This window comes from Turicibacter sp. St.80E1 (genome assembly GCF_059728495.1).
The window spans coordinates 230,685-288,355 of sequence record NZ_AP039386.1 but is presented as its reverse complement, the minus strand read 5'-3'; the positions used below and the strand labels follow the sequence as shown (position 1 = coordinate 288,355).

Here is a 57,671-nt window from a genome sequence, read left to right as displayed (position 1 = left end):
CCGGATGTTATTTTAAATATCATCGATGCGTCTAATATTGAGCGTAATCTTTATTTAACAACACAACTGATGGAGTTAAACATTCCAGTCGTCATCTCTTTAAACATGATGGATTTGGTAAAAAAACAAGGGACTCAAATTAATATTTCAAAACTTATCCACACATTAGGGTGTCCTATTATTGAAACATCTGCGTTAAAACAAACAGGACTAACTGAGTTAATAGAGGCAATAGAAATAACAAAGATGCCACCTAAAATGCCTCTTTTTGATACAAATTTGGAATCTTCCCTAAAAGAAATTCAGAATGAATTAAAAAATATAACCGAAGAACCACTCCAACGATTTTACAGTATCAAATTATTTGAACGAGATGTTCATATGATGAAGCAGTTAGAATTATCCACAGATATTCATCAAAAAATTGAAACGATTATCTCAACACATGAATCTTCATTAGAGGATGACAGTGAAAGTATCCTAACGAATGCACGCTATGAATTTATTGAAAGTATCGTTCAAGAATGTGTTAAAAAAGCAAAAGATTCTCAACTAACCATTTCCCATAAAGTTGATTCTATTTTAACTAATCGATGGCTTGCATTTCCTATATTCGCTCTAATTATGTGGGGAATTTATTATATTTCGGTCACTTCCCTCGGTTCTATCGCCACCGATTGGATTAATGATGTTTTCTTCGGAGAGCTCGTTCAAGGAAACCTCTCTTACTTTTTAAAAAGTATCAATACTGCCGATTGGTTAATCGGTCTTATTGTCGATGGAATGGTTGGCGGAGTAGGCGCTGTTTTAGGCTTCGTCCCTCAAATTATAATTTTATTTCTCCTTATTTCTATTCTAGAAGACTGTGGATATATGGCCCGCGTTGCCTTTATTATGGATCGCCTTTTTAGAAAATTCGGGTTATCTGGAAAATCATTCATTCCTATGTTAATTGGATCAGGATGTAGCGTTCCTGCAATTATGGCGAGCCGTACGATTGAAAATGAAAAAGATCGCCGAATGACAATTATCTTAACCCCATTCATTCCTTGTGGGGCTAAGTTGCCTGTTTTCGCCCTTATCGCCGGGGCCTTTTTCCCAACGAAGTCTTGGATTGCTCCATCGATGTACTTTTTAGGAATAGCAATGATTATTTTCTCAGGAATCCTTTTAAAACAAACTCCTTTATTCAAAGGGAATCCAACTCCATTTCTGATGGAACTGCCACCTTATCACCTGCCAGCACTAAAAAATGTGTTGTTACATATGTGGGATCGAGCAAAGGGATTTATCTATAAAGCTGGGACTGTTATTTTTGTTGCCTCAGGTTTCGTTTGGTTCTTACAATCCTTTAACTGGTCATTCGAGATGGTTGATGCAAGAGATAGTATTTTAGCCTCTATCGGTCACGCAATTGCCCCTATTTTTGCTCCACTTGGATTTGGTAATTGGCAAGCAACAGTTGCAACAATGACAGGATTTTTAGCAAAAGAAAATGTAGTTGCTACCTTCGGAATTTTATTTGGCCTTGGTGATGCGATGACGGAAGAGTCGACTGAATTAATAAACAGTTTACCTACTCTTTTCACTCCCTTAAGCGCCTACTCATTTATGGCCTTTACACTCCTAGCCGCTCCATGTTTTGCTGCTATCGGCGCTATTAAACGAGAAATGATGTCGTGGAAATGGACATTAACAGCTATTTTATATCAGACTGGTCTAGCTTATGTTGTTTCATTCATTATTTATCAAGGGGGAATTTTCTTATTAAGACATCAAATTTCTTTAGCTACCTTAGTCATTTCCTTGATTTTACTCGTTATTTTCCTTTTAATTATTAAAAAGCTCATTCGTAATCAGACATCTGGTGGATGTGGTTGCGGATGCAACGGTTGCAAAAAGATATCAAATTGTCGTAAATAAACAAAAAGCCTTCTCCAGATTTCGAGAAGGCTTTTTGTTTCCTCTTTATAGACACGATCGATTTCTTTTTTTATAATAGGTGAATTTAAATAATAGATAGCCCATAAATGTTCCCAAAGTATTTAAAATCAAATCATCCACGTCTGCACTTCGATAGACATAACCTAAGGATAAACTTAATAAAAATTGAACCGCTTCAACACACAAGGACGTGAAGAATCCGCACCAAACAACAGATTGAACGCTCATTTTTTTACTCCAGATAATGGGGACGAGAAAGCCAAGGGGGATAAATAATAAAACATTTAAGAATAGATGCATCAGGGATAAAATTCCTATGTCACCCATTTCGTTAAACGAACGAAGGGGTGTGCTAAACGGAATGAAATTATGATACTGCTCCATCCCATATCGAATACTATCCTCAATTAATTCTCGCTGAATTGGAAATGGGAAAAATACAATTCCAATCAGCGCAATCACATAACAAACAAAAAGAGTTAACCGTGTTAGCTTTTGTCTTGAATAACTCTTATACTTCTTCGTCATGACAAGAAAGAATAAGTATCCTATCAATAAAATAATCGTTGGAAAAAATGCTGTAACCAAATAAATTCCCTCCCTATAACTAATTATAAACGACAACTTTACCTACCATTGACTCGATGCCTGATGTTTTCCATAAATCGTCAGTTTACCGTGCAAATTCCCCCTTATTGTATGGTCTAGCTCATTTTTCTAAACAAAAAACCTTCACAATTAATTGTGAAGGTTTTTTTACCCTACTACTAAGCGTTTATAGTTTGCGACAAAGAATAAAAAAAAATCACACACTTGTGTGAATTATTATCTTTTTATGGCGGAGGAAGAGGGATTCGAACCCCCGCGACGCTTTCACGCCCTGTCGGTTTTCAAGACCGATCCCTTCAGCCGGACTTGGGTATTCCTCCGTATCAACAATATTAATTATACATGCGTACAATCATATTGTCAACATTTTATCTAAACTTTTTTTATTATTTTAAATTTAATGTCGTTGGGCGATCTTTTACTTCATGGCAATGGCGACAACGAGGTTCATAAGCCTCTTTCGCACCTACTTGAATAATAGGATCAAAGTACGAAGCAGGTTTTCCATCGATTAATCGTTGTGATCTTGTCGCTGATGCCCCACATACACTACAAATTGAAGTTAATTTAGTAACAAACTCAGCCTTCGTTAATAAAGCTGGCATATTTCCAAACGGTTCCCCTCGGAAATCTTTATCTAATCCCGCTACAATGACACGAATTCCACGATCAGCTAAGTGTTCAATAACCTCCACAATATTTTCCCCGAAAAATTGAACCTCATCAATAGCAACAGCATAGGTATCTTCTTTAATATAATCAAAAATCTCAATTGGATGCTCAATCGCAATTGACGGCATTTTCAATCCACTATGTGAAACGACTTCATCATCACTATAACGATTATCAATAACTGGTTTAAATAAACAATATGAACGTCGCGCAAAGTCTAAACGCTTTAAACGACGGATTAACTCCTCAGTCTTTCCAGCATACATGCTACCACAAATGGCTTCTACCCAGCCTTCCTGTCTGATATCATACATTTTATCAAAACCACCTTTCATCTTCCTTTTAAAGCAACTTGTCCATTATATCAAACCTCGCCTTTAAGATTCAAGATGTCCCTTTAATTTTCAAATTATTTCCCGGGTATTAAAAAAGAGATAAAATCAACGAAGATTTTATCTCGTTCTCTTATAAACACGTTTTTTTTCCACGGATAGCGATGCGATTTAAGTGAGGAATTAAGGTCACCTCAGCCCCCATTGGTAAAGTGATCATTGGTCGACAATGGCCACTCGGTATATGATGAGCCACCGGCTTTTTATAATCTTTAAAGGTGCGCTCAAGTAATTGTTGTGTTTCTTCTTTATCATGAACGTTAAAGTCACCTAAAATAATCCCTTCTGCTTCCTCCAACTTCCCACTCTGGCTTAACTGCGTTAATAGCCGATCCACCGAATAGGTCGGTTCATCAACTTCCTCGATAAATAAAATTTTCCCTCGCGTTTCAATTTCATAGGGGGTCCCCAATGTCGTACAAATCATTGTTAAATTTCCACCCACTAGTGTCCCAGAAACAGGACGTAAGGTCTCATTGTAGTAAGGAACATCGATAATATCAAAAGTTGTCTCACCCATAATTGTTTCCAAACAGTGACAGGTTGTCAATTCGTCATTTAAAAGTAGGTCTTTAATCATCGGTCCGTGATAAGTCATGAGTTGGTGAGATTGATTAAAGAATAGATGTAAATACGTCACATCGCTATATCCGATAAATGGTTTTGGATAATTTTCAAATTTAAAGTCTTTAAAATACGGAACAATTCGGGCTGATCCGTAACCACCTCTCATACACAAAATAGCGTCAACTCCATCGTCAGCGAACATCATCATAATATCTTCAGCACGCTCCTTATCTGAATGGCCCGCCAAATAATTAATTCGCTCAAAGCAACTTGGAGTCACAATAACTTCAAACCCCATTCGTTGTAACAATTCTTCCCCCTGAAAAATAATGTCTGAATCAAGCGGCCCAGCTGGAGCCACAATCGCTATCGTTCCACCCTTTTTTAATGGTTTTGGTTCAATCATCTTTTCTCCCCCAATTATTAACTATGATAATAGATGAAGTGTCGCTAAAACCTGCAAACAAACCCCTACTTTGATTGCATCCTCATCAATATCAAATGTATTTTCATGTAACATCCCCTGGATTCCCTTTTGTGGATTTGCAGTTCCTAAATTATAAAAACACGATGGGACGGCCTCAGCAAAATAAGCAAAATCCTCGACACCTAGACTCGGATGTTCCATCATGATAACATTGTCGTCCCCTACGACCTGTTTAGCAACATGAGCAACTGCATCCGTGATTGCATGTGCATTAATAAGCGGTGCGTATCCTTCCTCTAAGTAAACATCAGCTATTCCTCCGAATGCCTCTGCGGTATGAATCGCAACTTCTGTCAAACGTTTTTTCATGAAGGCACGCGTCGTTTGATCAAGCGTTCTTAATGTCCCCCTAATTTTAACTTGATCACAAACAACATTCCCCGCTGTTCCTCCTTCTATCATTCCTAAGCTTAAAACTGCAGACTCAAATGGTGAAAGATTGCGACTAACTAAACTCTGTAATGCAGTTACAACATGAGATGCAATTAAAATAGCGTCAATTCCATCCTGTGGGTAAGCCCCATGTGCCTGTTTACCATGAATGTTTAAAAAAATCGTATCGCTCGCCGCATGACATTTCCCATAATGAAAGCCTACCTCACCAACATTCAAAGTTGGGCGAACATGAAGTCCGAGAACGTGATTCACATGTGGATGTTCTAAGCACCCCGCTTGAATCATCTGTTTCGCACCGCCTACTGTCTCCTCCGCAGGTTGAAAAAATAATTTAACATTCCCTTTAAAATCATGTTGTAATTGTTTCAGAATATAGGCTGCTCCTAGTAAAATAGTCGTATGCACATCGTGACCACACGCATGCATTTTACCAGGAACTAAAGAAGCATATGAGGCCCCCGTTTTTTCATCAATCGGTAATGCATCCATATCTGCCCTTAATCCAATTGTTTTATCCCCATATTCACCTTCGATCAATCCCACGATAGCAGTTTCACCAATCAATTGGGAAACTGTAATTCCCCACTCATTCAAATAGTCTAAGACGATCTGTGAAGTTCGATATTCTTCCAAACCTAGTTCAGGATGTTGATGTAAATCACGACGAATAACCACAAGTTGTGGGTAAATGGTATCAACCATTTCTTTTACTTTTTGATACATCCTAAATCCCCCTTATCTATGATAAGATACTCCATTATATGAATGAAGCCTTCAAAACATTACACCCAAATAATCCTTTTATCCACATAAAAAAAGTAGAAAATATCCGCTGTATTTTCTACTTTACGCTCATATTAAAAATTATTTATGCTCTAGTTGCCCAGTATAACATCGAATGGCCTCGGATAAAAAGGTCGTCGCTCCCTGTTTAACTGCCTGATCATAATAAGCAATAAATCGCTCATCCGCTAAATACATCATTGCTAATCCAGCATGCGCCTCTTTACTATAACTTGACCACGTATACTCCAACCATTGACGATGAAGTTGAGCGACTTCTAACCCTTGTTGTCCACAAGGATTCCCCGATTCCATGGCGTGAGCTAACTTATCTAAAATCTCTTCCTCTAAGTCCTTCATTTGATGAAATGATTTTTCATCTAAGTTATTAAATTTTTGGTACGATTGATTAATTACATCCTCACCGTATGTTTGACGAATTTCTTTTCCATACTGTTGTTCATTTTCCTCTAATAGTTGTCTTTTTAGTCCTTTAAATTTTTCACCATCTGACATTTTAATCTCTCCTTTTTTAGCAGCTAATGTTGATACAATATTTTCAATCATTAACTCCAGTTCATCTTTTTGTTCGAGAAGCTTATGATAATGATTTTCCAGCGCTTTAAGTTCATCATAATTCGGATCGAGTAAGATGGATTTAATCTCATGTATACTTATCCCCAACGCTCGATAGAATAAAATTTGTTGTAGCCTATCTACCTCTGCCTCTGAATAAATCCGGTATCCTGTTGGACTGATCCGACTAGGAGATAACAACTTCACCTCATCATAATAGCGAAGTGTTCGTGTACTAATTCCAGCTAGATCGGCAAGTTGACGAATACTATATTCCATCAAAATCATCTCCTTCCTAAACCTATCATATGGGTTGACGTAACGTGAATGTCAACTGTATTTTATTAAAAATAAATAAAAAAAACACCACACATAAGGTGGTGTTTTAAAATCAAAACTATTTTGCATTGATTCCGTATTTTTTGTTGAAACGTTCGATACGTCCATCAGCTTGAGCGAATTTTTGACGTCCTGTGTAGAATGGATGACAGTTTGAGCAAGTGTCAACACGAATTTCTTTCTTAACAGATCCGCTTTCGAACTCGTTCCCGCAAGTTGTACATACGACATTAATACGGTTGTATTGTGGATGAATTCCTTGTTTCATTCTAGTTCACTCCTTCGGCCCTGATTAATTCTTTAATCAGAGAAAGTCTATATAACAATAGAATTATACTAAATTTAAGGAATAGACGCAATAAAATTTTTTATGTTTTCTCAAATTAAAATTTAACAATTGTTATAAAATTAGACAATTCATACAGATTTATTATTCTGTAACATCTTCTCGCCAAACCTTGGCTCCAATATTATTTAACTTATCCTCGATATTTGAATAACCACGATCGATATGGTAAGTGTTTCCGATTTCTGTCACACCATCAGCAATCAGTCCAGCAATCACTAATGACGCACCTGCACGTAAATCAGTCGCTTTTACACGAGCGCCCGATAACTTAGACGGTCCCTGAACAATAGCTGAATTTCCTTGAACCTTAATATTAGCTCCCATTTTATTTAACTCAAAACAATTTTTAAAGCGGTCGGAATAAATTGTATCTGTTACCATCCCAACCCCTGTAGCTTGAGTTAGTAATGTCACTAAAGGTTGTTGTAAATCAGTCGCTAATCCCGGATATGTACTTGTTTTGAAGTCTACAGCTTTCATTTCTTTACGTCCACGTACAATAACATGATCTGTATGCACTTCAATATCGACACCCATCTCACGTAATTTTGCAATTAAAGCCTCTAAATGATGGGGAATGATATTGTCAATTTTAACTTCATCTCCAGCAACTGCCGCCAATGTAATATAAGTTCCTGCCTCGATTCGGTCAGGAATAATAGCATGACGTGTTCCATGAAGTTCTGTTACACCCTGAATTCGAATCTCACCTGTTCCAGCTCCTTTAATATTAGCTCCCATGCCATTTAAAAGGTTGGCTAAGTCAATAATTTCTGGTTCTTTTGCGGCATTTTCAATTACCGTCATTCCCTCAGCTTTAACAGCAGCCAACATAATATTAATCGTTGCCCCAACTGATGCAAAGTCTAAATATATTTTAGCACCTGTTAATTTTTCAGCTTTTAAATGGATAGATCCCGCTTCTTGCGTGATTGTCGCCCCTAATGCTTCAAAGCCTTTTAAATGCAAATCAATTGGACGTGGCCCCAAATAGCATCCTCCAGGCATCCCAATCACAGCTTCTTTAAACTTTCCAAGTAAAGCTCCCATAAAATAATATGAAGCTCGTAATTTATTTACAGCACCTTCTACTAACGGTGTATTGATCAAATGAGTTGGATCTATCGTTAATTCGTCATTATCTATTTCATATTTACCATTTAATTGTTCAATCATCATTCCTAGATGTTCAACATCCACAATCTGTGGAACACCTTCTAAAATAACTGAAGAATCCGCTAAAATGGCCGCAGGAATTAAAGCAACTGTACTATTTTTAGCACTATCAATTCGGACTGTTCCCTTTAACGGGCGCCCTCCTTCTATTTTAATCACTTCCATCGACGCTCTTCCTTTCTGTTTGTACACGAATACCTATTGTATTATATCAAACTTTAGCCTAAGTTGTGAAAGATATTTTATTGTTTTATAGTCTTCAGGACATAATTTATATTAAAATTAATAAAACTTACGTTATCCCAATACAATTCGACAATAAATACCTTTTTTTATTAGAATTTTTTCGAATTTTATCTCTTTTTTAGACATAAAAAAAGGTCCTTCTTCTTCTGTTTATTCTTTTGGGATTAAAAATATCCCCTTTTAGTTGAATTTAATAAAATTAATTAGGTTAATTCGCCCTATTTTTCTATGTCATTCTTACGCCCCAAAAAGGAAGTCCCCCCACTTATAAAGGACAAATAGACATGTCATTATTTAGTTGATACTGAAACAACTAAAAAAAGAAACTAGCTTAACAACGTAAGCTAGTTTCTTCAAAGAGGTGTGTAATCGTAACTATTAATTTAAGGCTTTCTAAACTAAGAGCCTCATGTTTAGTATGGACAAACTTTATTTTCTAACTCTTAAATCATCTCATTTCAGCGATGTTTTAGGTTAATTGAAGTTGTCGATAAATCTGGCCGTCCAATGTCTTGACCTCAAAATGATTATCTTCTAAAATTGCATAAGTCTGTGGATGATTCTCCTTAGGTAAAGTAGCCGATCCAGGATTTAAATAATAAATTCCTTCCTTCTCTTTTAAAATGGGAATGTGGATATGTCCGAATACTAGTGCATCTCCTTTTTGTAAAAACTGAGAAAGTTTGTTCTCGCTATAGAGATGTCCATGGGTAATCATTAATTTTCTATCCTCTAAGGGAATAAAATTATAGTCTGCCATCATCGGAAACTGTAAAACCATTTGATCGACCTCACTATCACAGTTTCCTCGAATAGCTATAATCTGATGTTTTATCTGATTTAATAGTTCGATAACCTTTTGTGGATTATATTCTTTAGGAAGAGGATTACGTGGGCCATGATATAATAAATCCCCCAGTAATACGAGGTAATCCGCTCGCTCATCCTTAAATCGGTCAATGACTTTTTGAGTCCAATAATAAGATCCGTGAAGATCCGAAGCAAACATTAATTTCATTTTATCACTCCTAAAATGTATGTGAATATCTAGTGATTGTTTTAACACTCAGTGAAAAATATTCCATCTCCACTAGGATACGTTTCCTTGCTTTATTCCTATATATGCTCTTTAATTAGGCGACAGTTAAATGTTATTGACACTATAACAACTAATCCAAACTGATAGGGTATTTTCTTTAAGTTTTATCTCATCTAGAGCACTAATTTTTACGATGCTTAATAATTGCATCCGTCGTTTTTAACCTTCTGCTTAATGACTCGTTATACGTCTGTTTAATAATCTCCGTATAGATTAAATCTAACATAAAAATTTGAGGGATTTTAGAAGTGATGGATCCAGTTTCAAATAAGGTTTCCGTAGAATGATATTCTAAATTAATATGTGAGATTCTTTTCAACGTGTTGTCCCCATCCGCAGTAATAGAAACTATTAATGTGCAAAACTACTTCCAATTAATTTCCAGCTATAAAATACCAGTAAAAAAAGAAAAAACATTAACTTAAATCCCTGTATAATTAAGTCTCCTACAACCAATTAACGAGGGGGAATTAAGTTAATGTTCATGGATAGTATTATATCAGATTCAAATTCAATTTTCAAATTTTTAAAACAACTTGATTTAGATTTATTCTTATCTAAACCTCAGTTTAATCATGTTAACCAGTTTCTAAACTTGATGATTCAGGAAAATTATCAGGGGAAAATCTCTGCCGTTAAACACTGTCATCGGACAAGTTTTGGACGATTTTTAACGGATAGTCCTTGGGATGAGGAGGCGATCAGTCACCAGATTCAAACCTATGTTTTATCCTGTATCTATCAGCGTTCTTATCAAACTCAACAACCTATTTACGTGATGGTTGATGATACGACTTGTGTTAAAACTAAACCTTCGTCACGGGCAACACATCCTATTCAAGGATGTAGCTGGCACTTTTCTCATCTTCATCATCAACACGTTTATGGTCATCAATTTGTCGCCTTGATGCTTCAATGTGAGGATTTAATTCTTCCTTATCAAATCATTCCCTATGAAAAAGAGAAACAGAGTAAAATCGAACTCGTTCGAAGAGCTCTGATGGAATTACCCAAACCTCCCTATAAAGGCTATGTCTTAGCGGATAGTTGGTATACGTGTGAAGCTCTCCTTCAAACGGCTAAGCAAGTCGGGTTTCATTATTTAGGAGCGATTAAAACGAATCGAATCATTCTTCCTAAAGGTTACCGTCCCAACGGAATTCAACTGAAACAATTTGCGAAAACATTATCCCTTCATGATCTCGACTTAGTGACCGTCGGATCTGAGCGTTATTATACGTATCTATATAAGGGACGAATAAGAGGGGGACATGTCGTCCAAATCATTTTAAGTTGGCCCCAAACGGCTCCTTTGGAAGAAAAAGCTTTACGTTGTTTTATGAGTCATGATTTGAAAATGTCTGCCAAACAACTACTTAAACACTATACTAAACGTTGGCCTATTGAAATTTTCTTCCGAGAAGTGAAGCAAAATTTCGGAATGGGGAACTATCAAATTCGAACTTTACAAGGGATTAAACGATTGATGTTAATGATTCAATTCGTTTACCTTTATTTAAAACGAATAACGTTAAATAATCGTTGTTTGGGTGACAGTTTACGCCAGTGTCAACGAAAGCAAAAACAAGAATTAGTGAAATTAATTTATCATAAAGCTCAAAAAGGTGTGGAATTAAAAACCATTTTTGAAGAGTTGAAAATTGCATAGGGTAAGTGTATTTTCATTCCTTGGAAAATTTTTCTTAAAAATTGCACATTAATAGTAGAAATAATAGTTACCCCCTGTTCTTTAGCCAGTTGAATAGTTTGAATCAACTCTTCAGTTTCACCCGAGTTGGAAATAGCAATAATAACATCCTGTGGCCCCATAATAGAAGCTAGCATTAACATCATATGACCATCACTCACGGAAAGGGTATTCAATCCAATTCGTATGAGTTTATAGTGAAAATCCATGGCAATAACCCCTGAATGACCAATTCCCATAATATATATTCTCCGACCATCCAAAATGGCGTTCTTACATTTTAGCATCACATCGGAATCCAAATCATCCATCGTTTTTTGTAACACTCCCATCGTTGAATGCAACAGATTTGAGGCAGTGTCAAATATACTTTCATCACAACTGATATTAGAATGGACAATCCCCTTTTCTTCAGAAGTGGACAATTCCTGTGCAAATGTTATTTTAAAGGATTGGAAGTTGTTAAATCCTAACTTTTTTACAAATCGCGTTACCGTTGCCTCCGCAATTCCAGATTCCCTGGCAATTTCAGAAATAGATTTAAAAACAAATTTTTCTTTATTTTTTCGTACATAATCTATTAAAATTCCATCTGATTTTGTTACTTTAAACTGTGGATGCTCTAACTGTTCTAAAATCGCCATCTCTATCACCACTCGAATTTTTTAATACAAGTATACCATAGTTTCTCTAGCCCTGACAGATTTAATACTGATAAAGTACATCTAACATCTCCGTTAGATTGTCGGCCTTCATGCAGATAATTAACGTTAATTTCTGCTCATAAGATAGAGGATTGTTTTTAAAATTCTTCTCTTATGCAGACCCTAATCACTTTTTTTCTAAAACTCTCACTTTCGGATTAAACATATAGATAATCTTAGACCTATCATCAATAAATGATTAAATGATGGTTCCCCTTATACAGTAAGAAGAAAAAGATGTTTTATTTAAACTGATCACCCTAACTTTTTGATTCGGATAAGATCACGTATACCGATTTCTCTCCTAATAATTTTTCTAAAGAAAAAATTATTTACTTTGATGACCCCTAAAAGGATATACAAGAAGTTTCAATTGAGTCAAAAAAAAAACAATGAAGTAGGTACCATTAAGTAACCACTCCATTGTTTTTCTTAATCCTTCCGTTTCCCCCTGGAGGGATTAAGACTAAAACTTATATGAAAACTCCCTATGTTTACCATTTAAAATTGAAACAAATTATAACAAGCTCATATAACGACGTAATTCCCATTCATGAACCGATAAACGATACTCGTCATACTCCGCATGTTTAGCAGCAACAAATTTTTCAAAAATATGATGACCAAGTGCAGCTTTAACCACTTCATCGTCTTCTAATAATTGAAGAGCCTCAGATAATGAACCTGGTAAAGATGTAATGTGGTGTGCATCTAATTCCTCTTGGTTCATTTCAAAAATATTTTCCTCCACTGATGCTGGTGGTGTTAATTTATTTTTAACTCCGTCTAATCCTGAAGCTAAAATTGCAGCTAGGGCTAAGTATGGATTTGCCGATGGGTCAACTGAACGAACTTCTAAGCGAGTTCCAAGTCCTCGAGATGCAGGTACACGTACTAACGGTGAACGGTTCGATGGTGACCAAGCCACATAAACAGGTGCTTCATATCCTGGAACTAAACGTTTGTACGAATTAACCGTCGGATTGGATACAGCCGTAAAGTTACGCACATGCATTAAAATTCCGGCTAGAAAATGATAGGCTGTTTCACTTAACTGTAATTCACCTTCTGGATTATAGAAAGCATTTGTTCCATCTTCATGGAATAAAGAAACGTTACAATGCATTCCTGACCCATTAATTCCCGCAATTGGTTTCGGCATAAATGTCGCATATAGTCCGTGTTTACGGGCAATCGACTTAACAACAAGTTTAAATGTTTGAATTTTATCACATGCTGATAAAACATCGTCATATTTAAAATCAATCTCATGTTGTCCCGGCGCTACCTCATGATGAGAGGCCTCAATTTCAAATCCTAATTTTTCAAGTTCAATGACGATATCTCGGCGGCAATTTTCAGCTAAATCTAATGGAGCAAAGTCGAAATATCCACCATTATCATTTAACTCACGAGTTGGTAATCCATTCTCATCTAACTTGAATAAGAAGAACTCTGCCTCTGGACCTAAGTTAAATTGGGCGAATCCTAATGCCTTCATCTCATCTAACACACGACGTAAATTAGATCGGGGATCCCCTGCAAATGGTGTTCCGTCAACATTATAGACATCACAAATTAAACGAGCAATTTTAGCTTCCCCTGGCGTCCAAGGGAAAATTAACCATGTATTTAAATCTGGATGTAAGTACATATCGCTTTCTTGGATTCGAGCAAATCCTTCAATCGAAGAACCGTCAAACATCATTTGATTATTCAACGCTTTCCCTAATTGTGATAATGGAATTTCAACATTCTTTACCGTTCCGAATAGGTCTGTAAACATTAAGCGAATAAAGTTAACTCCCTCTTCAGTTGCAATACGCAAAATTTCTTCTTTTGTTAAAGTTGCCATTTAAAACTCCTCCTCATCATTTTCATGATAATTATTCTCTCAACTTCATTTGTTTTCCCATGACGGATAATGAACTTCCAATGACTAGGATGTTAATCTTATCTACTTTGATCAAAACTAACAAAAAAGGGGTTCACTAAACTAGTGCCTATAAAAACGCACCGTTTAACGAACCCCATTGTTCATCATCTTATTATTCGATTACTACTTCTTAAAGACGCCCTTGTCTATATTTCCATTATATGAAAGTTATCCTCGAAAATCAACCTTTTTTCTCACTTTTTTTAAAATTATTTCTGCTACCTCTAATTTACTTATCCGAAGTTCCATACTCCTTTTTTGAATATACCGATGGGCCTCATCTTCACTCATCCGCTCATTTTGCTGTAAAGCCTGTTTGGCTAAACGAATCGTTTTTTCCTCTTTTTGAAGTTTCTCTAGATGGTTAACCTTCGATTCTAATTGCCTTACTGTTTGTCCATACTTAACTAAAACACGTAACATCGTTAAAAGGACAACGGGCTGTACAGGTTTCTCGCAAAACTCAAAATAGGGATCTTGACGGTAATAAAACTTCTGATAAGACATACCGACTAATAAAACGGCTTGACGTTGTTGAATTAGAATCTCTACGAGTGAGATAACACTCATTCCTGGTAACTCTTCATCGACAATCACAACTGCGGGTGCTAATGCCTTGCAGCGACGAATCAAATCATATCCATTTGATGCCATCCCGACAACTTCATATCCTGAACTCGTAACCTGGGATCTAATACTTGAAACTAATTTTTCCGATTGCGAGGCAATCATAATACGTCCTCCCATGAATTCACCCTTTTCTTAATCAATAACCCTTTTTTCACCTCTTGAGATAAGGTTATCCTTATTTTTCTCATTCTCTAGATAATCATTTATCTACTATTATCATGCCTTCCCTTGAATTTATTGTCAATAGTTTCCATAAATTTGCAATCATTATTCTAGACTTCTTTGATGAAAAAAAGGAATCGTGCATACGATTCCTAACACACTATTTTGTTAGCCAGCTTTCATCACTTGGATTTTGACGCCATGCCGTTAATTTTTCCACTGACTCTTTTGAGATTTCTCCCATTTCCACCGCTACTTCAACTAATGTTTGATAATTACAAAGAGAAACATTTTTACACGCTGCTGCCTCTAAATTTTTTAATCCAGTTTCAAGCTCATATGAGAAGATTGAAACGATTCCTAAAACATCGCATCCTAATTCTCGTAATACCTCAACCGCTTCAATTGAAGATTTTCCTGTAGAAATTAAATCTTCAACAACAACAACTTTCATCCCCTTTTCAACTAACCCTTCAACTTGATTTCCTCGTCCGTGCTTTTTAGCCGATGAACGAACATATCCCATTGGTAAATCTAATTTATCTGCCATAATAGCCGCATGTGGAATCCCTGCTGTTGCCGTTCCCATTAACATTTCACAATCTGGATAATATTGTTTAACAAGATCACATAAGCCTGCTTCAATATCACGACGAACTTGTGGATAAGATAAAGTTAAACGATTATCACAATAAATTGGTGATTTAATTCCTGATGTCCATGTAAATGGTGTTTCTGGGCGCAATAATACCGCGTGAATTTCTAATAAATGTTTCGCAATTGTACGTTTCATAAATAATCTCTCCTCTATGTTTTGTATAAAAATATACCGATAGTTTCTCTAAGCAATGCCCTATATTATTTAAATTTATTTAATGCTTTGAGCTCCTCTTTATCCTAAGAACTCCTCTTTAATTTGACGATACGTAGCTACTGGATGAACAGATTTCGTAATTGAACGACCAACAACAATGTAGTTTGACCCAAGTTCCTTAGCCTTTGTTGGAGTAACAACTCGTTTTTGGTCATCTAAACTATCACTTGCTTGACGAATCCCTGGCGTACAAGTAATAAAGTCTTCACCTAATTTATCATGGATTTCTTTTGTTTCTAATGCAGAGCAGACAATTCCGTCTAATCCTGCCTCTTTTGTTAACTGAGCATATTTTAAAACCGTGTTTGGTAATGTCTCACTAATTAGGATTTGTTGTTGCATCACTTCCTCTGTGGTCGATGTTAACTGAGTGACTGCAATACATAGTGGTCGTTTTGCACCAGGAGCAGTTCCTTCATTTAAACCTTCAACCGCCGCCTTCATCATCGGAAGTGTCCCGGCTGCATGAACATTCACCATGTCAACCCCAAGCTTAGCTAAATTTTTCATCGCACTTTTAACAGTATTCGGGATATCATGTAACTTTAAGTCTAAGAAAATTTTATGGTTCTTTTCTTTTAAGTATTTAATAATTTGAGGCCCCTCTGCATAAAACAGTTCCATCCCTACTTTAACATATAAAGATTCATCAAATTGTTCAATAAATTGACGTGTTTCCTCAAAATCTTTAAAATCTAATGCAATAATAACTGCCTTCTCCATCTAATAGACCTCCTCATACTTCCGATATCACATTAACTTTATATCAAACTCATATCATCACTCTAATTCTAAGAACAGTCAAAGTCTTTTTACGGCTTTCTAACAAAAAAATCCTCTTTTAGCTTTTACATCTAGGCTAAAAGAGGATACACGAATTCCATAAAATGATGGTTTACTTCTTTATTAACGTGTTCTTCTCAGCCTCACAGGACCGAATTAAAGCTATCTTCATTATTATAAAATATTTGACTTTTTGTGTCAATAACTATCTCTTTCTATTTGTTCTACGTTATCCACAACTCCATTAAAAAAGAGAAACCTATTGACTAGACTTCTCTCCTATTTATTTTATAAACCAAATACAATATTCATTTTATGCATTAATTGATTCGCCTCTTCTTGGCTACTAATTGGATGATACTTAAAAATATTTAATGTTTTTAATTGGGCTTCATTAACAAGACGATCGATGGGTCCACAGGCTTCTAAATTTCTTTGAAATTTTTCCTCTAACTCTGCAATTCTAAATAAAATATGATTCATATCTTCCACGTCCCTTTCTCCTAACGAATTACCTTAGTATTGGATAGTTACCTGAATTCTATTCATCAATTTATTACTTTTATAAAAAAAATCTTGTTTGATTCATTTCTCGATGGATGGAGGAAGAATGTAAGTACTCAAAGACTCCGTTTATAGATAGTAACTTCTGTCCCCTTACACACCACTTAGTAAAATAAAAAATATAGTAAAACCTCAGTATAATAAAGTCGAACATGGATAGAAGCTTTAACTAAAGTGGGTTTATCCGCTAATACAATTGCTAAGAGCCTTAGACGCCCTTTATCGACCATGACTCGTGAAATGAAATGCTGGTCAGTAGAGAAGTATATGACACACTCGAAATGTTAGTATTTTCTATACTGATTTTCGATAACGTCAATACCTTGCAAGATATTAAACCATCAAACATCTGAAAAATCATTTGAACGCTACTTCGATCACATTTACCACATAAGTTCACAGTTCACCTATACCGATTTCACCAATTTTTCATTTAATGTTAGTATTGGGTTATTAAAATTAAAATAGGGAGGGACCTATTATAAATAAAAAATGATTATATTAAATGATGTTTATAAATTTCCAACTGCGATCATTGAAGACAATTCATCCTCTCTAACACTAAAATTGAAATACGATAGTCGAAAATATTCTGATTTTAGAAATTTTTGTGGCAGAAGTTTTTTTCAACAATCCGATATATCCATAAAATCAGATAAAAAGTGCTATACCACTCTGATTGAAAGCTCCTCATTCAGTTTAGGATCAATAGATTATAACGAAAAGGAAGAGATACAACAGTTCAATCCATTGGCAGAGGCAATCATCCGTTTTAAAAAAGAAACACTTCAATCCATCGCGAAGATAAAGAGCAAAGAAAAAAGAGCCTTTTATTTAGACTCTTTTTCTTTGATTTATTTATTAACATTAATTTCATTGCTTAAAAAATAACACCCGATAAAGTAATTTTAATCGCTTCTCTTAAAACATGCCCCTTCAGATTTTATCCTTGATGTGCAAATCCTGTTGCATCGCTTAATTTTTCAAATCCATATTTATCTAATACTTCTGGTAGGCGATCGATAATATCCACACAAGCATAAGGATTGATAAAATTCGCCGTTCCAACAGCCACCGCACTTGCCCCGGCATAGAAAAATTCTAGGACGTCTTCTGCTGTTTCAATCCCTCCCATCCCGATAATTGGGATATTCACTGCTTTATAGACGTCATGAATCATACGAAGGGCCACCGGTTTAATCGCTGGACCTGACAGTCCACCCGTTCCATTTGCTAAAATAGGTTTTCCTGTCTTCATATCAAAGCGCATTCCAAGTAACGTATTAATCATCGTAATTCCATCGGCACCCGCTTCCTCAACGGCCTTTGCGATCTCTACGACATTCGTGACATTTGGGGATAACTTAATATAAACTGGAACAGTCGAAACTTCTTTAATCGCTCTCGTTAGCTGTGCAGCAACTGTTGCATCGGTTCCGAAAGCAATTCCACCTTCTTTAACATTCGGACATGAAATATTAATTTCTAAAGCGGCAACATTTTTAGCTCGCGAGATTTTCTTAGCGACTGCCACATACTCTTCTAATGTTTTTCCTGCCACATTAGCGATAATCGGTAGATCATATTGTTCTAAAAAGGGTAATTCATGCTCCATAATCTTATCCACACCTGGATTTTGCAAACCAATCGCATTTAACATTCCACCCGGTGTCTCAGCGACGCGTGGCGTTGGATTTCCAACACGGGCCTCTTCAGTGGCCGCCTTGATCATAATTGATCCTAAACGTGACAAATCATAGTATTCAGCAAATTCTCGCCCAAATCCGAAACATCCTGACGCTGGGATGACTGGGTTTTTCAAACTTAATCCCGGTAATTCAACGGCTAAACGATTCATTATAATGCAACCTCCCCAAGTTTAAAGACTGGACCTTCTTTACATACACGTGCCATTTTGCCATTATTAAGTTGACATACACATGCATAACATGCACCGATCCCACATGCCATTCGTTCCTCAAATGATAAATATCCTTTTTTAGTTTGCCCAAACTGACGATCAATCGCCTGTAACATCACTTTAGGACCGCAACCAAAGACCTGATCAAATGCTATATTTTTATTTAAAATTAACTCCACAACATTACCGTGATAGCCATAACTTCCATCCATTGTTGCAATATGAACATCGGCATATTGACTAAATTGTTCCTCGTAAAAAACGTCTTGCTTTGAAGCAAATCCTAATACGGCAATAACTTTATTCCCTTTAGCATGCAAACGTTTGGCCGTTTCATACATCGGTGGAACTCCAATCCCACCACCTACTAACACAACTGTTTCATCATCCAAAACCTCTGAAAGATCAAAACCAGTTCCTAACGGACCTAACACATCTACTTGCTCTCCTGATTGTTTTAAAGAAAGTAACCTCGTTCCTTCTCCTTCAGCACGATAAATAAGGGTTACCTGCTTTAAATCTTGATTAATTTCACAAATAGAAATAGGGCGGCGTAATAAGGGATAGGCCACTTCGTTAACCTTAATATTTACGAACTGCCCTGCCTGAAACATTCCCTGAACTAATTCACCACTCAATACTAACTCGTAAACATTTTTTGCAATTAATGTTTGACGTACAATCGTCATCCTCTGTACTTTACGCATGGGTAGCCTCCTACGGTTAAAAATCTATCTTAATCTCCTACACAAGACGATGTAAAAGTGCATTTCTATACTCTTTCATTCACCTGTATATACGTAGATGAGTATCCTCCACGCTTGATTAGAGCGTGAAGCATACTCATTTTTAAACTTAAACATTATTTGGATTGTGACTATTAAATAGCGGCATCAATAGCGAAGCTCATTGACTCAAGAACTTTATATACAGCGCGTGCTGTATCTAATGACGTTAAACATGGAATGTTATTTTCTACAGCCTCGCGACGAATTAAAAATCCATCTGTAATTCTGTCTTTCTTACTTACTGAGAACGTATTAATAACAAATTGAACCTGTTGCCCACGAATGACATCAAGTACAGTCTTTCCTTCTTCACCTATTTTGGCGATAGAAACAGCCTTAATTCCATTTTCCTTTAAGAACTCACATGTTCCTTTTGTAGAAATTAATTCGTAACCAATCTCAGTTAATTGACGAGCAAGTTCAACTGACTCTTCCTTATCTTTATTTCCAATTGTAAATAAAATGCGTCCATGAGTCGGCATCTTCATTCCCGCTGCCACTAACGCTTTGTAAAGTGCCTTTTCAAGCGTACGATCCTTTCCAATTGCCTCCCCTGTTGATTTCATTTCAGGGCCTAATGAAATATCAACTTTTCTCAATTTAGAGAATGAGAAGACAGGTGCCTTAACATAAACACCTTCCGCATGTGGATGGTATCCTGTTCCATATCCTTGTTCAATTAAGGATTGTCCTAAAATCGCCTTTGTCGCAATATTTGCCATTGGTACATTTGTAATCTTACTTAAAAACGGAACGGTACGAGATGAACGAGGGTTGACCTCTAACACAAAAACCTCTTCGTCTTTCGTGACAACAAACTGAATATTTAAAAGTCCGATAATCGTTAATCCACGTGCAATTCTTGTCGTATAGTCGATGAGTTTATCCATCACTTCTTTTGATAAGGTCTGAGGTGGATAAACGGCCATCGAGTCACCTGAATGGACACCCGCACGTTCAATATGTTCCATAATCCCCGGAATATATACATTTTCACCGTCAGAAATCGCGTCAACTTCGACTTCTTTTCCAGTTAAATATCGGTCAATTAAAATTGGATTATCTCCGTTTTCTTTTAATGCCTCTTTCATATAGCGTTCAATTTCTACATCATTATCAATGATTTCCATTGCACGTCCACCTAATACATAAGACGGACGAAGTAACACAGGATATCCGATACGATTCGCAATTTCTTTTGCGCCTTCTACTGATTGACACGTCGCTCCAAGCGGTTGAGGTACCTCTAAATCCTTTAATAATTTTTCAAATTGATCACGATCTTCCGCACGATCAATATTTTCTAATGATGTTCCTAAAATTTTAATTCCACGTTCTTGTAATTTTGATGCTAAGTTAATCGCTGTTTGTCCTCCAAACTGAACGATAACCCCTTCTGGTTTTTCTAAATCAATAACATGCATTACGTCTTCAATTGTTAATGGCTCAAAGTATAATTTGTCCGAAATTGAGAAATCAGTTGAAACCGTTTCTGGATTGTTATTAATAATAATTGCTTCATAACCTGCTTGTTGAATAGCCATCACGCAGTGTACCGTTGCATAGTCAAATTCAACCCCTTGTCCAATACGAATAGGACCTGATCCAAGAACAACTACGCTTGGTTTATCTGTACGATGTGATTCATTTGCTGTTTCATAGGTTCCATAATAATACGGTGTTTTTGATTCAAACTCGGCACTACATGTATCAACCATTTTATAAACTGGAATTAATCCATTTTCTTTACGGAATTGATAAACATTTAATTCTTGCGTATTCCAGTAATTTGCAATGGTAATATCGGCAAACCCCATTTTTTTAGCTTGACGTAAAATATCTAAATTCCATGCGTTTTCTTTAATGATTGCTTCAAAATCGATAATTCCTTTTAACTTCGTTAAGAAAAATAAATCAATTTTTGTTACCTGATGAATCTCTTCAATTGATGTTTTGCGGCGAATCAATTCGCTAATCACGAATAAACGCTCATCGTCTGCATGCTTTGTTCGTTGCCATAATACGTCATTTTCTTCATTTTTTAAAGCTGGTAATTCCACGTGATAAACTTTTGTTTCAAGTGAACGTACAGCTTTTAATAATGACTCTTCGAAGTTACGTCCAATTGCCATAACTTCCCCTGTCGCCTTCATCTGTGTTCCTAATCGACGATTCGCTGAGTTAAATTTATCAAATGGCCAACGTGGGATTTTAGCGACAACATAATCTAATGCAGGCTCAAAGCATGCGTAAGAAACTCCTGTTACAGGGTTGATAATTTCATCTAATGTCAGACCCACCGCAATCTTTGCCGCAATCTTTGCAATCGGATAACCAGTTGCCTTCGATGCTAACGCTGATGAGCGTGAAACACGTGGATTTACTTCGATTACATAGTAATTAAAGCTATTTGGATCTAATGCTAACTGAACGTTACATCCTCCCTCAATTCCTAATGCACGAATAATAGTTAACGAAACATGGCGGAGCATATGATACTCACGATCGGCTAATGTTTGGGAAGGAGCTACAACGATTGAATCTCCCGTATGAATTCCAACTGGATCAAAGTTTTCCATGTTACAAACAACAATCGCGTTATCATTTTTATCGCGCATTACTTCATACTCAATCTCTTTATATCCAGCAATTGATTTTTCAATTAAACATTGTGTCACAGGTGATAAATTTAATCCATTTTCAACCGTTGCACGTAGGCTGGCCTCATCTTCTACAATTCCTCCTCCAGTTCCTCCTAGCGTAAACGCTGGACGAACAATTAATGGATAACCAATCTCGTTAGCGAAATCAATCGCCTCATCAATCGTATTAACGATGACTGATTCTGGAATCGGTTGATTTAATTCATACATCAAATCACGGAACATATCGCGATCCTCTGCCTTTTTAATTGCTTTTAAATCAGTACCTAAAATTTCAACACCACATTCAGATAAAATTCCATCTTCAGCCAATTCCACGACTAAGTTTAACCCTGTTTGTCCACCTAACGATGGTAACACCGCATCTGGTCGTTCTTTGCGAATAATCTTACTTAAAAATTCTTTTGTTAAAGGTTCCATGTAAACCTTATCAGCAATTTCCGTATCCGTCATAATAGTGGCTGGATTTGAGTTTACTAAAATAACTTCATATCCTTCCTCTTTTAATGATTGGCACGCTTGAGTTCCAGCGTAATCAAATTCTGCAGCTTGTCCGATAATAATTGGACCTGATCCGATAACTAAAATACGATGAATATCTGTACGTTTTGGCATAGGGATTCCTCCTAATTCTCTCTTATCTCTTAGATGTCACAACATTTTTTATGTAAAAATAACTAGTTTAAATTTTCAATAAAACGATCAAATAAATAACTTGCATCATCTGGTCCTGGAGATGCTTCCGGATGATACTGTACCGTAAAGGCTTTATAATGTTTGTGTTCAAGACCTTCAACCGTATTATCATTTAATGCTACGTGCGTAACATTTAATGGTGTATTTTCAATCGACTCTTTACAAACCTCATATCCATGATTTTGCGAAGTAATATGAACTTTATTTGTTTTTAGATCTTTAACAGGGTGGTTACATCCACGATGCCCAAATTTCATCTTCTTCGTATCCGCCCCATTTGCTAAAGCAAATAATTGGTGCCCTAGGCAAATTCCCATTAAAGGATATTTTTCTTGGATTTCACGAATCATTGGTAACGCCTCAACCACATCTTTTGGATCACCAGGTCCATTACTTAAAACAACGCCATCTGGATTAAGTTGGTCAATTTGTGAAGCCGTTGTATTAAAAGGAACAACGATCACTTCACATCCACGTGCCGTTAAATCGCGGATAATTCCTTTTTTCACCCCGAAATCAACTAAAACAACGCGGTGCCCTTTACCTGGAGCTGAATAGACCATTTTGGTTGAAACATGTTCCACATGTCGGTTTAAAACTGGGATAGTGGCCAATTTTTCTAATACTTCTTCATCACTCATGCTAATATCTGCAATCATCCCTCTAATCGCACCATGCTCACGAATCTTAATTGTTAACGCTCGCGTATCTACATTACATAAACCTGGAACCTTCTTTGCTTTTAATAACTCGTCTAATGTTTTTGATGCGCGCCAGTTTGATGGAACCTCGCAATACTCTTTTACAATCAAGGCTGAAGCCGATGGAGAAAATGACTCAAAGTCTTGATCATTGATTCCATAGTTCCCGATTAGTGGATATGTCATCGTCACCATTTGTCCAAAATATGAAGGATCAGACAAAATCTCTTGATAACCTGTCATTCCGGTATTAAAAACTACCTCTCCAGCTACTGGGTCTAAACATCCGAAAGCCGTTCCTAAAAATACTGTTCCGTCTTCTAAAACAAGTTTACGATTGTACATTAATTATCCCTCCTATAAATTCATCGCCTGATAAACTATTTTTCCGTCTACTAATGTCATCACTGGCCAACCTGATACGCAATATCCCGTAAATGGAGTATTTTTTCCTTTAGAGACAAAGTGTTGCGGATCAATTTTCATTTCTTTTTCCAAATCAATGATCGTCAAGTCAGCTATCGCACCCACTTCTAACTTTCCGTAAGGTAAATTAAAGATATCTGCTGGCTTTCGACTCATACAATTAACTAACTGGTTTAAGGTCATGATTCCCGTTTTAACGAAATGCGTGTACATGAGTGGGAATGCTGTTTCTAATCCAACAATTCCAAATGGAGCTTCATAAAGATTTCTAGCTTTTTCATCTTCATGGTGAGGGGCATGATCAGTTGCAATCACATCAATTGTCCCATCGAGTAATCCTTCAACACACGCTAATCGATCGCGTTCTGAGCGAAGTGGTGGATTCATTTTATAATTAGTATCGTCATTTTTGATATCCATGTCACAAAGTAATAGATGATGTGGCGAAACTTCCGCGGTTACATGAATTCCTTGTTGTTTTGCAAAGCGAACCAGTTCCACACTCTCTTTTGTACTAATGTGACAAATATGATAATGAACGCCTGTCGCCTGTGCTAACATAATGTCCCGAGCAATTTGCGCGGATTCACTAACCGATAAAATTCCTTTATGGCCGTTTTCCTTGGCGTATTCACCGTCGTGTAAGTATCCACCGAATAATAAACTATCATCCTCACAGTGAGCGACAATGGGTTTGTTCACCTCTTTCGCTCGCTTCATTGCTTGATACATCACCCCAGCCTCTTGGATTCCACGTCCATCATCAGAAAATCCTAAAATATTCATGTTAGCAAGTGTCTCAACATCTACAATTTCTTCACCACGTTCACCAATGGTAATGGCTGCATAAGGAAAAACCCTAACTTTAGCCGACTTATCTAACAAATCGTTAATGTATGTCACATGTTCAACCGAATCTGGAACAGGAATCGTATTTGCCATCGCAGCAATGGTTGTAAATCCACCTTTAGCTGCAGCTAATGTCCCTGTTTCAATCGTTTCTTTTCTCTCATACCCCGGTTCCCTTAAATGAACATGCACATCCACTAATCCCGGAGAGACGAAGGCACCCGCTAAATCATAAACCTCTGCCTCGTCGCATTCAATTCCTATTTCCATCTTTAAAATTTTTCCATCATTGATTAAAAAATCGCTCTTAATTAAATCATTTTCTTCACTTACAAAATATCCGTTTTTTAAAAGAATCATCTATGACACTCCCTACTCCGTTAAATTAATTTATACGATTGGCCTTCATATAAGTATTAGTTAAAAACGTATTTCTCATCCTAATTTTTCTTATTTTTTAATGATCGATGTAAGCAAGCCATCCTAATGAATACTCCATTACTCATCTGTTTGAAAATTCGACTACGATTACACTCAACAACTTCATCGGCAATCTCAACCCCACGATTAAACGGTGCTGGGTGCATAATAATCGCTCCCTCTTTCATTCGTTTTTCACGTTCTACCGTTAAACCATATTTTTGATGATATTCATCCTTTGTTAAGACCATTATTCCATCATGGCGTTCATGCTGTACTCGCAGTAACATCACAATATCCATGTCTTCTAATACCTTATCTAATTCTTCCCAATCGTATCCCGGCTCTTGAAATTGTGCAGGAGCAACCAGATGAACATCCATCCCAAGACGTGTCATTACTTCAATATTCGTATGCGCAACACGCGAATGCGCGATATCTCCAACAATCGCAATCTTTAATCCCTCAAAGCGTCCATATTCTTGATAGATTGTTAGTAAATCTAACAGAGATTGAGTTGGATGGTTCCCACTTCCATCTCCTCCATTAAGGATCGGAATGTCGATTTTTCCAATCAATTCATCAAAGTAATTGTTTTGAGGATGACGAATGACGACAGCGTCAACTCCTATAGCCTCAAATGTCTTAACTGTATCGTACAATGTCTCTCCCTTTTGTACACTTGAAGTTTGTGCACTAAAATCCATTGTATTTAATCCTAATTTTTGTTCAGCCATCAAGAAAGAATACTGTGTTCGTGTGCTAGGCTCAAAGAAAAGGTTAGCCACTACGCCACCACTTAACGAACAGGTTGTTTCACCATTTGCTAAACGATTTGCTACCTGCAAAATCTCTAATATTTCATCAATTGTAAGATCTGATAACCGTGTTAAATGCTTAATTTCTTTCACTTTCATCACCTGTTTTTACAAATTTATCTATATTTTTTATGAAATTTGGTATAAAAAAATCAGCATAAAAGCTGACCTTTTATATTGTCCTAAATAGATGTCACTTTTTCATTTTTCGTCGGTTTAGTGAACTGATTTACTAAATCTTCATCAGTTACTTCTAATTCAGTTTTACAAGAACTTTGTCCGTAAGAAGCTTCTTTATCTGGTAAGATTAAATGTAAGATAACACCGATAATTGCAGCTAGTGCCATTCCAGATAAAGTTATCTTTCCAATGTTAATTGTTAATCCACCGATTCCTACAATTAAGATGACCGCCCCAATAATCAAGTTTCGTTGACGGCCAAAATCGATTTGATTATTAATTAACACACGAACTCCAGATGAAGCAATAACCCCAAATAGAAGGATACTTACCCCACCCATGACAGCACCTGGAATAGTTTGTACTAGCGCTGTAAACTTTCCGATAAATCCTAAACAGAAGGCTGTAACCGCTGCTCCACCAATCACCCATACTGAAGCAACTTTAGTTAAACCAATCACTCCTGTATTCTCACCATACGTTGTATTAGCAGGTCCACCGATGAATCCGGCACAGAATGTAGCCACTCCATCACCAATCAGTGTTCGGTGTAATCCTGGGCTCTTTGTTAAATCGCGTCCGACAATCGATCCTAAAACTAAATGATCCCCAATATGTTCTGTGATTGTTACAATAGCTACTGGAATCATAATTGATGCAACTTCTAAATTAAAAACGGGTGTTGAGTGTAAGAAGGCAAACGATGGAATTTCAAAGAAATTCGCCTGATGTACAGCACTAAAATCAACCACTCCTGAGATAATAGCTACTAAATACCCAACAACAATTCCGCTAAAAATAGGAAGCAACTGTAACAATCCCTTTGTATAGGCTGAAACCAAAACCGCGGTTAATAACGTAACTAACGCAATTAAAATGTGTTCAGACGCCATATTAACTGCCGTCCCAGCTAAACTCAACCCAATAACCATAATGGTAGGTCCAATAACAACAGGTGGTAATAACTTATTTAACCAGTCCGTTCCAATAAATTTAATTATGATCGCAATGACGAGATAGACAATCCCAACCATCATTAACCCCCCCATAACTGCCCCATAATTCGCACCACTTATCATTTCACCTTGTGCATTTAAAGTAGCCCCTAGAGCCAAAGCAGAAGTAATCGGTGCAATATACGCAAAGGATGATCCTAAATAAACTGGTGATTTCCCCTTTGTCACAAATAAGTAAAACATCGTCCCAATTCCTGATGAAATTAATGCTAAACTAACCGGTAATCCCGTTAACATTGGAACGAGCACCGTTGAACCAAACATTGCCAACACATGTTGAATACTTAATGCAATCCAATGTGCAACCTTTGGCTTTTCATGAACATCTAATATCAGTTTCTTCTCCATTATCGTACCTCCTAAGATACCCGCTTAGATAAGCCTAAAAAGTTGTTCGATTCACCGTTCAATAAAACAAAAAAAATCCTCTCTTAGCTTTATTAGGTAGGCTAAAAGAGGATACACGAATTCCCTAGTTGGGTAATAGATTCTATTATCTTTTAAACGTGTCTTCTCAGCCTCACGGGACCGAATTAAAGCTTTCACAAGTATTATAGAAGATTAGGTAATAAAAGTCAATGTCTATTCATGTAGAAATTTAAATTTTCTATCTCACCTTTTTACGACATTTAACTAAGAGAGGCTAAACTTAGGCTTCTCCATTCCATTCATTTAGAAATTGTTCTACAAAAACCTCCATAAAACGATGACGATTATTAGCTATCTCCTTCGCCGTTTCCGTATTCATTAAGTCTTTAAGTTTAAATAATTTTTCATAAAAGTGATTAATAACCGTCCCCTGGTGTCGACGATACTCCAATTCGTTTTCAAACGTCATAACCGGAAGTTTATCATCATGCATCTTAGCTCCTTTTGCTCCACCATACATAAATGTTCTTCCCACACCTATTGCCCCAATGGCATCAAGACGATCCGCATCTTGAACAATCTTTGCTTCAAGATTTTTTAGCGGTTGCGCATGTCCGCCTTTAAAAGAAATATTTTGAATAATATATTGAATAGATCCTATCTCCTCCTGACCGCAACCCATTGCCTTTAAAACATCAATAAGCTTTTTCTCTTGTTCTTCAACATCGTCAAACAATTTTGGGTCAATAACATCGTGTACAAGTGCAGCAATAAGGACGATTCGTTCATCTCCGCCCTCCACACTTAAAATAGCTTTCGCATTATGGTACACCCTCAGTGCGTGATCAAGACTATGACCACTTGTATCTTGTGAGAGTTCCCCTTCTAAAAATGAAATAAGTTTCGGATAAATCTCCTTCATTTTAATCTTTCCTTTCTCTTGAACGCTGTTTTTTTATAATAGTAGTATTCCATAAGTTAGTCGCGTGGTGCAATAAAAATAATCTTATCACATCTTTTAAAACTAAACACACGCATATAAAAAAAGAGGGAGCGGTCCCTCTTTTATATATAATAAGGATAATAACCTACAAACAATTATTAATAACTAATAACAATGATCGATAATTTGGAATAATATCATCTTCTCCTAAAGCCGTTAAAAAATGTGATAGTACCGGTTTACATTGAGAGAGTACGGGTTGTTCAAGCTGTTCTGGCAGAACATTTAGACAAATATCTTTAACAGCATCACCCGTCCATTCACTCGGAATTTGATCCCGGATGGTGTACATAGCTAACACAAATGTCTGTGTAATTAAACGATACTGCGCCTGGGCTTGCTCACTTAAATTATTTAAAGCATTTTGAAGTGTTAACGTATCGGTAATTTGATCCGCAAAAGATACTAATTTATCAATATCACTTTGTTCACTCTCAATCACCTTTACATTAGACGATGTCGCATTTTGTAATTCTTCAAAAATATATTCTGCAAACTCATGGGCTCGCGTAACGTGAGAGTCAATCGACAACTTAACATCAATTTGTTTACATATATCCTCTAATAGGGCGTATGTATCCTCATCTTCAGCTATAATTTCACATGGACGAATTTTCAATTCAAGAAACTGTTTAGCTAGCTCGGTCACCGTATCCGAAAGATATAAAGCCGCCGTCTCTTGTACGTCTAAATAAAACAATTGCCCCTCTTCAGAATCAACTAAGGCGGTGACTAACATAAAGAATGGTTGACCGGATCCAATTTCAACAACAGGATTAGGTAAATAAAATTGAATGGCCTCCAACGTAATTAATAATTTCGGAAGTTTCTTTAAACGATAAGCTAATAAATCATTTTGAAAAATTGTTTTTTTAGGTGACGGTGATTTTTTATATAAATGAGAATCGACAAAAGTTCCTTTCCAACCTTCATCTTCGCTAAAATATCTCAAATAATACTTACTATCATAAACTTCTGGAACTTGTAAATTATTCGTCAACTCTAGTCTAGCAACAACAACTGCTTGTTCTAAAGCCTTTGTTAAAAACCGACACTGCCACGAATCGGTTAAATACCAGGAATAAATTCCCGGATGATGATAACGAAACTGAGGACATTTCGTCTCCCCTTTCAATTGATAGCCTAAAAACTCTGCCTGTTCCTCATCGTGCTCCGTTAATGCACTGTAATCGACAAAATTAACGACTAAACAGTTTTTTTTAACTTCTGCTTTCATAAAAATATGATCCATATAGGCAAGACTAGCCTTATCGTATAAATAACGATAAGATTGATACCCCGACTCCCCTAAATAAACTGATAAAGAAAAATATTCCCCCATCATTCCCATAATACTACAAAATCCATCTATATCTCTCTCGTCATCATGAATGATAAAAACTTGAGAGGCATACATCCATTTCCACGGTTGCAACTTCTTAAAAGCAATTGCCGCTTCGTACAATCTATGTAACTCAAAATTCGTAGCAATCCCCATGACAAATCATCCTCTCTACTTCCATTTTAACCCCTTCTACTTAAATAATATGTCATTACGTAGAGAATCATGTTAAATTTAAGCAATTTCACTTTTAAGTTGAATTTCACATAATTTTTATTGAATTAGACTCTATTTTAACTTATAATACCCTTATTGTTAGTATTTTATAGCATTATTTGGTTTATAATATTGTTTATATGTCTATTATTTAGCAATATACAAAATACACATTAGGGGAAAGAAGGAATTTTCGTTGAAAAAGAAGTTAAGTTTAGTATTATGTTTTGTGCTAGTCGCCGGACTATTATCTGGGTGTGCTATCTCATCAGAACCCATCACAACAGAAACGGCATCGGGATTATGGGATAAGGTATTCGTCTTACCGCTTGCTAGCTTTATTACCTTACTCTATAAGTTATTATCTAACAACTTAGGATTCGCTATTATCTTAGCAACAGCTATTGTACGTTTAGTCTTAATGCCACTTTATGCAAAGTCAAATAAATCAATGGCTGTCATGCAAGAAATTCAGCCGCAAATGCAACGCATTCAAAAGAAATATGAAAATAAAAAGGATCAAGCTTCACAAGTCAAAATGCAGCAAGAAATGATGGAGCTTTATAAAAAATATAATTATAACCCAATGGCAGGATGCTTACTTCCATTCTTACAAATGCCAGTTTTCTTAGCATTCTATCAAGCTATTTCTCGTCATCCACTCATTCATAACGCTGCTGCTGCTGAATTCTTTGGAATCAACTTAGGGGCTACTGCAACAGTACCAAATTATATCTTAGCCTTTGTTGTAGCGGGATTAACAGTTTATTCACAACGTTTAATGAATAAGAGCATGGCTGCTAGTATGAATGGTCAACAAAATCAAACAAATAATATGATGATGAAAATTATGACTTACTATTTTCCATTTGCCATGTTCTCTATTACAATCGGAACACCATTTGCATTTGGTCTTTATTTCTTAACAGGATCAATTATGACAATTATTCAATCTTTAATCTTCAAGCGTCCAAATGCCAAAAAATAAAAAAAGATATCTTGCTAAGCAAGATATCTTTTTTTTATAAATAGCATCGTCTAACACATTGCTCAATGATTTCATAATTAGAATTTTTTTCGGCTTCTCCTACAATATTCAAGTAATGTGACAAAACTTCAGGAACGAGTTGAAGCTCCTCTTCCCCTAATAAACTAGGCAGCACCTCTTTACAAGCAAGCTCTACATTTTCTATACTCCAATGGTCTGGCAACTCATGAAAATGCCCTAACATGACGACATGAAATAACTCTACAATATTTTCAAATTGATTTTTTCCTTTATCTGTTAATTCACGACTTAATACATCACTCGATAAAATACGTTGACAGATTTCTTTACTTGTTGATAAAACCACGTCTATTTCTCGCTCAAATTCATCTTCTTTCACAAATGTAGATAGTTGACGGTCCACCATCATTAAATCATCAGCAAACTGATTTGCCACTTTTAACTCTTGAACGCGTAATAAATTAATCTTCGTTTGACCCGCAAAATCTTTAAATTGCCTCATGACTGCATCACAATCGGTAACGAAAGCTTTTGGCCTAAACTCTAATTCATGAAGTAGCGTTTTAGCGACCTGTGATAAAATTTGCTCTTGATTTTCCCGACTAGGTGAGGACATTTCAACAAAAATTAACTGTTTAGTTTCCTGTTCTAAAATGACTGTCACCAGCGGAGCGTAACCGCGAGATTCGTGAGAGTCTTCCATTATACGTGGCATCAAAAACTGAGTAACCTCAAATACTAAATTGGTTTGCGGTAACTTCGAAATACGATAAGCCTCCAATTCATTTTGATAAGGTACCTCTTCTTCGTTTAATTGCTTCAAAAAGGTTGCTAGGGAAACTTTTAAAGTTTTCCATCGTCCTGCTGGATCCTTTAATCTCATGAGAATTTGATTCTCTTCTAATGAAAATGAGGGCGTTTCCTTAATTAAATTAACTAACTCTAAAACTTGATTTAAGACTGTTTCTAGAAAATTTACTTGCCACTCATTACTGATACTGCGATTAACAACCCCATATTGACAATCATAAAATTGAGTATCATCTTGGTTAAAAATCACAGATAGGCATGTTTCCTTCGATAAAATATTCCCTGTACTCTGTATTGAGGATTGCGAGTCATCTAATTCAAGTCCCTCATTATAATGACGTAATCCCTCTAGCCCCATATAAACCTTTAATCCTACCCTAGCAGTATTTTTTCCTTGAATAGAACAAAATCCCATTACATGTGTCACCGGATCCTCAATCGCAAATAACTGATATTCGCTAATAACCTCCCACGGTTTTAAATCTTTAAATAATTCCACTGTACGATATAAAGAATTCATTTTTAATTCAGTTGCCTTCATCCCAATCAATCCTTCCCGCCATATCATTTTATTTATTATGGTATAAAATTCCCTTTTTTACACAGTCTATAAAAAAATAATAGTATTTTAGAGATAGACGATCCCCCTATCTTCCTATTTATTCTATTGAAAGAATACAAATATCCGGGCTTCCCCATACATCATTTGAATTGGGGGGTTCCCTTATTAATAGCACTCAATCAAACATCTTTTAAAAATAAAAGAGCATCTCACTTGTGAATTTATTTATTTTTAGGTATTTTATACTTATGAAATAAATATTTTTTTCACAAACGGGTATTTATTTCTTTAATCTTATTATGATGAAATATTGGAGGGAGTTTATGATTCAATCTGTCAATTTAACAAATGATATTTTTTGGTTAGGTATTTTAGATCCTCACTTAGATGTATTCGATATCATCATGGAAACAAAATACGGAACAACCTATAACTCTTACTTGGTTCAAACGACGGAAGGAGCCATTTTGGTTGAAACGGTCAAGGAAAAGTTCTTTGATGCCTATTTACAAAAAATTGAAGAAAAAATCGGGGATTTAAATCAAATTAAATACATTATTACCAACCATACCGAACCCGATCACGCTGGATCTATTGGAAAACTCATTAACCGTATCCCTCATTTAACTGTTATTGGTTCTAAAACGGCGATTACCTACTTAAAAGATATTTTAAATATAGATTTTAACTATCAAACCACAGAAGAACTTAAGTCGTTCAAATTAGGTAATAAAACATTTGAATTTATTAAAGCACCTTTCTTACATTGGCCAGACTCCATCTACACGTATATGCCAGATGAGCACGTCTTATTTACTTGTGATTCATTCGGCTCTCACTATAGCCCAAAATCGGGAATTAAATTATCAGAAGTACCTCAATCGGAAGAAGCGGCTTATCAAGATGCTCTACTGTATTACTACACGGCCATTTTTTCACCGTTTAAGCCTTATGTTCTTAAAGCCATCGATAAAATCAAAGACTTAAAATTATCGATGGTCTGTACAGGGCACGGACCTGTTTTGGATACCCGAATTGATGAAATTATTTCAACTTATCAACAATGGTCAACACCCGCAACTAAAAAAGAGGTCAAAAAGGTTGTTATTCCTTATGTTTCTGCCTATGGATATACAGGTGAGCTTGCGGAAGCTATTATGAAAGGAATTCATGAAGTAGACTCTACAATTGAAATTCTCCCTTATAATCTCGATTTATTAAACTATCCACAGAAAAAGGATGAAATCCTTCATCACTTTGCTGATGCCGATGGAATCTTATTTGGAACATGTACAATCAATGGCGATGCATTACCGATTATTTGGGATTTATCCATTAATCTAAATCCTATCGTACATGGTGGAAAAATTGTCTCTGCCTTTGGTTCATACGGTTGGAGTGGCGAAGGTGTAGATAATATTATGGATCGTTTACACCAACTTCGAATGAAAGTAATTGATGGATTTAAAATAAAATTCCGTGCCTCAAAAAGCGAAACAGAGGCTGCAATTGAATTTGGTAAGCTCTTTGCTAACTGTCTATTAACAGACACGGTTCCGGAACGTAAAAAGGAAACTTCAATAGCTTTAAATGTTGAAGAATTAAATCCAAGTGGTAAGGTTGTCTTATGGCGTTGTATCGTTTGTGGAGAAGTTTATCCGGGTGTATTACCTCCAGAAATTTGCCCTGCTTGTGGAGTGGGATCTGATTTATTTGAACTCTATGAAGAAGAAGTCATTAACTTTAAATCAACAGCTAATGAAAAATTCGTCATTATCGGTGGAGGGGTCGCAGCGATGACGGCGGCAAACACAATCCGTCAACGCAACGAGGTTGCCTCAATTACGATGATTAGTTCAGAATCTAGTTATCCTTATTACCGTCCCTCTCTATCTGATTTAATTGTGCACGATCTTGCAGATGAGGAATTTAATTTAAATGCCAAGGAGTGGTATTCAAATCATAATATCCATCTCTTACTTAACTCAACTGTAACGACTTTAAATGCAGATGAACGCACATTAGTTCTTGAAAACGGAGAAACAATCGCCTACGATAAATTAATTTTAGCAACAGGGTCCTCAAACTTTATCCCACCAATTAAAAACGCTGATGCTTTAGGTGTATTTTCTATTAAATATAAAACAGATGCACTTGCACTTCGCGAGTATGCGCAACACAAAAAGTCCGCGGTTATTATTGGCGGAGGGGTGCTAGGTCTTGAAGCCGCTGATGCTTTACAGGAATTAGGACTTAAGGTTACCATTGTAGAAGTTAGTGATCGCCTAATGAAAACACAATTAGATAGCGATGCTTCTCATTTTATTCAACATATCCTATCTCAAAAGGGGATTGAAATAAGAACTGAGGCGAAGGTAGAAGAAATCCTTACAAACGATCAAAAGGTGGTAGGCGTTAAATTAGCTAATGAAACACTTAATACTGACGTTGTTGTCATTAGTGCAGGGGTTCGTGCAAATACACAACTAGCTTCTCAAGCTAACCTGGAAGTCAACCGTGGGATTGTTGTCAATGATCAAATGCAAACATCTAACCCGAATATTTACGCTTGCGGTGATGTCGCCGAGTTTGAAGGGATCTCTACAAACCTATGGTCTCCTGCTATTGAACAGGCCAAAGTAGCAGGAAGCAACGCTGTTGGTGATTCAAAAACATTCCAAAATGTATGTGAACCACTATCTCTTGTTGCCTTTGATACAGAAGTATTCGCAGTTGGTAAATACCCAAATGAAAACTTAGATACCTTTCAAACCCTTGTGGATAAAAATCCTGAGACAGGACAATTTAAAAAATTATATTTTAAAGATAACCAACTAATCTACGGTATTCTATTTAAGGATATTTCTAAAGCAAGTGTGCTATTAAATGGTGTACGAAACAAAGATAACTATCAAACAGTTGTCTCAAAACTTTATCGTTAAAGAGAAAAAGTGACTATCTTCCATCAGATAGTCACTTTTTAATTTTCTATTAAATTTCAAAAATGAAAGATTATCACTTTCGAAATAAACGCAATCCCGCTAATAAACAAATGAAAAACAGAATAATTAAATTTCCCCATTCTAATAAAAGTCCCCAATTCCCTCCATAAATCATCTCAGGCGATGCATTATACTCATCACAATATATCCCTAAATTATAGAACAAAACCATTGAAATAACTAAGGAAATTACGCTTAGTAAAAATATCGCCCTATTTACTAATTTCATCAATATCACCCTTAACCTTTCCCAAATTAAAAAATTCGCTATCAATCGGATGAGGTAATTTGCTCAATCGGGGGAAGTAAGATCATAACCTAACAAATTGACCAAAAATTCTATCCTTTTAGATACTTTTTGATTGTACCATATTTTATAAAAAAAACTAGAAATTGTTAAATAGGTGGATTTTTTTAAGACAATAAAACAGAAGTTTATCTGATAACTGATTTTATTTCCTTTCTTTCCTCAAAGAAAATAAGCTTTATTCCCCTTTCATCGACCAATCCTTTCTCGCTTTCTATCCTAAAAAAACTCGTAAAATTTTAACCATACTCATTATGGCACTTTCTACGAGCTTTATCTTATTTATTATCGAACAAGTTAATCCAAAGAATTACCTCAAAACCTTTTATCCCCTGTATCATCAATCGTTTTAATGACCCTAGCAGGAACCCCCGCGACCACAGTATTTGCTAAAACATCCTTTGTGACAACAGCCCCCGCTGCAACAACTGCATTTTCCCCAATCGTTACCCCCGGAACAACAGTGGCCCCTGTAGCAATCCAAGCATTTCTTTTCACCACAATCGGTTTAGACACCGTTGCGTGACGTTTTCGAGGAGTCAATGGATGATTAATCGTTATTAAATTAACTTTAGGCCCAATGAGAACATCATCCTCTAATATAATTCCCCCACGATCCATAAATGTACATCCATGATTCACAAAAACATTTTTACCGATTTTAATATTCTTCCCAAAATCCGTGTAAAACGGAAGCCGAATACGAAAGGTTGGATCCACTACGCACCCAGTTAATTGCGAAAATAGATTACGAATTTCTTCATCAGTATGGTAATTACCATTTAGCTCAAATAATATCTTTTGCACCTCATCTATTCGTTCTCTAATCTTGTAGTACCCCTCATCCTGATGCGTAATTTCTTCGCCGGCCCGATCACGTTCAAAAATATTGCGACTTTTCATCATAATCCCTCCATTAAACCACATAGTTAATGTAAACGAGAGGGGATGAGTACTAACTATCTAACCCTTCTCTCCTTTTAGTTGACTTTCTAAAGTACTGCTTAAGTGTTTCTATATCATAATCATGAATAGCTTTTTTAATAAGATCTAACTCTAGTTCAAAGTTGTTAATGGCCTTTAATAAATTGTCCTTATTTCCTAAAAAAAGTTCACTCCATAAATCCTCATTAATATTTGCAATGCGTGTTAGCTCTCTATAACTATCCCCGATAAAGCTCCCCGTGTCACGTCCCTCCTCATCACTATTTATTAAAGCAACAGCAATAGCATGCGGAAGTTGAGATGTGAAACCGATCATCTCATCATGAAAAGAGGGAGTGATACGCCTTACTTTTTTAAATCCCATTTCATAAGCAAGACCCTCAATTAATTCAATATTTTTTTCTTTATTCTTCTTTGTGGGCGTAATTAAATAATTAGCCCCTTTAAACACCTGATGTGATGCAAAATCAATTCCCTTTTTCTCTCGTCCGGCCATCGGATGACCGAATACAAAATCAATTTCTTCAGGAAGCATTGCTAGTATATCCTCGATAAACATCCCCTTAATTCCTGTTGCATCCGTAATCACGCACCCTGGCTTTAAATGCTGAAGATGATTTTGAATAAAAGACCTCATGAGTTGTGGATAAATGGCTAGGATAACTAAATCCGCATCTCTAAGCAGTCGATCACCCACCGTTTGTCCCTCCCTAATAATCCCCATCTCTCTCGCCTTTTGTAGCGTTTGAGCGTTTGTATCTATCCCATAAACCTCTTGATACCCTGCCTCCTTAAGTGCCATCGCAAACGAACCCCCAATAACACCTAATCCTACGATCACAATTTTCATTGCAAATCTCCCCTTTATTTTAAGAATTCAATGATTTCTTTTATGAATGTTATCCTCTGGTAAATTAGCATTTATCTCGAACTTTTAAGCACGTCTAAATCCTCTATCTATTATATGGATTTTTGTCTTAAGAATATGACTTAATTTTTTATACCCTGTTGCGAAAAAAAAGAGCCCTTAGGCTCTTTTTTAAAACTTACTTTCATAATCATAAATTAAACGCAGGATAGCTTCCATGTCATGAACCATTGGCATACGAGGATTGGCTGGCGTACATTGATCCTCATAAGCATTCATTGCCATACGATGAACAGATTCCTCCCAGGCATCTTGGTCAATCCCCTGAGACTTAATATTGGCTGGAACTCCAACTTTCTTACATAACTCTTCGCAAGCATCCGCAAACATACGTACACCTTCTTCTGGCGTTTGTGGATTTAAACCAATTAATTGGGCTAACTCCATATATTTAATATCTGCCTTATAGTTTTCAATTTTAGGCCAGATATTTAATTTGGTTGGAATCGTTCCATTATAACGGATGACATGAGGTAATAAAATCCCATTGGTGCGCCCATGAGGGACGTGCCATTCCCCACCGATTTTATGAGCCAGTGAGTGATTCATTCCAAGAAACGCATTGGCAAAGGCCATTCCCGCAATCGTCCCAGCATTATGCATTTTTTCGCGTGCTTCCGGATCGTTTTTACCATTTTTAACTGAGCGTTCTAAATAATCAAACACTAATTTAACAGCCTGTTTAGCTAATCCATCTGTAAAGTCAGAAGCTAAAATTGAAACATACGCCTCAATAGCATGTGTCAGCACATCAATCCCCGTGTCTGCTGCAATCGATGCCGGCATCGTTTTAGCGAATTCTGGGTCAACAATCGCCACTGTTGGAGTTAAAGAATAATCCGTTAATGGATACTTTTTATTTTCTGATTTATCTGTAATAACAGCAAACGGTGTCACTTCAGATCCCGTCCCTGATGTCGTTGGAATACAGATTAATCGGGCTTTTTTCCCTAACTCAGGAAATTTAAAGGCACGTTTACGAATATCCATAAACTTCTGTTTAATGTCATCAAAGTTTACTTCTGGGTGCTCATACATCAACCACATCACCTTAGCCGCATCCATTGAAGATCCCCCACCTAAGGCAATAATTGTATCAGGCTGGAACTTTCTCATCAATTCAACACCCGCATTAACTGTCTCAATGCTTGGATCTGGTTCAACATCAAAGAATAATTCCAAATCTACCTTATTACGACGACGCTTAATAACATCCTCAACTTTATCCACATAGCCTAAATTATACATTCCACGATCTGTGACAATCATCGCCTTCTCCATCTCTTTCATGTCACGTAAATAGCGAATAGAATTACGCTCAAAGTAAATTTTAGGAGGTAATTTCATCCACTGCATATTGTTATTTCGACGACCAATTCGCTTAATATTTAATAAATTAATGGCACTCACATTATTTGACACTGAGTTATGTCCGTAAGACCCACACCCAAGTGTTAATGATGGAATGAAGGCATTATAAACTGAACCGATTCCCCCGAATGTTGATGGAGCATTTTCAATGACACGAATAGCTTTACACTTTAATCCAAATTGAATTGAAATGTCATGATCTTGTGTATGAATAGCAGCCGAATGTCCTAATCCGTTAAATTCCACCATAGCAGCTGATTTAGCAAGTCCATCTTCTGTCGATGTCGCCTTTAAAACCGCTAATACTGGGGATAATTTTTCACGTGTCAATGGTTCATTTGGACCAACCTCTTGACAAATGACACAAATAATTTGGGTATCTTCAGGAACCTCAATTCCCGCTTGCTCTGCAATCCACGTTGCTGGCTTTCCAACTACAGCGGGATTCAAACGAGCTTGTGAAACATTTTCACCGTAAGCTTGGCAGCCAAACATATAATTTTCTAATTTTGCTTTTTCTTCATCATTCGCAAAATACACTTTAAAACGACTCATCTCTTCAATAAATGCATCATAAATTTCATGATCCACAATCGCTGCTTGCTCAGATGCACAAATCATCCCATTATCAAATGATTTTGATAAAACAATGTCGTTAACCGCACGCTTTAACACACATGTTTTTTCAACATAAGCAGGCACATTCCCTGCTCCAACCCCAAGTGCTGGTTTTCCACATGAATAAGCAGCCTTAACCATGGAATTTCCTCCAGTTGCTAAAATAGTCGCAACCCCTGGATGATTCATTAAACTAGTTGTCGCATACATTGAGCGCATCCCTAACCACTGAATACAGTTAGCTGGTGCCCCCGCTTTAATTGCTGCATCTCTAATTACCGTTGCTGCCTGAACCGAACATTCATACGCCGATGGATGAAAAGAGAAAATAATCGGATTTCTCGTTTTTAAGGCAATTAACGATTTAAAAATAACCGTAGATGTCGGATTAGTTGTTGGAATAATTCCACAGACAACCCCAACTGGTTCAGCAATCTCAGTAATTCCTGTTAAAGCATCCTCATTAATAATTCCTACCGTTTTTAAATGACGAAGATTATTTGTGACATATTCACAGGCAAATAAATTTTTTACTGCCTTATCCTCAAAAACACCACGTCCCGTTTCTTTAACGGCCGCTTCGGCTAATACACCATGTTGATCAAGTCCAGCTACTGAACATTTAGCCACTATGTAATCCACTTGCTCTTGATTAAATGTTTCAAAATCATCTAACGCTTTTAATGCCTTTTGAACTAACTCATCAACATGGCTATCAATTTCTTCATTTGTCCATGTCACCTTATTTTCTTCACTCATTTAATCTATTCCTCCCCAACTAAACAATACAATCATATACATTACGGTATATTAAACAAAGCGAATAAATATGACTGTCAAAAAGAAAAAAGGAACAATATTTAAAACGTTGATTCGCTTAATAAAAGAAAATTATTGATTCATGAAGATTGCTCTATCTCCATCAAGATATCACATCATTTTATTTTAAAGATACGCCATAAAAAAAAGAAGCAAATGATTCTCACTTGCTTCTTTGTCTTATCCCTCAATATCGCTCTTCTACTTCGGTTTATCCACCATAATCAGCTGTGTCAATTTTCATTTCACCGTTAACATCTTTAAAATAGAGATTCAAATCTGATGAATATAATAATTGGTCTGTTTCTTTAGACTTCATATCGTATTTAACATGGACGCGATATAAATCGTCTTGTGGTTTAATTTCCATCTTCGTAACCTCGTAATTAGGTACCTCTTTTTCATTCTCTAATTGATAAACAGTTAAATACTCGATTAAGTCACCTTTAACCGCGCTATCATCCGTAAAGTAACTATTTAATGCCTCTAATTCTGACTCATTCGTATAATCAGATAAATCATTTATCTCCTTAAAAAATTTCTCAGTCGTTGATTCAAGTTCTGTTGAAACTTTTGAATCAATATTTGAACAACCTACCATAAAAAATGAAAACAATACACCGAGTAAAGCAACCCTCTTTAACATCCTATCTCTCCTATCACCTTAAAATAAATTAATTGTTCCAGTAAAATTAAATAATGAATGAACGGTAGTATGCCGTAAAAAACTAAATATTTTTCTCTGTTAATTTCATCCCTCAAATTTTACTTCCTATTAACCTTACTACATTTTCCAAATAGAAACAATATTTTTTCCTAAACGGTCAAAAATTTATAAATCATTATCACTTCGATTCTCTATGAAAGAACTCACCGTCTATCAATCAATATAATAATAACCTTATGGCATATAAGACAACGATATGGAGTGGATAGAAAACATAAAATAAATACTTGCACCCTCGTCCTTTAGTCCCATTATAAAGAAAAATAATTGGTAAGGCAAAAATCATCATCCACTGCGGATACCCAAAGAGGATATCGCTAGTCGTAAATAACGGATTGACCCCAAATAACATACTAGAAATTGCTTCAACTAAAGGGTATAAATTTTCTAGTTGTCCATTCCACATCAAATATCTCGATAGATACGGCAGAATAGGAGAACTCACTAAAGTCATGTCAATTAACGTAATTATAATAAATGCAATAGTTAACTTAAGCCGTGAACGATAAAAAACATACATCGATAATCCCAGTAGTGCGAATAATATTCCACCATCTAAATTTAAAATATTACCTAATACGGTAACAATCATAAATAATGGAGCATCAGTCAAAAAGGCTGCCAACCATATAACTAGAAATGAGGTTATTACTTGCCATCCCAAAAATGCTGCTGCCAATACACTACCCTTTTTTAAGTTCTGCTTAAACTGCTCATATATATACATCAATATTAAAGTTATAAAGATAGTTCTAATAGAATTCAGATTTATACCACTTTTACTTATCCACAGAAAATTAATAAGACCTACAATAACGCTAAGTGAATAAATACGTAAAAAATATCTTTTTCTATTACTTGTGTGGACATATCCTAATACACAGCAATAAAGAAAGATAGGAAAGGAAATCCTGCCTATCCAATGAAAACAGTACGGCATATCCGGTAAGAAAAACCATAGATGGTCAATAAACATACTTATTAAAGCAATTACTTTTAAAACAGTACCCGACATAATAATAGTCTCTATTCAATATAGCCTTCAAAATGAGACGGCGATTTAAATTCTAAATAAATCTTATCCGATGAGCTTAGTCCATTTAAAGTATAGTTAACTGTTTTTTGGCCCGTTACTGTTTGCTCCACACCTATTTTTTTATCTGGAGAAAATGTAATTTGTTTATAAGCCTGAAATTTTAATGCAGTATCAGATGATGCTTTAAGATTCTTAGCTGATACTGTATACCAACTATCTCCTGTAAAAAGATAATTAGTATATAAACTATTATAAGCAGATTGTCCAGAATAATAATATCTCCCTTGGCTTTTTACATTCCAGACATTAGATGGCTTACCTGTTCCCCTTTCTAATGAAAGTTCAGATGTAGGAATATGAGTTGAAACCCCAATATTTTCAGCATCTGCACCCGTTGAAGCAAAGGCACTTACTCCCGTTCCAGCCGATAATAATACTCCTAATAAAGCGATTTTCTTTAACATACTATCTCTCTTATCGTTCCGTAGATTATCAAAATAAAATTAATGATTTTTTCTTGAAAGTTATATCCTTAATAAAGCTAGATATTAAGTAAATTTTCAAATGGGTATCTATCGAATATAGAAAATAACGCATTTTCATTAAAACTGCTCCCATTAGATTTTTATGATTGCTTTTTAATATGATTCAAACTATAGATTTTCCCCTCTCAAATCATAATTTTATTTCTCCTATAATTTATTATTTTTTCTAAATAAAAACAATATTTTTTCCTAAACGGTCATTTTTTACTCATAAACGGTCAAAAAGAACCTATTCCATTAGGATTTCATAGAACTTTTTTATTAAAGACTAAGGCATTTATACAGACTAATTAAAACCTAATTATCTAACCAAAAATTTGATTTCATTTGTAGATATTTCTTCGCCACCTTCACTTAAGTTTTACTCTCCTCTTCTCATCGAAAGCTTCATTTGCTTTGGATGTTTCTACATAATACAAGGGCTCCTTCTTTCAAAACATAAAATATTGAGACTTCAAATCAATACTTCCTTCATTTTCGACAAAAAACACCAATAAATGAAATTATTATTTTTAAATTCTGCAGAGTAAATGGTATAATTTTGGTGTATAAGGGGGATGAATAAATGACTAAATATGTGATTCTTTCAAAAAAAAATTGGGTAGAATTCATCGCAACTATGGTAGCCGATTGGATTAAACGTAACATTGTAATAGATGATTTAGAATATTTAAAAATAAAATTAGGGATTGAAGTTATACTAATTAACCTTTTAAAAGGAACCGTAATTTATGGTTTAGCCTTTGTACTAAATACCTTTTATTTAACCCTCATTTTGCACACTTCCTATCTTTTTTTAAGAGTTAAATCTCATGGTCTCCATGCAAAAACAAGTTTAAATTGTTCAACTATTAGTATTGTTTTATTTGTTCTACTTCCTTATTTCTCACGTCATTTTATATTCAGCAATCATTTTATTATAATTAGTTTTATGGTTTCTTTTTTATGTTTAAATCGTTATGCACCTGCGGATACCGAAAAACAACCCTTAATTAATAGACAAAGAAGAGAAAAATTACGTAAACAATCCTTAATTCATTGCCTAATTCTTTTCTTCATCACCTTAATGATTAAAAATCCTGACATTAAAAAGATGATCACTTTAGGAATCCTCAGTCAAATTATTTTTACTTTACCCCTGACCTATAAAATTTTAAAAAGGAGCTATAACAACTATGAAAAATATACAGAAACATTTGATGAATAAACTTAGGCAAGAAACCGCTAAATCGTTAGGAAAAGTCGCATCAAAAGTAGGGGATAAAGCCATTGATACTACCTGTATCGGATTTGCTTATGAGCCTGATATCCCTCAAGCATTATTGACTCGGCGAGTAAATCAAAAATTGGAGGAGACTATTTAATGACTCTTTATTTTATTCTCTTTTTACAATTAGTAACATTACTAACAGGAGCCAGTATTTTATCCCCTCAAAAAATAGCTATAAAGGATTTCATTATTTGGTTATTAATCATTACTATAATTGGACTCCCTCTTTATAATGTCATTGGATTTTTTGCGATCTTTGTCGTTATTTTATTTTTAATTATCTCGCTATCCTTGAAGACTAAGCAAGTGTTTACTAATATTCTATCAGTATGTGTCCCATTAATTATAATAGTGGTAACTGATTACTTTTCACAAATCATGGAAATGTATGTCCTTAAGAAGGTTTTAAATTCTTTTATTGTACATTATGATAGGCTCCTTACGGTAGAGCTTCTCGCTAGTATGCTAAGTATCTTAATTTGTTGTTTTATTAAATCTTTAATCGGAAAATTCCGTCAATTTCTAACGCTAGATAGAAAATATCAGAGTCTAATTCTTAGCTTTCTTTTACTAACCCTCGTTATTTTTTATTTTAATATCTTTCTTGGACAAATCCAGGGATTTAGTCCAAAACATCTTATCCTTACAGGTTTATTATTTTTCATTTATGCCGTGTTATTAGGTTTGGTCGTTATGACTTTAATCTATATCTTAAACAAGGATGCCAAGATGAAACAGGAACGTATATTAAATCAACAACTACATGAGTATACTCTTCAAATTGAACAACTCTATACTAACTTAAATAGTTTCCGTCATGATTATCTCAATATTTTATTGAGTTTAGAGGAAGGGATTCGTCAAGAAAATATTGAAATTATAAAAGATGTCTATCAAAGCATTATCCAACCCACTAAGCAGCTGGTCAAAGGTAATGACTATATTTTAGGACAGCTACATAAGATTCAAGTAGTCGAAATTAAAAGTCTACTCACTGCCAAAATTATTAAATCTCAAAACAGTGGCATTGAGGTTCGATTAGAAATAGAAGATCCGATTAATTCAATTTACATGGATACCTTTTCATTTTATAGAGTTTTCTCTATCTTATTAGATAATGCAATCGAAGGAGCCAGTACGACAAACCATCCCTATATCTCCATTATCATGATTCAAGATAGAGATGCCCAACAAATACAGATTGAAAATAATTGTGAGGACAGGAAAATAGATTTACAAACTATCTATACCAAAGGCTATTCTTCTAAAGGAAAAGATAGAGGGATTGGCTTATATAATGTCCACCAACTCTTAGAAGAGAACAAATACATTAGACTAGAAACATCGTACGAATCAGGAGTATTTATTCAAACGTTAATATTACAAAACGAGGAGCGATAAAACGTGGACATTTTTGTTTTAGAGGATAACCCTATTCAAAGAAGCCGTTTAGAAAAAATCATTAATGAGTTAATAAAAAAGAATAATATTCCCTGCCAACGTCTCTTTTCAACAGCTAGCCCGGATAAATTGCTCGATGAGTTAACATCAATGGGGAATTATCACCTCTATTTTTTAGATTTGGAAATTAATGACTATACTAAAAAAGGTTTAGAAATTGCTCAACTCATTCGTGCGAAAGACCCGTATGGAACGATTGTATTTGTAACCACGCATCCAGAATTGGCTCCTAAGACATTCGAATATAAAGTCTCCGCACTAGATTTCATTACGAAAGATCAAGATAATTTAATGTTTAAAAAAAATATTGAAGAATGTTTAAAAATTGCGAGTGAATATTTAAACAAGCCAATAAGTGAGGATTCATTTATATTTAAAAATCAGTATACAAAATTCCAACTACCCTTTTCAGACATCTTATATTTTGAAACAGCTCAGGTTGCTCATAAAATTAATTTAATAACTCCTAAAAAAACAACACATTTTTATGGGCGTTTAAGTGAACTTGAAAAAAGTGACGAGCGACTTTTCCGTTGTCATCGCTCTTTTGTCGTAAATGTATCTAACATCACTCATATTGATAAAAAGAATAAAATAGTTTATCTTAAAGGTAACTATCATTGTCTCGTTTCACGGAGGTATTTAAAAGAACTTGAAGAAAAAATAAGGGAGATTGAAAAAAGATAGACTGGCATTTGAAATATGAAATAATCTTCATATTCTTATTCACATATACACCCTTTAATAATCTAATTTATTTTTTTAGAGCTCTATTGACATCTCTGAATATAGTCAAATGAACTAGATGATTAGGCTTAGATCCCTTACGAGGACTGGGCTTTTTTTAAAGTGCCAGATTGTAATATTAATTAAGTGCGCCCCATAAAAAAGCTCATAAATCGAATCTTTATTATAAAATGAAGTTACCCCAATAATAAAGCGCTGGACTAATCACAAAATTAAAACATTTATAAACAACCAATAACCAATGTGTTAAATTCCCCACACTACTAAACGAAAAACAACACTCATCATTGAATGTTGTTTTTTTCTATGCTCATAACAGGTTGTACAATCAAGGATACATCTTCTTAGATCTTTTAAACCATATAATAGAAAAACTGTTCATAAATTTATCAAAAAATCTAATCTTCTTTTAAAAATGTTGTATTTGCAACAAAATTATTATAGAATATGTCTATACTGGAGGTTTAAAGTATGAAAGATATCTTAAGAGAAATCGGGATGATTGCCCGTTCACTTGATTCTATTAGCAATATTGAATTTAAAGAGTATGATTTGACAAAGGGGCAATATCTCTATCTCGTTCGCATCTGTGAAAACCCCGGAATCATTCTAGAAAAACTGTCAGAATTAATTAAAGTTGATCGGACAACAGCCGCCCGTGCCATACAAAAGTTAGAAGCTAATCACCTCATTGAAAAAAAGGCAGATCCGATCAATAAAAAAATTAAATGCCTATTTCCAACAGAAAAAGGCCAAAATATCTACCCACTTATTATGAAAGAACATCACTATTCAACTCAAATAGCAGTTAACGGTCTATCAGAAAAGGAACAATTACTACTCGCGACACTCCTTCATCGGGTTAGAAAAAATGTTGAAGTAAGCTGGGAACACGTTAAAAAAGGAAAAAAACGAGAATATTAATAAACTGAGCAAGAAGGGAGAAAACTTATGTCAATTCACCTACAAAAAATCACTAAAAATAACGTTCAAGACTTACAAGAGGTGAGTATTCAAACCTTTACAGAAACATTCAAAGATAATAATTCTGAAAAAAGTCTAAATGATTATCTCAATACGGCCTATGAACTTACAAAATTAGAAAAAGAATTAGAAAATCCTCATTCAGAATTTTACTTTGCTTACTTTAATAACGAACTTGCAGGTTATCTAAAAATAAATATTAACGACGCTCAATCAGAAAAAATGGGGGAAAACGCTCTTGAAGTGGAGCGTATCTATATTAAAAAATCATTTAAACGCCGAGGTATTGGTCGTCATTTAATCGAAACAGCTGAACAATTAGCAAAAAAATATCAGAAAAATTTAATGTGGCTCGGAGTTTGGGAATACAATCCTAAAGCAATCGCCTTTTACGAAACATTAGGATTTAAAGTAATCGGTGCCCACTCCTTTTTCATGGGAGAAGAAGAACAAACCGATCTAATCATGAGTAAACAACTATAAAAAGCGTAGAAACCATATTCTATGGTTATCTACGCTTTTTCTTCTCACCCTATACAGCTATCTGATTAAAATTGACGATTTAGGTCATAAATACCCCTATAAATTGTAATTTAATTATTTCATTTTCTTTTCAAAACGGAACATTCCCTCAAAATAATCACCCATAGGAATATCGTCCGAATCGTTCGGATCTTTATGCCACTTGTTGAAAAATTCAACTATATGAAAACCACATTTGTTTACATAAAAGTGAATATTACGCTTTTCAAAGTATGGGGTGCAAGTTTCCCACACGTTTGTCTCAGGGTGTAACTTCTCTATTGCTTTCCAGATAGCCTGACCTATTCCTTTGCTTTGAATGCCGTTCTTTACATACAAAAAATCTAAATAATTGTGTTGTGTTTTTTTGTCTATCACTACAATAGCACCACCCACAAGTTCACCACCGACAACAGCTTCATAAGCCACAGAACCTTCTGCATTTAAGGAGCGGTCTATATGCGATTCGGGTAAAATCTGCTCATTTATTGCGCCGAAGCCTTCGACCGCACTTTGTTGAAAAGCTATTTGCATATCTTCTTTAAATTGAACAGTATGTTCAGACTGTAATATTCTTAATTCAAAATTCATTGTGCTACTCCTCGATAAATTGTAATTTTTTCCCTTATTATACTCTTTAATTGTTAAAAAATCTACTCGATAAAAGGAAATGACTGTATAACATTACTCGCATAGCACAACTTGACTTTAGATGAATATCAATTCTGCATTGACAAACGCTCTTACCCTCGCTGTAATATTATCTATTTTCTACACTCACAGCATTTGTGTGACATTCTCCTTTTCACCAAACTGTTTTTATCTGGGCCGTGTCCAACTTATCGCCAATAGTCTACAATCTTTTCGTCAAGAACTGCAACCTCTTTTTCCCGTTGTTTGAAATCAAAAACAGACAAATACTTTTCGTTCATATCCTTTTATCCCACTTGATACCGTATCATTCGATAACGGTGGCAAGCTATCTTTTTCGACTTATACCTATTGCGACTACTCCATATTGCTACGAATTCTATCCTTGAAACCTTGTACAGCAACCGCTTATCGTTCCCGATATTGATAACGACCTCAGACTTATGCACATATTGTTTACATTAAAAAATCTTTACAGCTTGAAAGCCGAAACATACAGAAACGGTAAAATTATAACAGCACATTCTGTCGAATAGAGTTATACCTATCTAAAGTATGATGCAACATAGACGTGCGCAAAAATTCCTTCACAGAAAACATGCAACGGTTAAAGCATTTGATGACAAACTCAAAAAATATAATGGGGTAAGACAAAAAGAGCGTAAGCGCGTAATATAAACATGTCTATTTTGACCTCCAACTTTGAGCTATACTTTAGCTATCAAAGAAAAGGAGGTCATTTTTATGAAGGAAAGTCCATTAATTGTTCCGATTCAACTTGAAACAGATTCCACTAAAAAAAGAACTCCCATCTGTTGTGTTCAACTGAATGGAAGTGAAATAACTTTTTATCCTGGGATTAATGACGATCTTTTAAGGAGAGTTCTGACGGAGTTGATGAAAAATGTTAGTTGATTTCACTCATGTTAAAAATATTTTTGTCGTTTGTGGTCGGACGGATATGCGTTGTGGGATTGATCGTCTCGCGGGAATTATTACGGATAAATATAATTTAGATTTATTTGATGATGCCTTATTTCTTTTCTGTGGTCTAAAAAAGGATCGATTTAAAGCACTTTATTGGGATACGGATGGCTTTATCCTCTTATATAAAAGGCTAGAGAATGGGAACCTTCAATGGCCACGAAACCAAGAAGAAGTCAAAAAGTTAACGAGTCAGGAGCTTCGCTGGTTACTTGAGGGACTCTCTATCCAACAGCCTAAAGCTATCAAACCCGCCCGCAAAGGATGCATTAATTAAAAATGGTAATAAATCCTGTATTTTCTATATAAAGTTGGACATACTAAGACTAATAAAATCATTTAGAAAAGAGGTGAGCCAAGTTGAACACGTTTGAATCAAAACTAATCGAAGAAAATCAGAAACTATTAAAGAAACTGGATCAACAAGCTCAACTACTCGCCCAAAAAGAGGAAAAAATTAATAAGCTCCAATTAAAAATGATGGAGCAGACCGACAAAATTGATACGCTTATTGAACAGGTTGAGTTTCTTTCAAAAAAGCTTTTTGGATCCTCAAGCGAGAAAACTAAGGTTGATCCAGGTCAGCTTACCCTTTTTGGGGATCCTGTATTAGAAGAACCTCTGACAAAGGATGAACCGACAGAGGAAATTACGTATCGCCGTCGTAAGACATCTGGTCGTAAAGCAGAATTAACGAAAGATTTACCTATTGAAGAAGTTCATTGTGAACTTCATGGAGAGGATTGTACATGTGACCATTGCGGTCAGGCCATGAAACCAATGGGGAAAAAGGTTGTTCGTGAAGAAGTCTGTTTTGTACCTGCACGATTATATAAGAAAGTTTATATTTCACATGCCTACGAATGTGATTGTCATGATCCTAATCTTGAAGCTAAATCCATTCGTTGTGCCGAGGTTCCTAAGGGACCTATCCAACGTAGCTTAGCAGGACCAACAACATTGGCTTGGCTTTTTCATCAAAAATTTGAACTCGGATTACCAACTTATCGCCAAGAGAAAGAATGGTCGTCTTATGGATTAGAAGTAAGTCGGAAAACTCTCTCTAATTGGATTATCCGTGCCTCTTTTGATTGGCTAGAACCTTTATATAAACTATTTCTAGATAAATTACGCCAACAAGAGGTCCTACATGCGGATGAAACATATTATCAGATTTTAAATCGTTCGGATGGAAAACCTGCTACATCAGAGGCTCGAATTTGGTTGATTCGTACCATCAAAGATGTGTCCCATCCCATTGTTTTTTATCACGCCGATTTAACACGCGCGAAGTCTGTTATTTTAGAACTACTTCGGTCGTTTAAAGGATGGCTTCATTGTGATGGCTATATAGCTTACAAAGATTTGCCAAATGTGACCACTGTGGGTCCCCTGCCATTTACGAAGTAAATGTCTCCACCGTTGGTAGGGAATGGGTGTTGGGCACATGCACGCCGGAAATTTCAAGAGGTTTCAACGGAACATGGGAAAGCCAAACAAGCCGTTCACTTCTGTAATCAAATCTTTCGGTTAGAACGAGAGTTGATACACCTTTCCCCTGAGGAACGTCAAATCCAAAGAGAATCAAAAATTCGGCCAATCATTGAATCCTTTTATCAATTTATTGAAGGGATTCGTACGGTTAAAGGTAAGTTACAAACAGCGATTGTTTATGCCCAGAACCAAAGACGAGCACTCACAGAATTCTTGTCAAATGGACGTTTAGAGATCTCTAATAATTTAGCCGAACAAGCTATTAGACCCGTTGTCGTTGGACGTAAGAATTACCTCTTTTCAACGAGTGTCAAAGGGGCCCAAGCAAACGCCATGGCATATACCTTAATTGAAACAGCCAAAGCCAACGGATTAAATGTCTATCGTTATTTAACCTACCTTTTTGAAAAACTTCCAAATTGCGAATTCTTAGTAAATCCACAGCTATTGGGGGACTTTTTACCCTGGTCAAAAATAATTCAAGAAAATTGTAAATAAAAAGCAAGATTCAGTGTGCCTTTAGTGTACAACGAACCTTGCTTTTTTTCTATCCGTATTATAATTACCCGCTTACAAAAGAGCTATCAGAGTTTCAAAAACTCTAATAGCTCTTTCCTTATTCTTATGATAATTCAAATGACCAAAAATCTTGGTTTATGTTTTTTTAGAGGTGTAAAATTACTCCCACTCAATTGTTGCAGGCGGTTTTGAAGTAATATCATACACCACGCGGTTAACATGTGCCACTTCGTTTACAATACGAACTGAGATTTTTTCTAATACTTCAAATGGGATGCGTGCCCAATCAGATGTCATTCCATCGATTGATGTTACAGCACGAACAACAATCGTGTAATCATAAGTACGCTCATCTCCCATGACACCAACCGATTTAATATTCGGTAATGCCGTGAAATATTGCCAAACATCTCGTTCTAAGCCTGCCTTCTTAATCTCTTCACGTAAAATAAAATCCGAATCACGAACAATTTCTAATTTTTCTTCTGTCACTTCACCAAGAACGCGAATTCCAAGTCCTGGTCCTGGGAATGGTTGACGGAAGACAATTTCCTCAGGTAAACCAAGTTCTAATCCTAATTGACGAACTTCATCTTTGAACAACGTATTTAATGGTTCGATTAATTCAAACTCCATATCCTCAGGTAATCCCCCAACGTTATGATGCGATTTAATCGTTTGTGCCGTATCTGTTCCTGACTCAATAATATCTGTATATAACGTTCCTTGCGCTAAGAATTTCATATCTTTCAATTTAGCAGACTCTTCATCAAAACAATAAACGAACTCATTTCCAATAATTTTACGTTTTTGCTCAGGATCAGAGACACCTTTTAATTTGCTTAAGAAACGGTCCTGTGCATCAATTTTAATAAAGTTCATATTGAATTTTCCGTCAAATGTTTCAACAACACTCTCTGCTTCACCTTTACGAAGCAATCCATGATCAACAAACATACATGTTAATTGATCACCGATCGCACGATGGATAAGCGCTGCAACAACTGAAGAGTCAACCCCTCCACTTAAAGCACATAAAACATTGTCGTTTCCAACTTGCTCACGGATTTTTTGAACTTGTTCTTCAATAAAGTTTTTCATTGACCAATTCGCTTGTGCACCACAAACATCGAAAATAAAGTTACGTAACATGTCTGTCCCATAAACTGAGTGTTGAACTTCTGGATGGAACTGCACAAGATAAATATTTCGTTCCTCACAAGAAGCAGCTGCGATTGGACATGAATCACTACTTGCATCAACTACAAATCCTTCTGGTAAGTTCGTCACGTGATATCCATGACTCATCCAAACAACTTGCTCCTTAGGTGTATTCGCAAATAATTTACTATTATTTTTAACTGCAATTTCAGCCTTTCCATACTCACGTTGTTCTGCACGTTCAACTGTCCCACCGTGCATATGAGTCGTTAGCTGCATTCCATAACAAATTCCTAAAATCGGTAATCCTAAATTAAAGATTTCAGGGTCAACTGTAAAGGCACCCTCTTGAGTAACACTATTCGGGCTTCCACTAAAGATAATCCCTTTTACATTAGACATTTTCTTAATATCTGCGGCCGTTAATTTGTGTGACTTTAATTCACTGTAAACTCCAAACTCTCGGATTCGTCGTGCAATTAATTGATTGTACTGACTCCCGAAATCAAGAACAATAACTTGATCGTGTTGCATACCCTTCACCTCTTTTACTTCGTTCTTTAAAAAAATTATAGGCAAAAACCTATAATTTTCTTATTTCCATTATATAGTATAAAATTCTTTTTTTCCACATTAATTCGACAAAATAAACTGGTAATTTAAGCGAGGACAAAATGAATGAAGAAAATAACCATTAATGCCCACATTACAGGATGTACTTCTTTTTGGCGACGAGCCGCTAACATCATAATTGGGTATAAAACAAACCCTGATGCGATCCCCTCTGCAATTGAATAACCTAACACCATCATAATGATTGTAACGAATGATGGAATTGAAGTCTCTAGGTTTTTCCATTCAATATCCCCTAGTGATGAAGCCATTAAAATTCCTACCGTGATTAAGGCTGGTGCCGTTACCGCTGATGTAACAACAGATAACAATCCTGAACAGAATAACATCAGTAAGAAACATAACGCTGTAAAGACAGATGTTAATCCTGTACGTCCTCCCGCTTCAACACCTGTTAGTGATTCAACAAATGAAGTCGTTGAAGATGTTCCAAGAACTGATCCAATAACAGTGGCACTTGAGTCAGCTAATAAAGCTTTATCTCCATTAACTAAATGTCCCTTTTGGTCAACTAATCCTGCACGAGTCCCAACCGCAACTAAAGTTCCGGCAGTATCGAAGAAGTCAACGAATAAAAATGAGAAAATAACTGGAATCATTTCAACCGTAAAAATACTTGGTAATGCCTCAAATAATGCCCCAAATGTTGGTTTTAAAGATGGGATTGGTGCAATAATTTGTGTTGGTAAAGCTACAACACCTAAAAGAATCCCTACAACAGCTGTAACAATCATTCCAATAAAAATGGCAGCTGGTGTCTTACGAACTAATAAAACTAAAGTAACAATTAATCCGATAACGGTAATTAAAACGTTAGGATCTGTTAAATTTCCGATTCCTACTAACGTTGCATCGTTATTAACGATAATCCCTGAATTTTGGAATCCTAAAAATGCGATAAAAAATCCAATTCCTGTTCCTACTGCGTGTTTTAAAGCAGTTGGAATACTATTAATAATTAATTCTCGTAAACCAGTAGCTGATAAAATAATAAATAAAATTCCTGAAACAAAAATTCCAGCTAATGCCTGTTGCCAGCTATATCCCATCATAAGAACTACAGTATACGCGAAAAAAGCATTCATTCCCATTCCCGGTGCTAATGCAACTGGGAAATTTGCATAAAGTCCCATAATTAAAGTCCCAATTGTTGCCGCTAAAATAGTAGCTGTAAATACCGCCCCAGTATCCATTCCAGCTGCACCCAATGTATTGGGATTAACAAAGATAATGTATGCCATTGATAAAAAAGTAGTTAATCCAGCAATAAATTCCTTTGAAACCGTAGTTCCACGCTCTTCCAATTTGAAGAATTTGTTCATAAGGTTACTCCTCCTAATTATTCATTCTTCTCCCGATTTTGTTTAAATGATGAAACAAATTGTGCATTATATGAATTCCTACTCCAATAGTAATTTTTAAATGCCCGCCTTCACAATTATCTCAATCATTTAAACAAAAAAAGACTTTCAGTATCCATTACTGAAAGTCTCCACAGTGGAATGACTAAACGTGATAAACTATGGCCAATTTATCCTGTTTTGCTAATTACCACCCGTAGTCTACTCATTTACGGTGAGTAGGTAGAGACTTTCGGACCCTATTTCCGATGATATACGAGAGAAAAGATTAAATTTACTTCTTAAATATACGTTCATTTCTTAAAAAAGTCAATCCTATTTACACAAATTCTTCACATTAGTTTAGATTTTTTATTAAAAAATGAAAATAATTCCTTTTCCTTTCATTTTTAAACGCATTAAAAAAGGATGAAGAAACCACACGCTCTCATTTCTTCATCCTTTTCCAAAAATATACTAATAAATAACCGATTATTTTTATCGCCGTAATAAATGAATACGCTATTGTCACACCCAACGTATTCATCAATAAGTCGTCCACATTAAATCCTCTATAGGCATACCCTGTTACATAATCATACATCAGTTGTAAACATTCAATTGTTAAGGATACTAAAAAGCCGACCCCTGTCACTTTAAAAATTCCCCACTTTCGCTTTTGAAAAACAGTAGGTAAGTAAAAGCTTAGCGGCATTAACATAATGAAATTCCCCAACGTAGTAATATGAAACAAATTATTCCATTTCATAAAATCAAATAATTGAAAATTGTGACGACGTTCAGATACAATTCCACAACTAACCCCTTTCCTTAGCAGTTCAAGATAATGAGCATTAATAGGCATAGGAAAAAAGGTTAAGCGAATAACATTTAATACATAAAAAACAAAAGAAGTGACTATCATAAAGTGAAACAGTGATTTATATTGAATCCGACGATAATAAATAATCATGATTCCTAAAGTCAAAATCACTGTCATCAGTAGGTTGAAGTTTAGTACTGATATCCTTTCTAACTGATCAATCTGATTCGCTAAATCGGATAAATTATGACACCCTACTACAGCCTCCTTCATGATATTCACTCCCTATTAATTAATCTTATTTTACTCGTACCACTTGTGTCCTTACGACCATATCATGTAATGTACACAGTTCTTGTTTACGAATGCATTGATAAGCCAATAGGATCCCATTAAATAATACAATAAATCCTCGTGTTAATGAAGATAATAAAAACTTCATCATAAAATCGCGTTGGAAATACTGCTTTAATGTCATTTCTTTCCCATCTGCTCTAAGCTCTTTGATCTTCATTAGTTTCTTTCCAACTGTTTGCCCTGGCATTTTTACTGGAACATAAACAAAGTAAATCCAAACGTAAAGAAGTTGAAGTGCCACCATGGCCAATAATCCATTTAACTGTAATGGATTCTCTATACTTACTGAAAAAGCACTCATAATAAAACCAAAATTACCAAAAAAGATAACGACTAACATCAATGCATCAATTAAAAATGCGACCCCTCGTCTGAATAAAAGATTAAACATTACTAACATCCCTCTCCTATAATTGCCGAAATTAAATTACTCCCTTATTATACATGAGATAATATAGAGTGTAAATTAAGTTATTTTATCTTTCACTGCTTTTATACTGAAAGCGAGGAGGGCTAGTTTTTTAAATATTTATAAAGAAAAGAGGAATGCTTATGTCATTCGACCAATCCTATTTTTATAGCCTGGTTAAGGATATTTTAACGACTCCTAGCCCAAGTGGCTATACATATCATGTTATTGAAAAAATAGCCCAATATAGCAGCGAATTGGGTCTTTCTCACCATAAAACCAATAAAGGTAATCTTATAATTGAATTTCCGGGAATCCACCCCAACCAAACACTTGCGTTGGCAGCCCACGTCGATACTTTGGGACTTATGGTTCGTTCTATTAACCATGACGGAACACTAAACTTAACCTCAATTGGTGGAAATCAAATGATGACATTACAAGGAGAATACTGTCAAATTCATACCCGAAATAATACCACTTATACGGGAACAATTCTTAGCACCACCCCGTCCGCTCACGTCTATAAGGAATGTACACAAACAGGACAGACTATTGATGAGCTTATGGTTAGAATCGATGAAAAGGCGGAGAGTAAAGACGACGTTATTAATCTAGGTATACAAAATGGTGATTTCATATCAATTGACCCCAAAACAGTCATCACCAAAAGTGGATTTATTAAATCTCGGCATATTGACGACAAAGTAAGTGTTTCGATTATTCTAACAGTCTTTAAGTATTTGAAAGACAACAACTTAAAGCCTCGACATACGATTAAACTTATTATCTCTACTTATGAAGAAGTGGGACATGGAGCCTCTTATATTCCAAATGATGTCAGTCGCTTACTTGTCGTTGATATGGGGTGTGTAGGTAAAGATTTATCATGTACCGAGTATGATGTTTCCATCTGTGCTAAAGATTCATCTGGCCCCTATGACTATAATATGGTTTCCGAGCTCCTCACTTTGTCTAAAAAACACCAAATAAACCACGCAATCGACATATACCCTTTCTATGGTTCCGATGCCTCAGCTGCTCTTCGCGCTGGGCACGATATAAAGGCGGCCTTAATCGGACCTGGGGTACATGCTTCACACGGAGTCGAACGAACCCATATTGAAGGATGTCTCAACACAATGAAATTAATCTTCGCCTACTTAACAGAAATTCAATTTTAATAGTTAAAAGGAGACCATCCTATCTAAGATGGTCTCCTTTTATTAGAGG

The 57,671-nt window shown here is 35.6% G+C and carries 50 protein-coding genes, 1 tRNA gene, 1 pseudogene and 1 riboswitch (1 of these 53 only partly in view); of the genes and pseudogenes, 15 read left to right on the top strand and 37 right to left on the bottom strand.

What is annotated here, in order from left to right; genetic code table 11:
• Window positions 1–1,923, top strand: partial view of a ferrous iron transport protein B gene (feoB, locus tag AC6I0I_RS01310; RefSeq protein WP_262951110.1) — the 3' portion only. The gene continues 237 nt to the left of window position 1, outside the view; only the last 1,923 of its 2,160 coding nucleotides appear in the window; the start codon falls outside the window, past its left edge; the stop codon is at window positions 1,921–1,923.
• Window positions 1,924–1,968: 45 nt separating this feature from the next.
• Here feoB and AC6I0I_RS01305 read toward each other — a convergent pair whose 3' ends face one another.
• From AC6I0I_RS01305 to AC6I0I_RS01260, 10 genes are all read right to left on the bottom strand, one after another.
• Entirely contained in the window at window positions 1,969–2,532 is a 564-nt protein-coding gene (locus tag AC6I0I_RS01305; RefSeq protein WP_262951109.1) for a VanZ family protein, read from the bottom strand.
• A gap of 248 nt (window positions 2,533–2,780) precedes the next feature.
• Window positions 2,781–2,873 (bottom strand) — tRNA-Ser (locus AC6I0I_RS01300).
• 66 nt (window positions 2,874–2,939) lie between these two features.
• Window positions 2,940–3,539 (bottom strand): thymidine kinase, encoded by a 600-nt coding sequence (locus AC6I0I_RS01295; protein ID WP_161832386.1) that lies wholly within the window; start codon window positions 3,537–3,539, stop codon window positions 2,940–2,942.
• 151 nt (window positions 3,540–3,690) lie between these two features.
• Window positions 3,691–4,590 (bottom strand): S66 peptidase family protein, encoded by a 900-nt coding sequence (locus tag AC6I0I_RS01290; RefSeq protein ID WP_262951107.1) that lies wholly within the window; start codon window positions 4,588–4,590, stop codon window positions 3,691–3,693.
• 21 nt (window positions 4,591–4,611) lie between these two features.
• Entirely contained in the window at window positions 4,612–5,790 is a 1,179-nt protein-coding gene (locus tag AC6I0I_RS01285; RefSeq protein WP_262953845.1) for a M20 metallopeptidase family protein, read from the bottom strand.
• Between the two features lie 141 nt (window positions 5,791–5,931).
• A complete protein-coding gene (locus tag AC6I0I_RS01280; protein ID WP_262951105.1) occupies window positions 5,932–6,705 on the bottom strand; it encodes a MerR family transcriptional regulator in 774 nt (257 codons plus the stop codon).
• A gap of 118 nt (window positions 6,706–6,823) precedes the next feature.
• Window positions 6,824–7,033, bottom strand: coding sequence for a 50S ribosomal protein L31 (rpmE, locus tag AC6I0I_RS01275; RefSeq protein ID WP_161832390.1), 210 nt, complete (start codon window positions 7,031–7,033; stop codon window positions 6,824–6,826).
• 162 nt (window positions 7,034–7,195) lie between these two features.
• Window positions 7,196–8,455, bottom strand: a complete 1,260-nt coding sequence (gene murA / locus AC6I0I_RS01270) for a UDP-N-acetylglucosamine 1-carboxyvinyltransferase (protein ID WP_262951104.1) — start codon at window positions 8,453–8,455, stop codon at window positions 7,196–7,198.
• A 550-nt stretch (window positions 8,456–9,005) separates the two neighbouring features.
• Window positions 9,006–9,554: a phosphodiesterase gene (gene yfcE, locus AC6I0I_RS01265; protein ID WP_161832392.1), complete on the bottom strand. Its 549-nt coding sequence runs from the start codon at window positions 9,552–9,554 to the stop codon at window positions 9,006–9,008.
• A gap of 202 nt (window positions 9,555–9,756) precedes the next feature.
• The gene (locus AC6I0I_RS01260; RefSeq protein ID WP_497993648.1) at window positions 9,757–9,954 is read right to left on the bottom strand and encodes a hypothetical protein; all 198 of its coding nucleotides are present in this window, start codon (window positions 9,952–9,954) and stop codon (window positions 9,757–9,759) included.
• 159 nt (window positions 9,955–10,113) lie between these two features.
• On the opposite strand from AC6I0I_RS01260, the gene AC6I0I_RS01255 reads away from it, so the two are divergent.
• A complete protein-coding gene (locus AC6I0I_RS01255; protein ID WP_161832744.1) occupies window positions 10,114–11,304 on the top strand; it encodes an IS701 family transposase in 1,191 nt (396 codons plus the stop codon).
• Here AC6I0I_RS01255 and AC6I0I_RS01250 read toward each other — a convergent pair.
• The 15 genes from AC6I0I_RS01250 to AC6I0I_RS01180 all read right to left on the bottom strand — a co-directional run bounded on the left by AC6I0I_RS01250 (window position 11,253) and on the right by AC6I0I_RS01180 (window position 30,344).
• On the bottom strand, window positions 11,253–11,987 hold the full coding sequence (locus tag AC6I0I_RS01250) for a MurR/RpiR family transcriptional regulator (RefSeq protein WP_497993647.1): 735 nt from the start codon (window positions 11,985–11,987) through the stop codon (window positions 11,253–11,255). The genes AC6I0I_RS01255 and AC6I0I_RS01250 overlap by 52 nt on opposite strands.
• A 577-nt stretch (window positions 11,988–12,564) precedes the next feature.
• Window positions 12,565–13,902: a type I glutamate--ammonia ligase gene (gene glnA / locus AC6I0I_RS01245; RefSeq protein WP_262951103.1), complete on the bottom strand. Its 1,338-nt coding sequence runs from the start codon at window positions 13,900–13,902 to the stop codon at window positions 12,565–12,567.
• Window positions 13,903–14,151: 249 nt separating this feature from the next.
• Window positions 14,152–14,715 (bottom strand): ANTAR domain-containing response regulator, encoded by a 564-nt coding sequence (locus tag AC6I0I_RS01240; protein WP_262953867.1) that lies wholly within the window; start codon window positions 14,713–14,715, stop codon window positions 14,152–14,154.
• Window positions 14,716–14,935: 220 nt separating this feature from the next.
• Complete coding sequence (gene pyrE / locus AC6I0I_RS01235) at window positions 14,936–15,568, bottom strand: orotate phosphoribosyltransferase (protein ID WP_161832396.1); 633 nt, start codon at window positions 15,566–15,568, stop codon at window positions 14,936–14,938.
• 99 nt (window positions 15,569–15,667) lie between these two features.
• Window positions 15,668–16,372 carry an orotidine-5'-phosphate decarboxylase gene (gene pyrF / locus AC6I0I_RS01230; RefSeq protein WP_161832397.1) on the bottom strand — a complete coding sequence of 235 codons (705 nt, stop codon included), beginning with the start codon at window positions 16,370–16,372 and terminating at the stop codon, window positions 15,668–15,670.
• 348 nt (window positions 16,373–16,720) lie between these two features.
• Window positions 16,721–16,924, bottom strand: coding sequence for a hypothetical protein (locus AC6I0I_RS01225; protein WP_161832263.1), 204 nt, complete (start codon window positions 16,922–16,924; stop codon window positions 16,721–16,723).
• Window positions 16,925–17,939: 1,015 nt separating this feature from the next.
• A complete protein-coding gene (locus AC6I0I_RS01220) occupies window positions 17,940–18,854 on the bottom strand; it encodes a dihydroorotate dehydrogenase (protein ID WP_161832262.1) in 915 nt (304 codons plus the stop codon).
• Window positions 18,854–19,648, bottom strand: coding sequence for a dihydroorotate dehydrogenase electron transfer subunit (locus tag AC6I0I_RS01215; RefSeq protein ID WP_432766974.1), 795 nt, complete (start codon window positions 19,646–19,648; stop codon window positions 18,854–18,856). Before AC6I0I_RS01215 ends, AC6I0I_RS01220 begins: the two co-directional genes overlap by 1 nt.
• A gap of 149 nt (window positions 19,649–19,797) precedes the next feature.
• Window positions 19,798–22,983 (bottom strand): carbamoyl-phosphate synthase large subunit, encoded by a 3,186-nt coding sequence (carB, locus tag AC6I0I_RS01210; RefSeq protein ID WP_161832260.1) that lies wholly within the window; start codon window positions 22,981–22,983, stop codon window positions 19,798–19,800.
• A 62-nt stretch (window positions 22,984–23,045) separates the two neighbouring features.
• Window positions 23,046–24,110 carry a carbamoyl phosphate synthase small subunit gene (locus tag AC6I0I_RS01205; RefSeq protein ID WP_161832259.1) on the bottom strand — a complete coding sequence of 355 codons (1,065 nt, stop codon included), beginning with the start codon at window positions 24,108–24,110 and terminating at the stop codon, window positions 23,046–23,048.
• A gap of 12 nt (window positions 24,111–24,122) precedes the next feature.
• Window positions 24,123–25,400, bottom strand: a complete 1,278-nt coding sequence (gene pyrC / locus AC6I0I_RS01200) for a dihydroorotase (RefSeq protein WP_262953866.1) — start codon at window positions 25,398–25,400, stop codon at window positions 24,123–24,125.
• Between the two features lie 80 nt (window positions 25,401–25,480).
• A complete protein-coding gene (locus AC6I0I_RS01195) occupies window positions 25,481–26,371 on the bottom strand; it encodes an aspartate carbamoyltransferase catalytic subunit (protein ID WP_317453427.1) in 891 nt (296 codons plus the stop codon).
• Window positions 26,372–26,460: 89 nt separating this feature from the next.
• A complete protein-coding gene (locus AC6I0I_RS01190; protein WP_262950867.1) occupies window positions 26,461–27,822 on the bottom strand; it encodes a solute carrier family 23 protein in 1,362 nt (453 codons plus the stop codon).
• 301 nt (window positions 27,823–28,123) lie between these two features.
• Entirely contained in the window at window positions 28,124–28,765 is a 642-nt protein-coding gene (locus AC6I0I_RS01185) for an HD domain-containing protein (protein ID WP_262953865.1), read from the bottom strand.
• Window positions 28,766–28,931: 166 nt separating this feature from the next.
• Entirely contained in the window at window positions 28,932–30,344 is a 1,413-nt protein-coding gene (locus AC6I0I_RS01180) for a DUF7309 domain-containing protein (protein ID WP_161832254.1), read from the bottom strand.
• 256 nt (window positions 30,345–30,600) lie between these two features.
• Between AC6I0I_RS01180 and AC6I0I_RS01175 the strand changes: the two genes are divergently transcribed.
• Complete coding sequence (locus tag AC6I0I_RS01175; protein ID WP_161832253.1) at window positions 30,601–31,392, top strand: YidC/Oxa1 family membrane protein insertase; 792 nt, start codon at window positions 30,601–30,603, stop codon at window positions 31,390–31,392.
• A 34-nt stretch (window positions 31,393–31,426) separates the two neighbouring features.
• On the opposite strand, the gene AC6I0I_RS01170 is transcribed toward AC6I0I_RS01175, so the two are convergent.
• Window positions 31,427–32,764 (bottom strand): DUF7309 domain-containing protein, encoded by a 1,338-nt coding sequence (locus AC6I0I_RS01170; RefSeq protein ID WP_161832252.1) that lies wholly within the window; start codon window positions 32,762–32,764, stop codon window positions 31,427–31,429.
• A gap of 344 nt (window positions 32,765–33,108) precedes the next feature.
• Between AC6I0I_RS01170 and AC6I0I_RS01165 the strand changes: the two genes are divergently transcribed.
• On the top strand, window positions 33,109–35,727 hold the full coding sequence (locus AC6I0I_RS01165; RefSeq protein WP_262953864.1) for an FAD-dependent oxidoreductase: 2,619 nt from the start codon (window positions 33,109–33,111) through the stop codon (window positions 35,725–35,727).
• 682 nt (window positions 35,728–36,409) lie between these two features.
• Here AC6I0I_RS01165 and AC6I0I_RS01160 read toward each other — a convergent pair.
• The 6 genes from AC6I0I_RS01160 to AC6I0I_RS01135 all read right to left on the bottom strand — a co-directional run bounded on the left by AC6I0I_RS01160 (window position 36,410) and on the right by AC6I0I_RS01135 (window position 43,002).
• Window positions 36,410–37,000: a DapH/DapD/GlmU-related protein gene (locus tag AC6I0I_RS01160; protein WP_338506705.1), complete on the bottom strand. Its 591-nt coding sequence runs from the start codon at window positions 36,998–37,000 to the stop codon at window positions 36,410–36,412.
• Between the two features lie 49 nt (window positions 37,001–37,049).
• Entirely contained in the window at window positions 37,050–37,889 is an 840-nt protein-coding gene (locus tag AC6I0I_RS01155; protein ID WP_161832249.1) for a prephenate dehydrogenase, read from the bottom strand.
• A 189-nt stretch (window positions 37,890–38,078) separates the two neighbouring features.
• On the bottom strand, window positions 38,079–40,715 hold the full coding sequence (gene adhE / locus AC6I0I_RS01150; protein WP_262953863.1) for a bifunctional acetaldehyde-CoA/alcohol dehydrogenase: 2,637 nt from the start codon (window positions 40,713–40,715) through the stop codon (window positions 38,079–38,081).
• Window positions 40,716–40,986: 271 nt separating this feature from the next.
• The gene (locus tag AC6I0I_RS01145; RefSeq protein WP_161832247.1) at window positions 40,987–41,421 is read right to left on the bottom strand and encodes a hypothetical protein; all 435 of its coding nucleotides are present in this window, start codon (window positions 41,419–41,421) and stop codon (window positions 40,987–40,989) included.
• A gap of 238 nt (window positions 41,422–41,659) precedes the next feature.
• On the bottom strand, window positions 41,660–42,517 hold the full coding sequence (locus AC6I0I_RS01140; RefSeq protein WP_262953862.1) for a TraX family protein: 858 nt from the start codon (window positions 42,515–42,517) through the stop codon (window positions 41,660–41,662).
• A gap of 11 nt (window positions 42,518–42,528) precedes the next feature.
• Window positions 42,529–43,002, bottom strand: a complete 474-nt coding sequence (locus AC6I0I_RS01135; protein WP_262953861.1) for a hypothetical protein — start codon at window positions 43,000–43,002, stop codon at window positions 42,529–42,531.
• 646 nt (window positions 43,003–43,648) lie between these two features.
• Between AC6I0I_RS01135 and AC6I0I_RS01130 the strand changes: the two genes are divergently transcribed.
• From AC6I0I_RS01130 to AC6I0I_RS01105, 6 genes are all read left to right on the top strand, one after another.
• Window positions 43,649–44,290, top strand: a complete 642-nt coding sequence (locus AC6I0I_RS01130; RefSeq protein ID WP_161832246.1) for an accessory gene regulator B family protein — start codon at window positions 43,649–43,651, stop codon at window positions 44,288–44,290.
• Window positions 44,259–44,447 (top strand): cyclic lactone autoinducer peptide, encoded by a 189-nt coding sequence (locus AC6I0I_RS01125; protein WP_161832245.1) that lies wholly within the window; start codon window positions 44,259–44,261, stop codon window positions 44,445–44,447. Before AC6I0I_RS01130 ends, AC6I0I_RS01125 begins: the two co-directional genes overlap by 32 nt.
• The gene (locus tag AC6I0I_RS01120; protein WP_161832244.1) at window positions 44,447–45,754 is read left to right on the top strand and encodes a sensor histidine kinase; all 1,308 of its coding nucleotides are present in this window, start codon (window positions 44,447–44,449) and stop codon (window positions 45,752–45,754) included. The genes AC6I0I_RS01125 and AC6I0I_RS01120 overlap by 1 nt, the downstream gene beginning before the upstream one ends.
• A 3-nt stretch (window positions 45,755–45,757) precedes the next feature.
• Window positions 45,758–46,501 (top strand): response regulator transcription factor, encoded by a 744-nt coding sequence (locus AC6I0I_RS01115; protein WP_161832243.1) that lies wholly within the window; start codon window positions 45,758–45,760, stop codon window positions 46,499–46,501.
• Window positions 46,502–47,032: 531 nt separating this feature from the next.
• Complete coding sequence (locus tag AC6I0I_RS01110) at window positions 47,033–47,485, top strand: MarR family winged helix-turn-helix transcriptional regulator (RefSeq protein WP_161832242.1); 453 nt, start codon at window positions 47,033–47,035, stop codon at window positions 47,483–47,485.
• A 27-nt stretch (window positions 47,486–47,512) separates the two neighbouring features.
• Window positions 47,513–48,028 (top strand): GNAT family N-acetyltransferase, encoded by a 516-nt coding sequence (locus AC6I0I_RS01105; RefSeq protein WP_161832241.1) that lies wholly within the window; start codon window positions 47,513–47,515, stop codon window positions 48,026–48,028.
• A 114-nt stretch (window positions 48,029–48,142) separates the two neighbouring features.
• On the opposite strand, the gene AC6I0I_RS01100 is transcribed toward AC6I0I_RS01105, so the two are convergent.
• Entirely contained in the window at window positions 48,143–48,658 is a 516-nt protein-coding gene (locus tag AC6I0I_RS01100) for a GNAT family N-acetyltransferase (protein ID WP_161832240.1), read from the bottom strand.
• Between the two features lie 804 nt (window positions 48,659–49,462).
• Here AC6I0I_RS01100 and AC6I0I_RS01095 point away from each other — a divergent pair.
• The 4 genes and pseudogenes from AC6I0I_RS01095 to AC6I0I_RS01080 all read left to right on the top strand — a co-directional run bounded on the left by AC6I0I_RS01095 (window position 49,463) and on the right by AC6I0I_RS01080 (window position 51,694).
• The gene (locus tag AC6I0I_RS01095; protein WP_161832239.1) at window positions 49,463–49,633 is read left to right on the top strand and encodes a hypothetical protein; all 171 of its coding nucleotides are present in this window, start codon (window positions 49,463–49,465) and stop codon (window positions 49,631–49,633) included.
• A complete protein-coding gene (gene tnpB, locus AC6I0I_RS01090) occupies window positions 49,623–49,979 on the top strand; it encodes an IS66 family insertion sequence element accessory protein TnpB (RefSeq protein ID WP_161832238.1) in 357 nt (118 codons plus the stop codon). Before AC6I0I_RS01095 ends, tnpB begins: the two co-directional genes overlap by 11 nt.
• A gap of 200 nt (window positions 49,980–50,179) precedes the next feature.
• Window positions 50,180–51,511, top strand: a pseudogene (gene tnpC, locus AC6I0I_RS01085) (IS66 family transposase); the annotation flags it as partial.
• A gap of 18 nt (window positions 51,512–51,529) precedes the next feature.
• Entirely contained in the window at window positions 51,530–51,694 is a 165-nt protein-coding gene (locus AC6I0I_RS01080; protein ID WP_237658974.1) for a transposase domain-containing protein, read from the top strand.
• Between the two features lie 180 nt (window positions 51,695–51,874).
• Here AC6I0I_RS01080 and guaA read toward each other — a convergent pair whose 3' ends face one another.
• The 4 genes from guaA to AC6I0I_RS01060 all read right to left on the bottom strand — a co-directional run bounded on the left by guaA (window position 51,875) and on the right by AC6I0I_RS01060 (window position 56,420).
• Entirely contained in the window at window positions 51,875–53,410 is a 1,536-nt protein-coding gene (gene guaA, locus AC6I0I_RS01075) for a glutamine-hydrolyzing GMP synthase (RefSeq protein ID WP_161832561.1), read from the bottom strand.
• A gap of 125 nt (window positions 53,411–53,535) precedes the next feature.
• Complete coding sequence (locus AC6I0I_RS01070; RefSeq protein WP_161832562.1) at window positions 53,536–54,831, bottom strand: NCS2 family permease; 1,296 nt, start codon at window positions 54,829–54,831, stop codon at window positions 53,536–53,538.
• 216 nt (window positions 54,832–55,047) lie between these two features.
• Window positions 55,048–55,149, bottom strand: a riboswitch (purine riboswitch).
• 148 nt (window positions 55,150–55,297) lie between these two features.
• Window positions 55,298–55,945, bottom strand: coding sequence for a VanZ family protein (locus tag AC6I0I_RS01065; protein WP_161832563.1), 648 nt, complete (start codon window positions 55,943–55,945; stop codon window positions 55,298–55,300).
• Window positions 55,946–55,970: 25 nt separating this feature from the next.
• Window positions 55,971–56,420, bottom strand: coding sequence for an RDD family protein (locus AC6I0I_RS01060; protein WP_161832564.1), 450 nt, complete (start codon window positions 56,418–56,420; stop codon window positions 55,971–55,973).
• A 161-nt stretch (window positions 56,421–56,581) separates the two neighbouring features.
• Here AC6I0I_RS01060 and AC6I0I_RS01055 point away from each other — a divergent pair, with 161 nt between their 5' ends.
• Window positions 56,582–57,622 (top strand): M42 family metallopeptidase, encoded by a 1,041-nt coding sequence (locus AC6I0I_RS01055; protein WP_262953715.1) that lies wholly within the window; start codon window positions 56,582–56,584, stop codon window positions 57,620–57,622.
• Window positions 57,623–57,671: the final 49 nt, after the last annotated feature.

Coding starts and splice junctions, on each gene's coding strand:
- AC6I0I_RS01295 (WP_161832386.1), bottom strand. CDS start 3,539: ATGTATGATATCAGACAGGAAGGCTGGGTAGAAGCCATTTGTGGTAGC.
- AC6I0I_RS01290 (WP_262951107.1), bottom strand. CDS start 4,590: ATGATTGAACCAAAACCATTAAAAAAGGGTGGAACGATAGCGATTGTG.
- AC6I0I_RS01285 (WP_262953845.1), bottom strand. CDS start 5,790: ATGTATCAAAAAGTAAAAGAAATGGTTGATACCATTTACCCACAACTT.
- AC6I0I_RS01280 (WP_262951105.1), bottom strand. CDS start 6,705: ATGGAATATAGTATTCGTCAACTTGCCGATCTAGCTGGAATTAGTACA.
- rpmE (WP_161832390.1), bottom strand. CDS start 7,033: ATGAAACAAGGAATTCATCCACAATACAACCGTATTAATGTCGTATGT.
- murA (WP_262951104.1), bottom strand. CDS start 8,455: ATGGAAGTGATTAAAATAGAAGGAGGGCGCCCGTTAAAGGGAACAGTC.
- yfcE (WP_161832392.1), bottom strand. CDS start 9,554: ATGAAATTAATGTTTGCTTCGGATCTTCACGGATCTTATTATTGGACT.
- AC6I0I_RS01255 (WP_161832744.1), top strand. CDS start 10,114: ATGTTCATGGATAGTATTATATCAGATTCAAATTCAATTTTCAAATTT.
- AC6I0I_RS01250 (WP_497993647.1), bottom strand. CDS start 11,987: ATGGCGATTTTAGAACAGTTAGAGCATCCACAGTTTAAAGTAACAAAA.
- glnA (WP_262951103.1), bottom strand. CDS start 13,902: ATGGCAACTTTAACAAAAGAAGAAATTTTGCGTATTGCAACTGAAGAG.
- AC6I0I_RS01240 (WP_262953867.1), bottom strand. CDS start 14,715: ATGATTGCCTCGCAATCGGAAAAATTAGTTTCAAGTATTAGATCCCAG.
- pyrE (WP_161832396.1), bottom strand. CDS start 15,568: ATGAAACGTACAATTGCGAAACATTTATTAGAAATTCACGCGGTATTA.
- pyrF (WP_161832397.1), bottom strand. CDS start 16,372: ATGGAGAAGGCAGTTATTATTGCATTAGATTTTAAAGATTTTGAGGAA.
- AC6I0I_RS01220 (WP_161832262.1), bottom strand. CDS start 18,854: ATGAATCGTTTAGCCGTTGAATTACCGGGATTAAGTTTGAAAAACCCA.
- carB (WP_161832260.1), bottom strand. CDS start 22,983: ATGCCAAAACGTACAGATATTCATCGTATTTTAGTTATCGGATCAGGT.
- AC6I0I_RS01205 (WP_161832259.1), bottom strand. CDS start 24,110: ATGTACAATCGTAAACTTGTTTTAGAAGACGGAACAGTATTTTTAGGA.
- pyrC (WP_262953866.1), bottom strand. CDS start 25,400: ATGATTCTTTTAAAAAACGGATATTTTGTAAGTGAAGAAAATGATTTA.
- AC6I0I_RS01190 (WP_262950867.1), bottom strand. CDS start 27,822: ATGGAGAAGAAACTGATATTAGATGTTCATGAAAAGCCAAAGGTTGCA.
- AC6I0I_RS01185 (WP_262953865.1), bottom strand. CDS start 28,765: ATGAAGGAGATTTATCCGAAACTTATTTCATTTTTAGAAGGGGAACTC.
- AC6I0I_RS01180 (WP_161832254.1), bottom strand. CDS start 30,344: ATGGGGATTGCTACGAATTTTGAGTTACATAGATTGTACGAAGCGGCA.
- AC6I0I_RS01170 (WP_161832252.1), bottom strand. CDS start 32,764: ATGAAGGCAACTGAATTAAAAATGAATTCTTTATATCGTACAGTGGAA.
- AC6I0I_RS01165 (WP_262953864.1), top strand. CDS start 33,109: ATGATTCAATCTGTCAATTTAACAAATGATATTTTTTGGTTAGGTATT.
- AC6I0I_RS01160 (WP_338506705.1), bottom strand. CDS start 37,000: ATGATGAAAAGTCGCAATATTTTTGAACGTGATCGGGCCGGCGAAGAA.
- AC6I0I_RS01155 (WP_161832249.1), bottom strand. CDS start 37,889: ATGAAAATTGTGATCGTAGGATTAGGTGTTATTGGGGGTTCGTTTGCG.
- adhE (WP_262953863.1), bottom strand. CDS start 40,715: ATGAGTGAAGAAAATAAGGTGACATGGACAAATGAAGAAATTGATAGC.
- AC6I0I_RS01145 (WP_161832247.1), bottom strand. CDS start 41,421: ATGTTAAAGAGGGTTGCTTTACTCGGTGTATTGTTTTCATTTTTTATG.
- AC6I0I_RS01140 (WP_262953862.1), bottom strand. CDS start 42,517: ATGTCGGGTACTGTTTTAAAAGTAATTGCTTTAATAAGTATGTTTATT.
- AC6I0I_RS01135 (WP_262953861.1), bottom strand. CDS start 43,002: ATGTTAAAGAAAATCGCTTTATTAGGAGTATTATTATCGGCTGGAACG.
- AC6I0I_RS01130 (WP_161832246.1), top strand. CDS start 43,649: ATGACTAAATATGTGATTCTTTCAAAAAAAAATTGGGTAGAATTCATC.
- AC6I0I_RS01125 (WP_161832245.1), top strand. CDS start 44,259: ATGAAAAATATACAGAAACATTTGATGAATAAACTTAGGCAAGAAACC.
- AC6I0I_RS01120 (WP_161832244.1), top strand. CDS start 44,447: ATGACTCTTTATTTTATTCTCTTTTTACAATTAGTAACATTACTAACA.
- AC6I0I_RS01110 (WP_161832242.1), top strand. CDS start 47,033: ATGAAAGATATCTTAAGAGAAATCGGGATGATTGCCCGTTCACTTGAT.
- AC6I0I_RS01105 (WP_161832241.1), top strand. CDS start 47,513: ATGTCAATTCACCTACAAAAAATCACTAAAAATAACGTTCAAGACTTA.
- AC6I0I_RS01100 (WP_161832240.1), bottom strand. CDS start 48,658: ATGAATTTTGAATTAAGAATATTACAGTCTGAACATACTGTTCAATTT.
- AC6I0I_RS01095 (WP_161832239.1), top strand. CDS start 49,463: ATGAAGGAAAGTCCATTAATTGTTCCGATTCAACTTGAAACAGATTCC.
- tnpB (WP_161832238.1), top strand. CDS start 49,623: ATGTTAGTTGATTTCACTCATGTTAAAAATATTTTTGTCGTTTGTGGT.
- AC6I0I_RS01080 (WP_237658974.1), top strand. CDS start 51,530: ATGGCATATACCTTAATTGAAACAGCCAAAGCCAACGGATTAAATGTC.
- guaA (WP_161832561.1), bottom strand. CDS start 53,410: ATGCAACACGATCAAGTTATTGTTCTTGATTTCGGGAGTCAGTACAAT.
- AC6I0I_RS01070 (WP_161832562.1), bottom strand. CDS start 54,831: ATGAACAAATTCTTCAAATTGGAAGAGCGTGGAACTACGGTTTCAAAG.
- AC6I0I_RS01065 (WP_161832563.1), bottom strand. CDS start 55,945: ATGAAGGAGGCTGTAGTAGGGTGTCATAATTTATCCGATTTAGCGAAT.
- AC6I0I_RS01060 (WP_161832564.1), bottom strand. CDS start 56,420: ATGTTTAATCTTTTATTCAGACGAGGGGTCGCATTTTTAATTGATGCA.
- AC6I0I_RS01055 (WP_262953715.1), top strand. CDS start 56,582: ATGTCATTCGACCAATCCTATTTTTATAGCCTGGTTAAGGATATTTTA.